Source organism: Mesobacillus zeae, assembly GCF_003570705.1.
In the GTDB taxonomy this organism is placed as follows: Bacteria; Bacillota; Bacilli; order Bacillales; family Cytobacillaceae; genus Mesobacillus_C; species Mesobacillus_C zeae.
On the sequence record NZ_QWVT01000010.1, the window covers coordinates 1 to 57,087 of the forward strand.

The 57,087-nt window shown below is 43.8% G+C and carries 63 protein-coding genes and 1 riboswitch (1 of these 64 only partly in view); of the genes, 5 read left to right on the top strand and 58 right to left on the bottom strand.

Annotation, left to right across the window (positions count from 1 at the left end):
- Nucleotides 1-339: 339 nt before the first annotated feature.
- The 15 genes from ndk to D1970_RS05105 all read right to left on the bottom strand — a co-directional run bounded on the left by ndk (nt 340) and on the right by D1970_RS05105 (nt 12,731).
- On the bottom strand, nt 340-786 hold the full coding sequence (ndk, locus tag D1970_RS05035) for a nucleoside-diphosphate kinase (RefSeq protein WP_119111804.1): 447 nt from the start codon (nt 784-786) through the stop codon (nt 340-342).
- 96 nt (nt 787-882) lie between these two features.
- Nucleotides 883-1,845 (bottom strand): heptaprenyl diphosphate synthase component II, encoded by a 963-nt coding sequence (hepT, locus tag D1970_RS05040; RefSeq protein ID WP_119111805.1) that lies wholly within the window; start codon nt 1,843-1,845, stop codon nt 883-885.
- Nucleotides 1,846-2,012: 167 nt separating this feature from the next.
- Nucleotides 2,013-2,717, bottom strand: coding sequence for a demethylmenaquinone methyltransferase (locus D1970_RS05045; protein ID WP_119111806.1), 705 nt, complete (start codon nt 2,715-2,717; stop codon nt 2,013-2,015).
- A 2-nt stretch (nt 2,718-2,719) separates the two neighbouring features.
- Nucleotides 2,720-3,547 (bottom strand): heptaprenyl diphosphate synthase component 1, encoded by an 828-nt coding sequence (locus D1970_RS05050; protein ID WP_181213418.1) that lies wholly within the window; start codon nt 3,545-3,547, stop codon nt 2,720-2,722.
- 289 nt (nt 3,548-3,836) lie between these two features.
- Nucleotides 3,837-4,070: a trp RNA-binding attenuation protein MtrB gene (gene mtrB, locus D1970_RS05055; protein WP_119111808.1), complete on the bottom strand. Its 234-nt coding sequence runs from the start codon at nt 4,068-4,070 to the stop codon at nt 3,837-3,839.
- Nucleotides 4,071-4,175: 105 nt separating this feature from the next.
- Complete coding sequence (gene folE / locus D1970_RS05060; RefSeq protein WP_119111809.1) at nt 4,176-4,742, bottom strand: GTP cyclohydrolase I FolE; 567 nt, start codon at nt 4,740-4,742, stop codon at nt 4,176-4,178.
- Between the two features lie 194 nt (nt 4,743-4,936).
- Entirely contained in the window at nt 4,937-5,209 is a 273-nt protein-coding gene (hbs, locus tag D1970_RS05065) for a non-specific DNA-binding protein Hbs (RefSeq protein WP_119111810.1), read from the bottom strand.
- A gap of 384 nt (nt 5,210-5,593) precedes the next feature.
- Nucleotides 5,594-7,072, bottom strand: coding sequence for a stage IV sporulation protein A (gene spoIVA, locus D1970_RS05070; RefSeq protein ID WP_119111811.1), 1,479 nt, complete (start codon nt 7,070-7,072; stop codon nt 5,594-5,596).
- A gap of 220 nt (nt 7,073-7,292) precedes the next feature.
- The gene (locus D1970_RS05075; RefSeq protein ID WP_181213422.1) at nt 7,293-8,006 is read right to left on the bottom strand and encodes a YphF family lipoprotein; all 714 of its coding nucleotides are present in this window, start codon (nt 8,004-8,006) and stop codon (nt 7,293-7,295) included.
- A gap of 32 nt (nt 8,007-8,038) precedes the next feature.
- Complete coding sequence (locus tag D1970_RS05080; RefSeq protein ID WP_374978538.1) at nt 8,039-8,245, bottom strand: DUF2768 domain-containing protein; 207 nt, start codon at nt 8,243-8,245, stop codon at nt 8,039-8,041.
- Between the two features lie 216 nt (nt 8,246-8,461).
- Nucleotides 8,462-9,523, bottom strand: a complete 1,062-nt coding sequence (locus D1970_RS05085) for an NAD(P)H-dependent glycerol-3-phosphate dehydrogenase (protein WP_119111813.1) — start codon at nt 9,521-9,523, stop codon at nt 8,462-8,464.
- A 54-nt stretch (nt 9,524-9,577) separates the two neighbouring features.
- Nucleotides 9,578-10,888, bottom strand: coding sequence for a ribosome biogenesis GTPase Der (gene der / locus D1970_RS05090; RefSeq protein WP_119111814.1), 1,311 nt, complete (start codon nt 10,886-10,888; stop codon nt 9,578-9,580).
- A 175-nt stretch (nt 10,889-11,063) separates the two neighbouring features.
- Nucleotides 11,064-11,249 (bottom strand): capping complex subunit for YIEGIA, encoded by a 186-nt coding sequence (locus tag D1970_RS05095; protein ID WP_119111815.1) that lies wholly within the window; start codon nt 11,247-11,249, stop codon nt 11,064-11,066.
- Nucleotides 11,246-12,127 (bottom strand): YIEGIA family protein, encoded by an 882-nt coding sequence (locus D1970_RS05100; protein WP_119111816.1) that lies wholly within the window; start codon nt 12,125-12,127, stop codon nt 11,246-11,248. The genes D1970_RS05095 and D1970_RS05100 overlap by 4 nt, the downstream gene beginning before the upstream one ends.
- Nucleotides 12,120-12,731 (bottom strand): YphA family membrane protein, encoded by a 612-nt coding sequence (locus tag D1970_RS05105; RefSeq protein ID WP_142920993.1) that lies wholly within the window; start codon nt 12,729-12,731, stop codon nt 12,120-12,122. The genes D1970_RS05100 and D1970_RS05105 overlap by 8 nt, the downstream gene beginning before the upstream one ends.
- Before the next feature lie 101 nt (nt 12,732-12,832).
- On the opposite strand from D1970_RS05105, the gene D1970_RS05110 reads away from it, so the two are divergent.
- A complete protein-coding gene (locus D1970_RS05110) occupies nt 12,833-12,970 on the top strand; it encodes a YpzI family protein (RefSeq protein WP_119111818.1) in 138 nt (45 codons plus the stop codon).
- A gap of 67 nt (nt 12,971-13,037) precedes the next feature.
- On the opposite strand, the gene fni is transcribed toward D1970_RS05110, so the two are convergent.
- The 9 genes from fni to prsW form a co-directional block, all read right to left on the bottom strand.
- Nucleotides 13,038-14,093: a type 2 isopentenyl-diphosphate Delta-isomerase gene (gene fni, locus D1970_RS05115; RefSeq protein WP_119111819.1), complete on the bottom strand. Its 1,056-nt coding sequence runs from the start codon at nt 14,091-14,093 to the stop codon at nt 13,038-13,040.
- 13 nt (nt 14,094-14,106) lie between these two features.
- A complete protein-coding gene (rpsA, locus tag D1970_RS05120) occupies nt 14,107-15,246 on the bottom strand; it encodes a 30S ribosomal protein S1 (RefSeq protein ID WP_119111820.1) in 1,140 nt (379 codons plus the stop codon).
- 144 nt (nt 15,247-15,390) lie between these two features.
- Nucleotides 15,391-15,972 (bottom strand): lysophospholipid acyltransferase family protein, encoded by a 582-nt coding sequence (locus D1970_RS05125; RefSeq protein ID WP_119111821.1) that lies wholly within the window; start codon nt 15,970-15,972, stop codon nt 15,391-15,393.
- A 2-nt stretch (nt 15,973-15,974) separates the two neighbouring features.
- Nucleotides 15,975-16,649, bottom strand: coding sequence for a (d)CMP kinase (cmk, locus tag D1970_RS05130; protein WP_119111887.1), 675 nt, complete (start codon nt 16,647-16,649; stop codon nt 15,975-15,977).
- A gap of 95 nt (nt 16,650-16,744) precedes the next feature.
- Nucleotides 16,745-16,939, bottom strand: coding sequence for a YpfB family protein (locus tag D1970_RS05135; RefSeq protein WP_119111822.1), 195 nt, complete (start codon nt 16,937-16,939; stop codon nt 16,745-16,747).
- A 42-nt stretch (nt 16,940-16,981) separates the two neighbouring features.
- Nucleotides 16,982-17,647 (bottom strand): flagellar brake protein, encoded by a 666-nt coding sequence (locus D1970_RS05140; protein WP_119111823.1) that lies wholly within the window; start codon nt 17,645-17,647, stop codon nt 16,982-16,984.
- Between the two features lie 165 nt (nt 17,648-17,812).
- A complete protein-coding gene (gene ypeB, locus D1970_RS05145) occupies nt 17,813-19,150 on the bottom strand; it encodes a germination protein YpeB (protein WP_119111824.1) in 1,338 nt (445 codons plus the stop codon).
- A gap of 12 nt (nt 19,151-19,162) precedes the next feature.
- Nucleotides 19,163-19,930: a spore cortex-lytic enzyme gene (gene sleB, locus D1970_RS05150; RefSeq protein ID WP_119111825.1), complete on the bottom strand. Its 768-nt coding sequence runs from the start codon at nt 19,928-19,930 to the stop codon at nt 19,163-19,165.
- A gap of 84 nt (nt 19,931-20,014) precedes the next feature.
- Nucleotides 20,015-20,710: a glutamic-type intramembrane protease PrsW gene (gene prsW, locus D1970_RS05155; protein ID WP_119111826.1), complete on the bottom strand. Its 696-nt coding sequence runs from the start codon at nt 20,708-20,710 to the stop codon at nt 20,015-20,017.
- Nucleotides 20,711-20,814: 104 nt separating this feature from the next.
- Here prsW and D1970_RS05160 point away from each other — a divergent pair, with 104 nt between their 5' ends.
- The gene (locus tag D1970_RS05160) at nt 20,815-21,786 is read left to right on the top strand and encodes an asparaginase (RefSeq protein ID WP_119111827.1); all 972 of its coding nucleotides are present in this window, start codon (nt 20,815-20,817) and stop codon (nt 21,784-21,786) included.
- Between the two features lie 96 nt (nt 21,787-21,882).
- Here D1970_RS05160 and D1970_RS05165 read toward each other — a convergent pair whose 3' ends face one another.
- The 11 genes from D1970_RS05165 to D1970_RS05215 all read right to left on the bottom strand — a co-directional run bounded on the left by D1970_RS05165 (nt 21,883) and on the right by D1970_RS05215 (nt 32,180).
- A complete protein-coding gene (locus tag D1970_RS05165; RefSeq protein WP_119111828.1) occupies nt 21,883-22,878 on the bottom strand; it encodes a YpdA family putative bacillithiol disulfide reductase in 996 nt (331 codons plus the stop codon).
- A gap of 136 nt (nt 22,879-23,014) precedes the next feature.
- Nucleotides 23,015-24,292, bottom strand: a complete 1,278-nt coding sequence (locus tag D1970_RS05170; protein WP_119111829.1) for a Glu/Leu/Phe/Val family dehydrogenase — start codon at nt 24,290-24,292, stop codon at nt 23,015-23,017.
- Nucleotides 24,293-24,560: 268 nt separating this feature from the next.
- Nucleotides 24,561-25,139: a genetic competence negative regulator gene (locus D1970_RS05175; protein ID WP_119111830.1), complete on the bottom strand. Its 579-nt coding sequence runs from the start codon at nt 25,137-25,139 to the stop codon at nt 24,561-24,563.
- A 78-nt stretch (nt 25,140-25,217) separates the two neighbouring features.
- Entirely contained in the window at nt 25,218-26,120 is a 903-nt protein-coding gene (locus D1970_RS05180) for a MerR family transcriptional regulator (protein WP_119111831.1), read from the bottom strand.
- Between the two features lie 78 nt (nt 26,121-26,198).
- Nucleotides 26,199-26,975: a metallophosphoesterase gene (locus tag D1970_RS05185; protein ID WP_246370257.1), complete on the bottom strand. Its 777-nt coding sequence runs from the start codon at nt 26,973-26,975 to the stop codon at nt 26,199-26,201.
- Nucleotides 26,976-27,112: 137 nt separating this feature from the next.
- On the bottom strand, nt 27,113-27,748 hold the full coding sequence (locus D1970_RS05190; RefSeq protein ID WP_119111832.1) for a CBS domain-containing protein: 636 nt from the start codon (nt 27,746-27,748) through the stop codon (nt 27,113-27,115).
- A gap of 103 nt (nt 27,749-27,851) precedes the next feature.
- A complete protein-coding gene (locus tag D1970_RS05195) occupies nt 27,852-28,310 on the bottom strand; it encodes a YpbF family protein (RefSeq protein ID WP_119111833.1) in 459 nt (152 codons plus the stop codon).
- 85 nt (nt 28,311-28,395) lie between these two features.
- The gene (locus tag D1970_RS05200) at nt 28,396-29,037 is read right to left on the bottom strand and encodes a LysM peptidoglycan-binding domain-containing protein (RefSeq protein WP_119111834.1); all 642 of its coding nucleotides are present in this window, start codon (nt 29,035-29,037) and stop codon (nt 28,396-28,398) included.
- On the bottom strand, nt 29,030-29,632 hold the full coding sequence (locus D1970_RS05205) for a CPBP family intramembrane glutamic endopeptidase (protein WP_119111835.1): 603 nt from the start codon (nt 29,630-29,632) through the stop codon (nt 29,030-29,032). The genes D1970_RS05200 and D1970_RS05205 overlap by 8 nt, the downstream gene beginning before the upstream one ends.
- Entirely contained in the window at nt 29,629-31,125 is a 1,497-nt protein-coding gene (locus D1970_RS05210; protein ID WP_119111836.1) for a RecQ family ATP-dependent DNA helicase, read from the bottom strand. The genes D1970_RS05205 and D1970_RS05210 overlap by 4 nt, the downstream gene beginning before the upstream one ends.
- Complete coding sequence (locus D1970_RS05215) at nt 31,125-32,180, bottom strand: YpbB family protein (RefSeq protein WP_119111837.1); 1,056 nt, start codon at nt 32,178-32,180, stop codon at nt 31,125-31,127. Before D1970_RS05215 ends, D1970_RS05210 begins: the two co-directional genes overlap by 1 nt.
- A 267-nt stretch (nt 32,181-32,447) precedes the next feature.
- On the opposite strand from D1970_RS05215, the gene D1970_RS05220 reads away from it, so the two are divergent.
- On the top strand, nt 32,448-32,696 hold the full coding sequence (locus D1970_RS05220; protein WP_041965701.1) for a ferredoxin: 249 nt from the start codon (nt 32,448-32,450) through the stop codon (nt 32,694-32,696).
- A gap of 126 nt (nt 32,697-32,822) precedes the next feature.
- On the opposite strand, the gene D1970_RS05225 is transcribed toward D1970_RS05220, so the two are convergent.
- Complete coding sequence (locus D1970_RS05225) at nt 32,823-33,386, bottom strand: ECF transporter S component (RefSeq protein WP_119111838.1); 564 nt, start codon at nt 33,384-33,386, stop codon at nt 32,823-32,825.
- A gap of 169 nt (nt 33,387-33,555) precedes the next feature.
- Nucleotides 33,556-33,686: riboswitch (FMN riboswitch) on the bottom strand.
- 274 nt (nt 33,687-33,960) lie between these two features.
- On the opposite strand from D1970_RS05225, the gene serA reads away from it, so the two are divergent.
- Nucleotides 33,961-35,535, top strand: coding sequence for a phosphoglycerate dehydrogenase (gene serA / locus D1970_RS05230; RefSeq protein WP_119111839.1), 1,575 nt, complete (start codon nt 33,961-33,963; stop codon nt 35,533-35,535).
- 57 nt (nt 35,536-35,592) lie between these two features.
- Here the strand turns inward: serA and D1970_RS05235 are convergent, their stop codons facing one another.
- The 17 genes from D1970_RS05235 to D1970_RS05315 form a co-directional block, all read right to left on the bottom strand.
- Nucleotides 35,593-36,405 (bottom strand): histidinol-phosphatase, encoded by an 813-nt coding sequence (locus D1970_RS05235; RefSeq protein ID WP_119111840.1) that lies wholly within the window; start codon nt 36,403-36,405, stop codon nt 35,593-35,595.
- Between the two features lie 76 nt (nt 36,406-36,481).
- Complete coding sequence (locus tag D1970_RS05240) at nt 36,482-37,384, bottom strand: M23 family metallopeptidase (protein WP_119111841.1); 903 nt, start codon at nt 37,382-37,384, stop codon at nt 36,482-36,484.
- 239 nt (nt 37,385-37,623) lie between these two features.
- Nucleotides 37,624-38,880 (bottom strand): RsiX family anti-sigma factor, encoded by a 1,257-nt coding sequence (locus D1970_RS05245; RefSeq protein WP_119111842.1) that lies wholly within the window; start codon nt 38,878-38,880, stop codon nt 37,624-37,626.
- The gene (gene sigX / locus D1970_RS05250) at nt 38,855-39,406 is read right to left on the bottom strand and encodes an RNA polymerase sigma factor SigX (RefSeq protein WP_119111843.1); all 552 of its coding nucleotides are present in this window, start codon (nt 39,404-39,406) and stop codon (nt 38,855-38,857) included. The genes D1970_RS05245 and sigX overlap by 26 nt, the downstream gene beginning before the upstream one ends.
- A gap of 241 nt (nt 39,407-39,647) precedes the next feature.
- Nucleotides 39,648-41,423, bottom strand: coding sequence for an ATP-binding protein (locus D1970_RS05255; RefSeq protein WP_119111844.1), 1,776 nt, complete (start codon nt 41,421-41,423; stop codon nt 39,648-39,650).
- Nucleotides 41,420-42,136 (bottom strand): response regulator transcription factor, encoded by a 717-nt coding sequence (locus D1970_RS05260; protein ID WP_119111845.1) that lies wholly within the window; start codon nt 42,134-42,136, stop codon nt 41,420-41,422. The genes D1970_RS05255 and D1970_RS05260 overlap by 4 nt, the downstream gene beginning before the upstream one ends.
- A 197-nt stretch (nt 42,137-42,333) precedes the next feature.
- Complete coding sequence (gene ccsB, locus D1970_RS05265) at nt 42,334-43,515, bottom strand: c-type cytochrome biogenesis protein CcsB (RefSeq protein ID WP_119111846.1); 1,182 nt, start codon at nt 43,513-43,515, stop codon at nt 42,334-42,336.
- A gap of 12 nt (nt 43,516-43,527) precedes the next feature.
- Nucleotides 43,528-45,150, bottom strand: a complete 1,623-nt coding sequence (gene resB / locus D1970_RS05270; protein WP_119111847.1) for a cytochrome c biogenesis protein ResB — start codon at nt 45,148-45,150, stop codon at nt 43,528-43,530.
- 25 nt (nt 45,151-45,175) lie between these two features.
- Nucleotides 45,176-45,700: a thiol-disulfide oxidoreductase ResA gene (gene resA / locus D1970_RS05275; RefSeq protein ID WP_119111848.1), complete on the bottom strand. Its 525-nt coding sequence runs from the start codon at nt 45,698-45,700 to the stop codon at nt 45,176-45,178.
- 69 nt (nt 45,701-45,769) lie between these two features.
- Nucleotides 45,770-46,495 carry a 23S rRNA pseudouridine(2605) synthase RluB gene (gene rluB / locus D1970_RS05280; protein WP_119111849.1) on the bottom strand — a complete coding sequence of 242 codons (726 nt, stop codon included), beginning with the start codon at nt 46,493-46,495 and terminating at the stop codon, nt 45,770-45,772.
- A 249-nt stretch (nt 46,496-46,744) separates the two neighbouring features.
- On the bottom strand, nt 46,745-47,278 hold the full coding sequence (locus D1970_RS05285; RefSeq protein ID WP_119111850.1) for a spore maturation protein: 534 nt from the start codon (nt 47,276-47,278) through the stop codon (nt 46,745-46,747).
- Nucleotides 47,279-47,284: 6 nt separating this feature from the next.
- Entirely contained in the window at nt 47,285-47,872 is a 588-nt protein-coding gene (locus D1970_RS05290) for a nucleoside recognition domain-containing protein (RefSeq protein WP_119111851.1), read from the bottom strand.
- The gene (locus tag D1970_RS05295; RefSeq protein ID WP_119111852.1) at nt 47,865-49,004 is read right to left on the bottom strand and encodes a D-alanyl-D-alanine carboxypeptidase family protein; all 1,140 of its coding nucleotides are present in this window, start codon (nt 49,002-49,004) and stop codon (nt 47,865-47,867) included. Before D1970_RS05295 ends, D1970_RS05290 begins: the two co-directional genes overlap by 8 nt.
- 254 nt (nt 49,005-49,258) lie before the next feature.
- Nucleotides 49,259-49,747 carry a YpuI family protein gene (locus D1970_RS05300; protein WP_119111853.1) on the bottom strand — a complete coding sequence of 163 codons (489 nt, stop codon included), beginning with the start codon at nt 49,745-49,747 and terminating at the stop codon, nt 49,259-49,261.
- A 62-nt stretch (nt 49,748-49,809) separates the two neighbouring features.
- Entirely contained in the window at nt 49,810-50,229 is a 420-nt protein-coding gene (locus D1970_RS05305; RefSeq protein ID WP_119111854.1) for a hypothetical protein, read from the bottom strand.
- A gap of 139 nt (nt 50,230-50,368) precedes the next feature.
- Nucleotides 50,369-50,953 carry an SMC-Scp complex subunit ScpB gene (scpB, locus tag D1970_RS05310; RefSeq protein ID WP_119111855.1) on the bottom strand — a complete coding sequence of 195 codons (585 nt, stop codon included), beginning with the start codon at nt 50,951-50,953 and terminating at the stop codon, nt 50,369-50,371.
- On the bottom strand, nt 50,940-51,707 hold the full coding sequence (locus D1970_RS05315) for a segregation/condensation protein A (RefSeq protein WP_119111856.1): 768 nt from the start codon (nt 51,705-51,707) through the stop codon (nt 50,940-50,942). Before D1970_RS05315 ends, scpB begins: the two co-directional genes overlap by 14 nt.
- Nucleotides 51,708-51,899: 192 nt before the next feature.
- On the opposite strand from D1970_RS05315, the gene D1970_RS05320 reads away from it, so the two are divergent.
- Nucleotides 51,900-52,418: a DUF309 domain-containing protein gene (locus tag D1970_RS05320; RefSeq protein ID WP_119111857.1), complete on the top strand. Its 519-nt coding sequence runs from the start codon at nt 51,900-51,902 to the stop codon at nt 52,416-52,418.
- Between the two features lie 37 nt (nt 52,419-52,455).
- Here the strand turns inward: D1970_RS05320 and D1970_RS05325 are convergent, their stop codons facing one another.
- The 5 genes from D1970_RS05325 to D1970_RS05345 all read right to left on the bottom strand — a co-directional run.
- Nucleotides 52,456-52,815, bottom strand: a complete 360-nt coding sequence (locus tag D1970_RS05325; protein WP_119111858.1) for a GNAT family N-acetyltransferase — start codon at nt 52,813-52,815, stop codon at nt 52,456-52,458.
- 331 nt (nt 52,816-53,146) lie between these two features.
- On the bottom strand, nt 53,147-54,469 hold the full coding sequence (gene lysA, locus D1970_RS05330) for a diaminopimelate decarboxylase (protein WP_119111859.1): 1,323 nt from the start codon (nt 54,467-54,469) through the stop codon (nt 53,147-53,149).
- 142 nt (nt 54,470-54,611) lie between these two features.
- A complete protein-coding gene (locus D1970_RS05335; RefSeq protein WP_119111860.1) occupies nt 54,612-56,090 on the bottom strand; it encodes a spore germination protein in 1,479 nt (492 codons plus the stop codon).
- 1 nt (nt 56,091) lies between these two features.
- Entirely contained in the window at nt 56,092-56,655 is a 564-nt protein-coding gene (gene spoVAEA, locus D1970_RS05340; protein WP_119111889.1) for a stage V sporulation protein SpoVABEA, read from the bottom strand.
- 25 nt (nt 56,656-56,680) lie between these two features.
- On the bottom strand, nt 56,681-57,087 hold the 3' portion of the coding sequence (locus D1970_RS05345) for a stage V sporulation protein AB (RefSeq protein ID WP_119111861.1). 19 nt of this gene lie beyond the right edge of the window; 407 of the gene's 426 nt are visible here — the last part of the coding sequence; its start codon lies off the right edge, out of view; it ends in the stop codon at nt 56,681-56,683.

Genomic DNA, 57,087 nt, shown 5'->3' on the forward strand with positions numbered 1-57,087 from the left:
CGTTAATGCGCGATAAAGGAAACACGAAGAGCGTTAGTGATTCGATGTTGACTTATAACGCTAAGGGCGCGCACGTCCTGTGCACAACGCCTTACTCGCACATCCTGTGCTTCGTCTTAGAGAGGTGGGCGAAGTCCACTAGGTACTGGGCGCTGCAGCTGGACAGCACGAAGAGCGTAGCGATTCCATGTTGACTTACAACGCTTAGGGAGCGCACGTCCTGTTCGCAACGCCTTACTCGCACATCCTGTGCTTCGTCGTAGAGAGGAGGCGAAGTCCGCTAGGCGCTATAATCTGGACACATAAAAAAAGCGCTTGCAAATGCAAGCGCATGAAATCTTAATAAATCCATTCGTTCATCAATTTATTGTATTGTACAAGCTCTTCCGGCTTGAAGAAAAGGCCGATTTCGCGTTCTGCACTTTCAGGAGAATCTGAACCGTGGATTACGTTTTTTCCGACTGTCAAACCGAATTCTCCTCTAATAGAACCAGGAGCCGAATCTTTCGGATTAGTTGCACCCATCATGTTGCGGGCTGTTGCAATAACATTTTCCCCTTGCCATACCATTGCAAATACAGGACCTGAAGTAATGAAATCAACCAGTTCGCCAAAGAATGGACGTTCTTTATGCTCTCCATAATGCTCTTCAGCAAGTTCTGTCGGGATGTTCATAAGCTTTGCTCCAGCAAGCTGGAATCCCTTTTTTTCAAAACGCGCTACAATTTCGCCTACTAGATTACGCTGGACACCATCCGGCTTAACCATCAAAAAAGTCTTCTCCATGTATTCCACTCCCTATCAATCTTATGTATATTGGGACCGCTTCCAAACAACCAGTCCCAGGAAATAGTACCATTATTTCTTATCCTTGGCAACTTCCTAAAATTTTCTCTTGCCGATAAATTTCGCTATGTTCCGGAGCGTTTTCTTCGCACGGTTTGGCGGAAGCCCATCAAGGACATCAAGAGCCTTTTCAAGATAGAGGTCGCTCATAGCCAGTGACTTTTCAATCGCACCGGTACTCTTAACTAGCCTGATAATCTCTTCTATTTCCGCCCTTTCCATATGTTCATGGACACCTGTAATCATTTTCCGGACAGACATGTCCTCCATAGCGTACAGGACTGGGAGCGTGATATTTCCTTGAAGTAAATCTCCTCCGGCAGGCTTGCCTAATTCTTTTTCAGTACCGGTAAAGTCAAGGACATCATCTGTAATCTGGAAAGACATCCCTACATAATAGCCGAATCTATACAGCTTGCGGTGGACGTCCTCGCTGCACCCAGAAGCAACTGCTCCTAGCTGGCAGCTGGCAGCAATCAAAAGTGCCGTCTTCCTCTTAATCCGTAGAAGATAGTTGCGCAAATTCTGGTCAAAATCATATTTGTCCTTAATTTGCTCAATTTCGCCTTTACAAAGCTCGACAATTGTATCAGAAAGGATAACATGGGCTAACGGGTTTTTCACTTTTGTCATCAGCTCGAGGGATCTGGCAAAGATATAGTCTCCGGTATACATGGCGATACGATTGTCCCATTTCGCCTTAATCGTAGGCTGGCCCCTGCGTAGGTCCGCATCATCAATGACATCATCATGTACGAGTGAAGCCATATGGATCAGTTCAAGGGAAACTGCGACATTTTTCATTGCGGAAATTTCGTAATTTCCAAATTTGCCTGCAAGCAAAACAAAAACAGGCCGGATCCTTTTCCCGCCAGCATGAAGCAGATGCAGCGACGCTTCGCTAAGTAGGGGAGATTCCGCCTTGATTGTTTCTTCAAGCTCTTTTTCAATTATTTTTATATCTGCATTCAAGTATGAATACACCATCGATAGTTTCAATCGTATCACCCAGCTCTTTAATCCTGCTGTTGCTGACGGCCTATGTGGGCAGACAGTTCATACCTTCTGTTATGTAAGACAGTGGGTATACAGGAGACATTATTTTTTTAAAAGTCCAACACGGGTCCCAGCCTTTTGCAAAGGAGGACTTGTCGATATGCAAAGCACTACTGCTTCCGGCCGATATGCACGGCTGCTACGCCGCCACTGTATGGCTTGTAATTTACATCCTCAAATCCTGCCTCACGGAACATGGCAGCCAGCTCTTTCATTCCAGGAAAATCCCTGGCGGATTCTTGAAGCCATGAATATTCTTCGTAGCTTTTGGCGAACAGTTTCCCAAAGACAGGCATGACAAATCTAAAATAAAAGCGGTAGGCCTGTTTAAAACCCGGCATCTCCGGCTGGGAAGTCTCAAGACAGACAGCCATCCCACCTGGCTTAAGGACACGGTTCATCTCTTTCAGCACCTGAAGATAATCAGGCACGTTCCTTAAACCGAAGCCTATTGTCACATAATCAAAAGTAGAATCCTCAAACGGCAGTTCCATTGCGTTCCCATGGATAAGGGTTGCCTGGTTCAACCCGGAGGCTGCGATTTTTTGTTCACCAATCTTCAGCATGTTCTTGCTGAAATCAAGGCCGACCACCTTGCCATCTGTGCCAACTGCTTCTGCAAGGGCAATCGTCCAGTCAGCTGTACCGCAGCAAACATCCAACGCTGTTTCCCCTTTTTGGACATTCATTGTCTTCATGGTGTCTTTCCGCCACTTAACATGCTGTTTAAAGCTTATAACTGAATTCATCTGATCGTAATTTTCATGAATTTTCTCGAAAACTTTATGGACCCGTTCTGCTTTAGACTCCTGCATTTTCACCCTTCTTCCACAAAAAAATTTACCATAGATTGATGCTGTCCAAGAATGGATTCGAGGCGCTCATTCAGAGTTGCATTCATTCCCGGGAGATGTGTTTGTGCTTTCTTGATGCTGTTAATGGCAAACTCCCTGTATCTTTCACAGACAGAGATTAAATGTTTGCGTTGTTCTCTTGAGAGGCTTTGCAGACCCTGTTCCATTTTTGGAAACGATAATTTTTTCAATCCATCGAAAACAATCGAATTTCCCGTTTCCAGGAAAAGGCGTTCCTCATCAATGAGACGTTTTACAAACAAAACATTTGCAGCAAGCTCTTTCCAGATGCCCGCATTGCAGAAATCGGCAACCTTTCCAACTAATGCAGCTTCTACTTCTTTTACGCTATCCATCAATATCTCGATTGCGTCTGCTTCCTTCTGGTAAATGATAATTTTATTCTCATTTACTGTTTTGACTCCTGAAGCGAGCATGTCGATAAGCTCAATTTCTCCGGCTGCTGCGAGTAATTTATAATATAGGCCGCTGTAGTAGACTCCCGCCAGAACCGTCAACTGCCGCTCTTTCAAGTCCCATTCGCTGGAACCTGGGCGGGAAACCTTAACAAGCTCATGGGTATCAAGGGCAATTTGCAAAAGCATTGCCGTCACAGTATATTTTTCTGTGCGGGATTCATCCACCCCAATTGAGTCGAGAAGAGAAGCGAGCATCATGAGCTTGTCTTCGTCAATGGGGGGAGAAGCGATAAACTGCTGAAGGTAGGGATGAGAAAGCTGCTGCTCCAAAGCCTTCCTAATGCCTGTTAACTTGTTTTTGAAATCTTGCAATTGTATCACCCTTGTCCCTCAAGTATATTGTACTGCCGGATGGGCAGAAACATGTCGAATTTATGAGGTCTTTCAAGGGAACATGGGGACATGACCGCTGCGTTCCGTGTGAAAAACAGACATAAAAAAAGCGACTATTTCCTAAAACATTCTTTAATCCGAACGATAAAGGCGTGACCATTATATCATAAAACACCGTCACATTGCGCAGGTTTATCAAATTTAATGTCGAAATTAAGCGGGTAAAAATAACATCGTACTGGCTTTTGCTATTTACACCAGAATGTCATTATTTTTTTTCACTGGTCAGTTCCCCATACGGAGTCATTATTGTGGCATTACCCCGTATTTTAATTGCGGATGTATGTTCCGTAAACTGAGCAATCATGACTTCACCCTGATCCAATTTTTCAGAGTGGTGGAAACGGGTATCCGTCCCCCTTGTCAGACCTATTACATTCACACCATCTTCAGTAGCCTTTATTACGATAAAGTCATTGCTTGAAGGCTGTTTTTTTTCCAATTAACCCAGTCCCTTCCGAAAAAAGATATTCGATTATCCTATAAATGCATTTTAGTAAGGATTCCCCGCAAGAATAAGGAAGGGCCCGATCACGGACCCTTCACCTTAGCCTTTTATCAATGTAAGGATTTCCGAGCGAGCGTTCACATCTTCAGCGAGGGTGCCCCTCACTGCAGAGGTAACAGTCTTCGATCCCGGCTTCTTAACACCACGCATCGTCATGCACATGTGCTCTGCCTCGATAACCACCATTGTTCCATATGGCTGAAGTTTCTCCATGATAGAATCGGCAATTGTGGATGTAATCCTTTCCTGCAACTGAGGACGTTTTGCTACAGCTTCAACTGCACGGGCCAGCTTGCTAAGACCAGTCACTTTTCCTCCCTTTGGGATATAGGCTACATGCGCGACACCAAAGAAAGGTACAAGATGATGTTCACACATAGAATAAAACGGTATATCTTTTACAAGTACCAATTCTTCATGGTCTTCCCCAAATATCGTCTCAAAGTACTCTTTTGGATCTTGATTTAAACCCGCAAAAACTTCTTCATACATTCTTGCAACGCGCTTTGGCGTGTCGAGAAGGCCTTCCCGGTTTGGATCTTCCCCCACTGCTCCGAGTATTAAACGCACCGCTTCCTCGATTTGGGCACGATTGAATTCTGCCATATGCTTTTTCCTCCTAAACGTATCTGTTGCTCCCTATTGCTCGTTGATTTTGATTTCTTTATAACATTTTCATATTAGCATAAGCATTTCCATGGAAGCAAAAATGACACACCCGACGCCTTTTGCGTATCAAAAAAGGCCGCAAGATAGCGGCCTTTTTTCAAGCATACGCCAATAGCGGCGTATCTATGTAATTATTTCACTGCATCCTTAAGCGCTTTACCTGGTTTAAATGCAGGCACACGGCTAGCAGAGATTTCGATTTCATCTCCAGTTTGCGGGTTGCGGCCTTTGCGGGCAGCACGTTCGCGAACTTCGAAATTTCCGAAACCAATCAGTTGAACTTTCTCACCATTTTTCAAAGCATCAAGGATTGAATCGAAAACAGCGTCAACCGCTTTAGTTGCATCCTTCTTTGAAAGTTCTCCAGCTTCAGCAACTGCATTGATTAGTTCTGTCTTGTTCATGCCATTCACCTCCTCCCAAAGATTTCATTGTACGTTAGAAATCAAGCTGTTACTACATTTCTAAACAAAACCAATGAATTCTATACGTTTGCGGAGCAATTTTCTCGCAGGTTTGGTAGAAAGAGCTACGAAAACTGCTAAAAATTAACTGAAACCTGTCAAACCCAGTATACATAAGGGTTTGAGGGGTGCAACGCTAATTCAGTTAAAAGATTATCACAATCATATAAGCATATCAAGATAATTTCAATAAATAATGGGAATCTTTTCTTATATGCAACAGAATTGTAATATCTCACCCTGGTTTCTTACCCGCCACAAGCTATATTAAACCCGCAGCACTATTTTTACAAAAAAAAGACTCCATTACAGAGTCTTTTACAGTTAAAGAATAATGGCAATCAGCCCGCCCGACCCTTCGTTTATAATACGCTCCAATGTTTCCTTGAGCTTGTAGCGGGCGTTTTCAGGCATGAGCGAGAGCTTGGCGGAAATACCTTCCCGGACAATCGAACTGAGGCTCCTGCCAAAGATATCAGAATTCCAGATTGAGAGCGGGTCATCCTCAAAATCCTGCATCAAATACCTTACCAGTTCTTCACTTTGCTTTTCAGTGCCGATGATCGGGGAGAATTCTGATTCCACGTCTACTTTGATCATGTGGATAGAAGGCGCTACAGCTCTGAGCCTGACTCCGAACCTGGCTCCCTGGCGAATGATTTCAGGCTCCTCAAGGCTCATATCAGCAAGTGAAGGGGATGCAATGCCATACCCGGTCTGCTTTACCATCTTTAGCGCATCTGAAATTTGGTCATACTCAGCTTTTGCAAAAGCAAAATCCTGCATAAGCTCAAGCAAATGGTCTTTTCCTCGTATTTCAATTCCTACAATTTCTTTAAGAATATCATCGTAGAGATCATCAGGCGCAAACAAGTCAATTTCAGCGACCCCCTGGCCCATTTCAATACCGGCAAGGCTGGCCCTGTCAATGTAATCATAATCGCTGAAAAGCTGTACTACTCTGTCTACGTCCCTCAGTCTTTTGATATCTTTTACTGTCTCTTTTACAGCATCCTGATAGCTTTCACGCAGCCAGTGATTTTCTCGAAGCACCATTACCCAGCTAGGTAAATTCACGTTCACCTCAAGCACAGGAAATTCATATAATGCTTCGCGGAGAACATTTAATACATCACTTTCGCGCATCCCTTCCACACTCATGGTCAGGACTGGTATATCATATTTCTCGGCAAGCTGACTTCTCAGCGTCTCAGTATTCGGCTGATGCGGCTGCGCACTGTTTACGACCATAATGAATGGCTTGCCAACCTCTTTCAGTTCCTCGATGACCCTTTCTTCGGCTTCAATATAATCAGCCCGCGGGATTTCGCCAATCGTCCCATCTGTCGTAATAACTACGCCAAGTGTTGAATGTTCCTGAATGACTTTCCTCGTGCCGATCTCAGCCGCTTCATGGAATGGGATAGGTTCTTCATACCATGGCGTATTGATCATTCGCGGCCCATTCTCATCTTCGTATCCTTTTGCACCAGGCACTGTATACCCTACACAATCGACCAGCCGGATGTTTACATCCAGTCCTTCGTCCACATGGATTGAGACCGCTTGATTTGGAACAAATTTCGGCTCTGTCGTCATGATTGTCCTGCCTGCTGCGCTCTGGGGCAATTCGTCCTGTGCCCTTGCCCTGTCAGCTTCACTATTTATATTTGGCAAAACAACCAGTTCCATGAATTTCTTGATGAAAGTGGACTTGCCCGTCCTTACGGCGCCGACAACCCCTAAATAAATATCGCCGCCCGTTCTTTCGGCAATATCTTTAAAAATATCTACCTTTTCCAAGTGATCCCCTCCCGATCATGAGTTAATGGGAAAAATACATCCTAATTGCTAATCTGGGACAGTTTATATTTATGATGTTGTCCTATATACATATGACAATTATTTTATTTTCCCCCCAATGCAGCCCCAAACCACATGGATGGCCGCCCCCGTTATCCTTCCTTTTGTCTATAAAAAAAACCTTTCTTCTACAATATATTTTGCAGAAGAAAGGTTATGACTATTTCTCTAAAAACATTGGCTCTTTCCCAGTTTTGTCAATAGTATAAGGGAGAGAATATGCTGGTACGAACAGCGAATCATCCATCAAAATGCTTCTGATATCGTCTCCCTGCCCAAAACGTACTTTCGTGTCTTTAAGACTATCATAAAGGTCACTGCGATAGTCTACATAAATTTCCCCTTCACCTGAGATAACAAAAGGAAGATTATTCTCGGTGTACGGACTGACTGCAACGGGTTCCTCTTTATAGCCGAGCTGCTTAAAATCAAGGGTGAACACGTTTTTTCCGAGCTGCTTCTTGAATGGAGGATAGCCGCTTGCATTGATTCTCATCTTTATTTCCCTTATGGTTTCAGCCATTCTTACATCCAAAAGCTTGACTGTAGGTTTTGTCTCTGTATCAACCATAACGTACTGAAATATCCCGCCATTCTCAAAAGCATTCCCAGGTATTTCCGGTAAATACTGCGGGACTATCTTTTGAAAGTCAACAGGATATTTTTGATAGAGGGGTGTATCAGCCTCTTTTGTTTTAATCGGCAGAAATCCGCCCTGATCTTCCCGATATTGCTCTACCGCTTTTTGGACACTATCCACTTGGTCCTTATATGGGATTTTATTTTGGGCAAGATTCTCCTCCGGATACATACATCCGGACAAACATGTAGCAATCATTAATCCAGTCAATAGAACACCCATTTTTTTCAGCATATATTGTCCAGTCCCTTTACCTGTTTTTTTCGTCAATTTGTCGGCCCGCTCATAACGACAATGAAGATGACTATGCCCGCAAAAATCATCAGGATATAGGCAATGAAAGCGGTAATGAACTTCATGGTCCCCTTCAGTTTATAACGGCTGAAATAAAGAAATAAAAGTGACAGCCCCATGGAAGCCATTCCCGCAAAAGAAACGTACATTTTCAATAAACCTGGTGACAAATCTACCACTCCCCTTTTCCGAAATGTATTATATCACAAGGGGGTAAAAGTAGACAGAAACCCAAACCGGAGGACATAAAAAAACTGAAGAAAGAGGGGGCAGACTCTTTTCTTCAGCACAATTGACTAAATAACCCTTACCCTGTTCAAACCACCAGTTTGCTTCGTTTGCATTCTATGCGGACTGACAATCATCTGCATCGTCGAATGCCTATTTTTTCACAATTAATTTTCCATCTCACCAAGCTGGTCAATAAGAATGTTTTCAAGGTCTTCCATTTCATGTGTTCTTCTTCTTGTCATGAGCCCGTCAACAGCGTCTTTTGCATCGACACCATTAAAAAGAATTTGATACAGAGCTGCTGTAATCGGCATTTTCACCCCGAATTTTTCCGCGAGCTGGTAAGCTGCTTTTGTCGTTCTTACACCTTCTACGACCATTCCCATGCTCTTCAGCACTTCTTCAAGATTCTGTCCTTTTCCGAGCATATTTCCCGCACGCCAATTCCGAGAATGGACACTTGTACATGTAACAATTAAATCACCGATTCCAGTAAGGCCAGAAAAAGTAAGCGGGTTTGCCCCCATTTTCACACCCAGTCTTGCGATTTCGGCAAGCCCTCTCGTTATCAATGCAGCTTTCGCATTATCCCCATACCCAAGACCGTCGGAAATTCCTGCAGCCAGGGCAATGATATTCTTGAGTGCTCCGCCAATCTCGACCCCAATGACATCGGGATTCGTATATACCCTGAAGCTATGGTTGATGAATAAATCCTGCACTCTCTCCGCCGCTTCCATATCTTCTGAAGACACCGTCACTGTTGTTGGATGGCGGAGACTGACCTCTTCAGCATGGCTTGGTCCCGAGAGTACAACCACTGATGAAAGAAGATTTTCAGGAACTTCCTGTTTTATCATTTCGGAAATCCTCAGCAATGTGTCAGGCTCAATCCCTTTGCTGACATGGACAACCGTAAGCGGTTCGCTGCGGACTTTGATAATTTTCGCGAGCACTTCCCTAATTGCCTTTGTAGGGACAGCAAGTATGATGGTTTCTACTCCAGCCAAGCTTTCTTTAAGATCGGAATACCCACAGATGCCTTTTGGCAGCTGTATTTCAGGCAAATAAGTCTTATTAGTATGGAAGGCATTAATTTCATCAATTTGCACTGGATTATGGCCCCATAAACGTACTTCATGGCCATTGTCTGCCAACACCAATGAAAGGGCAGTACCCCAGCTGCCTGCCCCGATTACCGCAACAGTTTCATGATTCCGCTCCATAAACTCCTCGCCTCATTTCTCGTTTTTACTGTAAAGATATTTTCGCTCTATTCTTTAGCTGCGCTCTCTGGCATATATTTTTATCGGTGTTCCCTCAAATCCAAACGCCTCACGTATTCTGTTCTCCAGGAATCTTTGGTAAGAGAAATGCATCAATTCCGGGTCATTGACAAAAACAACAAAGACTGGCGGTTTGACGGCAACCTGTGTGGTGTAATAGATTTTCAGCCTGCGGCCCTTGTCTGCCGGTGCAGGATTCCTTGCTGCTGCGTCTGTTACAACTTCATTAAGGATATTTGTCTGCACTCTCATGGAGTGGTTTTCACTTGCTGTATTGATGACAGGGATTAACGTGTGAATTCTCTTCTTTGTTTTGGCAGATAAAAAGACAATTGGCGCATAGCTTAAAAACAGGAAGTGTTCGCGAATATTTTGTTCGAACTCCTTCATTGTCTTTTCGTCTTTTTCAATCGCATCCCACTTATTGACTACGATTATTACGGCTCTGCCAGCCTCATGGGCATAGCCGGCGATATGTTTGTCCTGCTCGATGATTCCTTCTTCCGCATCAAGAACGACAAGGACAACATCGGATCGTTCGATTGCTCTTAGCGCACGGAGCACACTGTATTTCTCAGTGCTTTCATACACTTTTCCCTTTTTCCTCATCCCCGCAGTGTCAATAATAACGTAATCCTGCCCATTGTATGTCATTTCGGAGTCAATCGCGTCCCTCGTTGTTCCGGCAATATTGCTCACAATCACCCGCTCCTCGCCAAGGATCGCGTTCACAAGGGAAGATTTACCTACGTTTGGACGGCCAATCAGCGAGAATTTAATCGTATTCTCATCATAATCATCATCCTGCTTTTTAGGAAAGTGCTTCGCTGCTTCATCAAGCAAATCGCCAAGCCCTAAACCATGGGAACCTGAAATAGGAATAGGCTCCCCAAAGCCAAGTGAGTAAAACTCGTAAATATCTGTTCTCATTTCAGGATTGTCAATCTTGTTTACGCCAAGAACAACAGGCTTGTTCGACCTGTACAGGATTTTGGCCACTTCTTCATCCGCTCCGGTAACACCTTCTCTTCCATTAACGAGAAAAAGAATGACATCAGCTTCCTCTATAGCAATTTCCGCCTGTTGCCGAATTTGCTCAAGAAAAGGCTCGTCCCCTAAGTCAATTCCGCCTGTATCAATAATGTTAAAATCGTGCGTCAACCATTCCCCCGAGCTGTAGATCCGGTCCCTTGTCACTCCCGGGATGTCTTCAACTATAGAAATACGTTCACCAACGATTCGGTTAAAAATCGTCGATTTCCCCACATTAGGTCGGCCGACGATAGCTACCACTGGTTTCGCCATGAACTTCACCCTTTCAGTTTCACTGGGCTGCAGATCTGAAATTTAATCTGCACCCTTAATTTTATTATAAAATAAACCCTTCTAATGGACAGAAGGGTCTGGCTTAATCAGTTTATCAAAAGAATCATCTTATAGGCAAGAAACAAAAAACACAGACTTTTTCAAAATGATGATTTTAGTGCCTAACGATGACGAGCATTTCATCGGATAGCGAATGGGCAATCCCGTCCAGGATTGCTTCCAGATTGGCAGCAAAACTCTCCATCTCTTCTTTTGAGTCACAATGGAATACTGCAAGACCTGAAGGGATTTTTTTCGGATTGGTCGTAATGGCAGCCAGTATGCATTTCTCAATCGTCATAAACCCTTCCTCCTTTTCTCCGTAGGCATTCGGATAGCATTTTCAAGGGTCGGAACTTCTCCGATTATGCGTATCGCCCTTTCTGCATCCTGATGTTGTGGAAGAACAAAAATTCCGATGCGCCCGTCATCCAGGTCTCTCTTGGCCAGAGGCACAAGTGCCGGTGTCCCCGAATCTCGGTATACCCCCAGCGCTGTCGAGAGATCGTGAAGGACCGCCTGTCTTTGCCCTAGGTTTGCGATGGTGGAACGTGCATCAAAATTTTTCGGACTCAGTATGAATCCCATTCCATATTTTAGCACTTCCTTTTGCCTTTCCGGCAATCCGATATTCATAATATAAATATTGTCGACATACAACCCAGCACCGTCAAACCGCGGCTCGATATATTTAATATCCACGATTTCCTTCAATTTCCCTCCTGACATCAGAAGCCTGCAAACATACATGGAAACAGCAGCTGCCAGGATGGCAGCCCAAATATTGAACATTAAATAAACCAGTGTGCTGAGAAGCGATGTCATAATAACCAGATAATTGCGGCTTTCAAAGGCAATCGCTATACCTTCAATATATGTTTTCCCCCTTGTAACCAATTCATAATTATCAAGCTCGGTAAGCGTGTTCCTCTCCATATTCCTTACTTCCCTGAACTGCGACGCGGCAAGCGTAAGAAATGTTATTGCCGTAAATTCTTCTTCAAGAATGGCAGGAATAGCAATGGTTCCTAGCCCTGCGGCTATAAATCCAAGTGCAACGTGTATAATTTTCCCATGAAGGTAGGTTGGATACTGTCGATAGTCTGTCCTAAGCATTAGCAGCCTTGAAATCGTCCCAGTTGCCACACCGAAAAAAATGGGTAATGTATATTCATTCATGCAGGCCTTTATCTCCCTTTCCATGCAAAATTTGCTGTCCAACAGCCAGCGCAATGTTACTAAAGCCCACCCAGGTAACAACCATACCTGCTGCCAGCGCTGCAACATCCAGGAATGCCAATGAGGAAACCTTGTATGGGAAAGAGTAGTTCCCCAGAATGAAAGCATAAAGGAAATCTCCGGTAAGAAAGCCCGCAAAAATAATGGCTAGTCTCTCCTTCAAGCCTTTTTCCAAAAGGACAGACAAATAAAATCCGCAGCCTGCCAGCATCCAGACTCTATCGAATAAGACCCAGACGGGATCATATAACTCAATCAAAAGAAAGCTTACATAGCCCAGCATGACAACGAAAGCGGAAATCGTTATTTTTAGTAACTGGAGAAATCCAGTCCCAAATGTAACAGCCATGACTGTCAGTGCGATTACAATCGCTGATAGGGTAATCTCTGTCCCGTAAATGGAGACAGCCTTATCACTGAGGATGACTAGCAGAAGCAGCACTGCTGATAATTTAAGCCGCTCCGGATGTGATTTTCTCATTATAAAGGTTGTTCCGATCCAAGCCAGCCAAGCCAGCCAGTAAAAAATTGTCCCGTCCATCATGCCGCCCTCCTATCATTTCCATTATGGCTTGACGATATGCAGTTTAACCCTCCGGAATAATCTTTTCTTCAGGTCACATGTTAGTAATAGGAGGTGAGACAATGGGAAAAGACCGGCAGGAGAAAAAGCTGAGGGAAAGCGGCCGAGTAGAATCCGATCGCGACCATGCCCTTCATTATCCGGGATCCACAAAAATGCAGGGACCAGAGGAAGCAAGGAACCTGAACGATGGAAAATAGAAATGAACAACAAATAAAGCTCCTGCAAATTGCAGGAGCTTTATTTGTTGTTCATTATAAAACGGCTTTATAGTCTTGTGCTGAATTGTTTAGTGTCAATCCCCCGCTGGTTCAGCCAATGATGTGTCCGGCCAGAAATAATCAAGGGCGTTTTGTGAAGGTCCTTGATATTCGCTGCACCGAGCGCTGTCATGATAACCGCGAGTTCTGTCTTTAAAATTTCCAATTCTTCAATTAAAGCTTCTGTGCCTCTGTCCAACAGAATTCTTAAACATTGTCCGGCCAAGCCGGCCGCTCCTGCACCAAGGGCAATGGACTTTGCAATATCCAGACTGTTGTGAATCCCTCCGGAAGCCATCACTGTAACCTTGTTTCCCGCTGCATGATTTGCTTCAGCTATCGATGCAGCAGTCGGAATGCCCCATTCTTCCAGAAAAGGAAGTGGGCGGTTTCGTCGAAAGTTCTCAATGGAGGCGAAATTAGTTCCGCCAAAGCCCCCGATGTCAACAGCCGCAATCCCAGTTTCCAGGAGAGCATTTACGGTTTCAAGTCCCATACCAAAACCAGTCTCTTTTACTATGACTGGTACATCTACAGCTTTCACTGCTTCAGCAATCCTTTGAACTGAGCCCGAGAAGTCCCTGTCCCCTTCAGGCATAGCCAGTTCCTGAATCACATTAAGGTGAATTTGCAAGGCGTCAGCTTCAATCATGGCAACCGCTTTACATGCCTGTTCAGGTGAAAGTTCACTTCCAAGATTGGCAAAAATAATTCCCTTCGGATTTTCTTCACGGACAACCTTAAAGGTTTTTTCTTCCTGCCAATCTCTTATCGCAGCCATCTGTGAGCCAACCGCCATCGCAAGGTCCGTTTCCCTTGCTGCGATAGCAAGGTTCCTGTTGATCTCTAGCGTTTTTTCTCCGCCGCCTCCGGTCATTGCATTGATAAAAATAGGCGAACTTAAAGAAAGTCCGCCTATTTTAGTATTAAGATTGATATCCTTAAGCTTGGTACCAGGTAGGCTTTGGTGAACAAACGTTATATCTTCAAGCCCGTTTTGCGAATGCCTGCCTGTTTCCATTGAAAGCTTAATATGGTCCAATTTACGCTGTGATCTTGTCAAGGTATATCACCATTTATTGTTTCAAATTCTTCAGTTTATCTCCAAGCAGTTCACCTAATTGGAAGCCTTTTGACTCCTCAGGCATCTCATAGTCCTGAGGGTACTGATCTTCTCTCTCTTCGAAATCCTTCATACTTAATGATAGCCGTTGATCGTCAACATTGACATCAAGAACTTTCACTTTAACTTCCTGTCCCTCGCTCAACACTTCATGAGGAGTGCCAATATGGCGGTGCGAGATTTGGGAGATATGGACGAGTCCTTCCACTCCAGGGAAAACTTCAACAAATGCGCCATAAGAGACAAGGCGTCTTACAGTACCTTCTAGCGTACTCCCTTTTGGTGCTTTCTCTTCAATATTAGACCATGGTCCAGGCAAAGTTTCTTTGACCGACAAGGAAATCCGTTCGTTGTCCCTGTCGACACTCAGGACTTTCACCTGTACTTTTTGCCCTTCCTGAACTACATCGGAAGGCTTTTCAACATGCTCGTGTGAAAGTTGGGAAATATGGACAAGCCCATCCACACCGCCGATGTCAACAAAAGCTCCAAAATCAGTTAGGCGCTGGACAGTGCCTTCAAGTACCTGTCCTGCTTCCAGGGTATCAAGGATATCTTGTTTCTTACGGCTGTTTTCCTGCTCCACAACAGCCCTGTGAGACAGAATAAGGCGGTTTTTCGCTTTGTCGAGTTCAACAATCTTGAATGTAACCTGGCGGCCTTTATAATCAGTAAAATCTTCAACAAAGTGGGCTTCAACAAGGGACGCGGGAACAAATCCGCGAACGCCAAGATCTACGACAAGGCCGCCTTTTACGACGTCCTTCACTTCCGCTTCGAAAACTTCACCGCTTTCAAACTGCTCTTCAAGCTTTTCCCACGCTTTTTCTGCATCGACTTTGCGCTTTGAAAGAATCAAAGCATCTTCTTCAACTTTCAATACCTCCAGCTCAAGCACATTGCCTTCAGAAACAACATCTTCGGCTTTTTCAACATGAAGACTGGAAAGTTCGCTAATTGGAATAATTCCATCTAATTTGCTGTTTTCAATATTCACTATAACCTGTTTTTCTTCAACCTTGGTAACCTGGCCTTTGACCCTGTCACCCGCTTCATAATTTGCAACTTCTACTTGGTTCATATCTTCTGACATATGTACTCCTCCTTGTCCATGACTGTCCTGTAATATAGAAAATGCGATGATGTCATCACACAAGCCACAATAGTGAGAGAATATTTTAAATTATCTCTATTTATTAACTTCTTACAAATAGTCTTTTTTGTCAAGCAGAAACCATTATCTGTATTCGCTAATCAGCTTGCGGATTTCGGACATAATCAGTTCCGTCGCTTCCTCGGCACTCGCTTTACGTTCCCGCATCCCATCAAGTGATACCGGTTTGCCATAAACCACTTTAAGCCTGCGAAAAGGACGGTAGGGCCCAATAATGGCGCATGGAATGATTTGTGCTTGTGAGCGGAGTGCAAAGAAACCGGCACCGGCTAGTCCTTCACCAAGTTCTCCTGTCTTGCTTCTTGTTCCCTCTGGAAACAGCCCTAAAACCTTTCCTTCTTTTAAAATCGCCAAACCTTTTCTAAGGGCTTCCCGATCGCTCAATCCGCGTTTAACAGGAAAAGCATTCAGATGGGGAACGATTTTCCCGAGGACCGGAACCTGAAAAAGCTCCGCCTTCGCCATAAAATGGACAGGTCTCGGAGCCGTGATTCCCACAACCGGGGGGTCAAGATTGTCGATATGGTTCGTACAAAGAAGAATGCCACCCTCTTTCGGAAAATTCTCTTTGCCGATCACCTCGAACCGGTATATTGGTTTAAGTGCGCCATACACGAGATTTTTTACAAATGTATAAAAAGTCAATGTCAACCGATCCTTTCAAGCGTCAATCCCATGATTTTATCGACAACCTGCTGGATTGAGAGTAAAGTTGTATCAATCTCAATTGCGCCAGAAGCTTTTTTGAGCGGAGCTACTTCACGTTCGGAATCAATTTTGTCCCGTCGGGCTATATCTTCCATAAGTGTGTCAAGATTGGACGGGAAACCTTTTTGAATATTTTCCGTATGACGTCTTTGTGCCCGTTTCTCAACACTCGCAAGAAGGAATACTTTTACTTCCGCATCAGGGAGAACATGAGTCCCAATATCCCTGCCATCCATTACGACGCCGCCCTTTTCAGCAAACCGCTGCTGCCTCTTAACCATCTCTTTCCTTACAGCTTCATGCCTTGCAACAAAAGATACACTGTTAGTAACTTGTTCCATCCTGATTTCGGTTGAAACATCCTGTCCGTCAAGAAGTACGATTTGTCCTGATTCTCCAGGCAATAATTCAATTTCAGTTGCACTGAGGATTTCCATCAGTTCGCCTTCAGATTCGAGGCATGCTCCCTTTGAAATAGCTTTATAGGTTAAAGCCCGGTACATCGCGCCTGTATCGATGTATATGTAGGAAAGTTTTTCTGCCACAATTTTGGCAACAGTACTTTTGCCAGCAGCTGCAGGTCCGTCAATTGCTATAGATATTCTTTTCATAATGCCTCCTGTAACACCACTCATGCTATATGTTTCTGTCCCTATTTTAACACATAAAACGATGATTCCTCTTTATATCCTGATTTTCATGATCCGCATCAATCTTTTTCAGAGTGAATGGACCATATGGTTTCCACTGTTTCCGTTTTTTCACCTTTATCGACTCCCTCATAACGGGAAATCTGGTTCAGTTGCGGGAACAAATTGAACTGGTGAATAAGCATTTGCGCCAAAAACAGGAAAATAAACTGAATGACTGCTAATTTAATCAAAATTCTCTCCATATTTTTCATTCATTTCCACCTCAGTTCTATTATGGAAATGAATGAACGATCTTAACCGTGTATGAGGAGCCCTTTCTTCTTTTGATCAAGCTGTCTGTCAAAGCAAAAGCGCAAGAAAAGCTGCCTGTCTATTCCATTTGTTCCAATGAACTGGATAGAAATTTTATTTATTCCCGGCATTGCTTCCTGGATACGAATGACTCTGCTCTTAACCTTTTTGTACTTATACTCTCCGCCCTGCATCGGGAAAACAAGAAGGCATTCAAGCTCCATTCCCGCATGCAGGCTTTCTTTGCTGGCAGCAAGGAGAGCCGCACCTCCTGCACTGAAGTCTTCCGTCACCGCGGTAAAAAGCGGCTTTCCTGACTCTACCGACAGGACTGCTACATCAATTGGCGTCTCCACCCTTACATATTGCCTCCGCTGCACTTTCACAAGGCTGTCTAACGCCGGGCCGGCGAGGACAAGCATTGGAATAGACTCTTTAGCCCTGCCCTTCACCTCTGTCGAGAATTGAAATCTTGAGCCGCCTTCACCAGTGAATACGGCCTTTAGCAGCGTACCTTCAAGCAAGTATACATTCTTCCCGGTTTCGATATTCAGCGGATAATCTATATATAGATCGCTGCCTCTTTTCTCGACAAGCTTGCATTTATAACTGCCATATGAATCAGCATAAAAATGTTCCAGGATGATGACATCCCCTATTTTCAACATAGCTGCCCACTCCCAAAAAGAATCCCTGTTTTGGTTCCTGTCATTCATTATCACCTAAATGGAGAACCTACGCAAGAGTCCATTTTTAGCCCCTGACACAGACAAACCTCCCCTTTTATAAATAAAGAAAAGGAAAAGTCCGCGACTTTCCCCATTTAACAAAAGTTAAAAGTTTGGTTCTACATTATCCAATTTTTCGACCTGCTCTTCCTCACCTGTTTCAGCGTTAACGAATATCCGGTAAGTATCCTTGCCCATTGTTCCAGTAAACTCATGGCAGAGAACTTCTTTATTGAGTTTGCTGAGAATGACGGCAAGTCCTTTATCCATAATCTTTACGTTTGGATTGACTTTGGACATCGCTTCCTCTACAGTTATTGAAGGCTTTAGATTATTCCTTTCATGATGAGACTTCAAATAATCTTCTCCGGAAAATCCAATTATACCTCCGTTATCAAGCGCTACCTTCACTTTGAACGTATCAGGGTAAATCCTTACACCATTCTTGCTTCCTACAAACGTAAAGATGCCAACACTGTCAAATTGGAAGCTCTCAAATAGTTCAAAGTCCTCAAACTTATTCTCCTTCACAAAGGCAACAGCCCTGTTTCCCGCTTCATTCAGGCTCAGTTTTTGATTTCCTAATTCCCTTGAAACAATAAACCAGATTGGATAACCGCCCTTTTCCGTTATATCTATTGTCGACTCAGCCTTGTGCTCGGGAGACTTGACATCAATGCTGTAAAAACCGTAATCCGATCCCTTACCGTTTTTTGTTACACGGATTTCAGCCTTGCTGCCATATGGTGAATACTTTTTTGCAATCTCCACAGCTCTCTCCTGGCTGATTTTTGGACCCTTCAAATCTCTGAAACGCTCATCCTTTTTTCTCATTCCTATCTCTGTCGGCCCAAAGTTATTTTCCGAAAAGCCTTCGACCGTTTTTTCAACAGTCTTAAAACCATCGATTATCGTATTATCAGCATTTTCCTTTCCCGATGCAAGAGCAAGCTCAACATCCATCCATCTAAGATTATTCTTAAGGACCAGGTGCTGAACCTGCCTCAAATCTTTTTGGATATCTGCCGATTGCTTATACAGCGACTGCAGATTTTGGTACTCCTTGTCGGAGAGCGGATTCTTGTCAAGATCCCTTACTGCAGTCCTGTACGTAAACTCACCAATATCCGCGAGGAACTCTTCCGTTTTGTTAAAAGGCAGCAGAGTAAGCGGAAGCTGCCCTACATCGTTATGCGCTTCAGATGTGATTCTCCATACTTCGGCGAGCGCTGGAGACAAGGAAGTCTTCGAGTTCATTGCAAGCGATGTTCCTATTTTGTCATGCAATAGATCCATTTGATAAGTCAAATCATGAAAAGCGCGCTGGTATGTGTTCTCCGCATTCACTAGAATTGCGTTCTTTTCCTTGTGCTCCTGGTATCCCCAGTAGCCCGTCCCTACTACTGCAATAGACAATACAGCTATTATGATCCCTCTTAGCAAAAGTCCTCACCTCTATTTACAAAAAATATGCTTCCCAATCCTTTTAATTTGCGGCCTGCTCCAAATCCATGCGCTCGTTGCTGTATCCGGGTTGAAATAATAAATGGCATTACCTGTTGGATCCCAGCCATTTAATGCATCAAGAACAGCTTTTTTGGAAGTTTCATTTGGCGTAAGCCATATCTGGCCATCGGCAACAGCTGTGAAAGCTCTAGGTTCAAAAATGACGCCAGATATTGTACTCGGAAATGATGAGCTCTGCATCCTGTTGATAATAACGGCAGCTACAGCAACCTGACCAATGTATGGTTCACCTCTCGCTTCTCCATGAACGGCGTTTGACATCAGCTGTATATCATTTTTCGAGAAACCCTTCGGCACATTGGAGGCTGTTACCTTTGACTGAGGGGCTTTTTTGGCAGCAGTATTCCCTTTGTACATACGGCTTTTGACGCTTTTTGCGTCGTACTTTGAAGCCTTAGCCAATTTCTGCTTTGTTTTCGAGCCGGCAATCCCGTCAACCGGGAGCCCGAACTTCTGCTGAAAATTCCGGAGCGCCCAGTAGGTTCCCCAGCCAAACACACCATCTACTTTTCCTTTATAGTACCCAAGGTGCTCCAGCCTTGCCTGAAGCTCAATCACATCATCTCCTACTGCCCCCTTCTGGATCACCTGGTTTGAGAACGCTTCGCTCCTGTGTTCTCCTCCGGTTAAAGGCACCACCACTGTGAGCAGCGTGCAAACAGCGAGTATTTTAATAAACGAATGGATGCTTCTCATGATTACCCCCCAAAAAATCTAGACTTTGATTGTCTCTATTTTTTGCCAAGAGATAACTTTTATACAGGCAAAAATAAAACCCCTTCATTTCTCGGAAATGAAGGGGCTTTTAAATAATGTATTGTTTTCGAAGTGTTTTGTGCTTAAAACCCTTGCTTTTTTCACCTTTACAAGGCCTAGCCACCATAGAAAAACCATAAAAGGAATCATTGGTGTCAGCCAATTTTCCAATGTGAATAATATATAATCATAGGAACCATGAAGGAAAATAGGAATCATTAACGAGAGTAATATCCATTTTAATTGGGAATCTCCGGAAAATTTGCCTTTTCCAAGGTAATAGCCCATGATCACACCAAAAAGCGCATGACTTGAAACCGGAAGAAGGGCACGCCCTAACGCGAATTCAAGCCCGTTGGAGAATAGGTAAAATATATTTTCTACCGATGCGAAGCCAAGTGAAACTGACGCACCGTAAACAATTCCATCATAAGGTTCGTCAAAGACGACATGCTTAAAAACCGTGTAATACACGATAAACCACTTGAAAAATTCCTCAAGAAGACCTACATTCAAAAAAGCTTGAGAGAACTCGGACTGGGAGCCAATTTCCGTACTGATAACGTACTGTACGAACATGATAGGAAAGACGAGAAGCGCACCGAAGATAAAAGTTTTAAACACCATCGATAGCGGTTCTGAATCGTACTGGTCCCTTAAATAAAAGTAACTTAGCAATGCCAATCCTGGAGCAATCCCAGCAGCAACTATTCCCAGCATAGGCTGCCCTCTTTTCAATTTGTTTTATTAATCGTATCATGTAATCTATCTATAGAAAGAAAATGGAATTTTATTCACGAAGTGCAATTACGGAGGGAACCAATATGAAAAAAAATATCCTTATCATCCATACAGGCGGTACCATTTCAATGAGCGAAGATACAAGTGGTGCAGTAGCGCCAAGTTCAACGAATCCACTGACTGATAAAGCCGGGGTCCTTTCCGGACTTGCCAACCTCTTTATTGAAGAACCTTTCAATCTACCATCACCACACATCACTCCGAAAGAAATGATGATATTAAAACAGCTTATTGACAACTATGAAAGGAAAGGCGGGATTGACGGAGCTGTCATCACCCATGGCACAGATACTTTGGAAGAAACCGCCTACTTCCTCGATCTTACTGTTCAGGCCGATTTCCCTATCGTTGTAACGGGAGCAATGAGATCGAGCAATGAGATCGGTTCGGATGGACTTTACAATCTTATGTCGGCAATCAGGGTGGCTTCAAGCGTTGAAGCCAGGGGAAAAGGTGTGCTCGTTGTGTTGAATGATGAAATCCATACAGCAGAAAATGTCACGAAAACACATACGAGCAATGTATCTACTTTCCAAAGTCCCCAATACGGTCCGATTGGAATCGTGACAAAAAGAGGGATTTTCTTCCACCATATGCCCGCAAGGCAAGAGGGCTACGATATCGTGGATGTTTCGAAAAAGGCCGTATTGATTAAAGCGCATGCCGGGATGGATTCGTCCCTGCTAATGGCTGTGAAGGGCCTGAAGGTCAACGGAATTGTTATCGAGGCACTTGGGCAAGGTAATCTTCCTCCTGCAGCAATACCCGGCCTGAAGGCTCTTCTTTGCGAAAATATTCCTGTTGTGATTGTTTCCCGCTGTTTCAACGGGATTGTCCAGGATACGTATGGATACGAAGGCGGAGGAAAACAACTCAAAGAAATGGGCGTGATTTTTTCAAACGGGCTGAATGGCCAGAAAGCAAGGATTAAACTTTTAATCGCCCTATCCCAAACGAGTGATATGAGTGAAATAGACCGGATGTTCAGGCTTTAGACTATCTTCAAAAATATTAAAGATTACCTCACCCAGCATACAAGCCTGGATGCGGTAATCTTTCTATAACCTTGAATTTTTCTATGGATGGTTTGTTTACAAATTTGCCCAATACCCCTCGTGCGAATTCTCTCTTCCAGCAATCGTTGAAGCAATTTGTCCTCCATGAAATCGGCCGTTTTCAATAAAAATTTCATTGGCATTATTTCCGGCTGCAATGACACCTGCAATGAAGATTCCCTCCACATTCGTTTCCATTGTCTCGGGGTTATGCACCGGCCTGCCTGTTTCAGGGTCCAGGGCAATACCCATTTTCTCAAGAAACCTGTGGTCTGGATGATATCCTGTCATTGCGAAAACAACATCATTTTTGACGGAATGCCTTTTTCCATTTTGTTCGAAAGAGATAGTCTTATCACTGATTTCAGTGACCGCTGCTTCAAACTCCATTCTGATTGAACCATTTTTGACTAGCGATTCAAACTCAGGCAGTATCCACGGTTTTATGCTGCCTGAATACTCGCTTCCCCGATACAGAACCGTTACCCGCGCTCCGGCTTTCACAAGCTCTATTGCCGCATCCACACTTGAATTCTTGCCTCCGATTACAGCTGCGTCCATATCAAAGAAGGGATGAGCTTCCTTGAAATAATGAAAAACTTTCGGAAGATTTTCGCCGGGAATTTCCATATAGTTTGGATTGTCGTAGTATCCTGTTGCAATGATTACGTATGGTGTCCGGTAATCCTGTTTTTCTGAAACAACTTTAAAAGCTCCGTCCTCTTTTTTAATAGATGTCACTTTTTCATAAGCATGAATACGGATTCCTTCTCTTTTTACAACCTCGCGATAGTAAACAAGGGCCTGGTTTCTCCTTGGCTTATGATCCTCTGTAATGAATGGAATTTCCCCGATCGACAGTTTTTCGCTGCTTGAGAAAAATGTCTGGTGGGTTGGATAATGGTAAATCGCGTTGACAATATTCCCTTTTTCGATGACAAGCGGATTCTTATTGATTTTCTTTAATGCGATTGCCGCTGCAAGTCCGCAGGGTCCAGCGCCGACAATAATGACATCTTCATTTAACTCCATTTGCTTCACTCCCCGGTGAAAATACATTGTTAATTAAAAAATCTCCTATCAATAGTATGATAGGAGATTTTCTCTGCCGGTTCAACATAAGAGCATTTGAAGCGGAAGAATCACACGATCGAAATAGGCCCTGGTATTAAATCCAGCCTCTGAACCTGCTGGCCTCAGCCATTTTACGAACGCCGACCATATAAGCCGCAAGGCGCATGTCCACCCTTCTTGTCTGGGCAGTTTCGTAAATATTTTCGAACGACTTAACCATTACTTTTTCAAGTTTTTCTTCTACTTCTTCTTCAGTCCAGTAATAACCCTGATTGTTCTGAACCCACTCAAAGTAGGAAACAGTTACTCCACCAGCTGAAGCAAGCACGTCAGGAACCAACAGGATTCCCCGGTCTGTCAGGATCCTCGTTGCTTCAAGCGTTGTCGGGCCATTTGCCGCTTCGACGACAATGCCCGCACGGATATTGTGTGCATTCTCTTCGGTAATTTGGTTTTCAATTGCTGCCGGTACTAGGATATCGCAGTCTAATTCCAAAAGTTCTTTGTTGGTCAATGTATTATTGAAAAGCTTGGTTACAGTACCGAAGCTGTCGCGGCGGTCAAGGAGATAATCTATATCCAGACCATTAGGATCATGAAGGGCGCCATAAGCATCTGAAATACCGACTACTTTTGCCCCGGCATCATGCATGAACTTCGAGAGATAGCTTCCTGCGTTGCCAAACCCCTGGACCACTACTCTTGCACCTTCAATTTCAATTCCTTTTTTCTTCGCTGCTTCTCGTATACAAAGGGTTACACCTTTAGCTGTAGCAGATTCCCTGCCGTGAGAACCGCCGAGCACTAGCGGCTTACCTGTTATAAAACCTGGCGAATTGAATTCGTCAATCCGGCTGTACTCATCCATCATCCATGCCATAATTTGCGAGTTTGTAAAGACATCCGGTGCAGGTATATCCTTCGTCGGGCCGACGATTTGGCTGATTGCACGGACATAGCCCCGGCTAAGACGCTCTAATTCTCTGAAACTCATATCACGCGGATCACAGATAATGCCACCTTTACCCCCACCATATGGAAGGTCAACAATCCCACATTTTAAACTCATCCATATTGAGAGCGCTTTAACTTCCCTTTCAGTGACATTTGGGTGGAACCTGATTCCTCCCTTTGTCGGACCAACTGCATCATTATGCTGCGCCCGGTAGCCAGTAAAGACTTTAACAGAACCGTCATCCATTTTAACAGGTATTTTGACTGTCATCATTCTGAGAGGCTCTTTCAAAAGCTCGTATACCTCTTCAGGGTACCCAAGTCTCTCCAGCGCCTTATGAATCACTGTTTGGGTGGATCGTAAGACGTCATGTTGGTCTTCATTGTGCTGATTTTCATTACCGTTTGCGGCTACCATTATTAATAAACCTCCTAAATCACTTGCGGTTGTTGTCTGCTTTCATGACATAGTATACACCTTTGGTTTTTTTATGCAAGGATAAATAATACTTTTCCGCATTTTTCGATTACTTTGTGAAAACGCTCTCAAACTTGACCCTATCTTTGTTTGCAAACACCTTTATATCTGGCTTGAAGGAACTTTCTGGCAATATCGTCTTGATCCTTATAACCGTTTATACATTTTTTTAGAATAATAATAAAAAAAAGCGGATGGCTCCGCTTTTTTATTGAAAATATTGTACAAGTGTTTCCACTGCACTTCCCTCAATGATCACTTTCCCGTATTCGGCAAGGCGATGGATACTGAAAATGGATGGATCTCCATATTCCGCCATCAAAGCAACAATTTTTCCCTGTTCTGGCAGTTCGCTGTCCATCTCAACATAATACGTATTTTCAAAGCTGTATAAAGTTCCGCCAGTTACGCCAGCTTGGAAAAGCCTTGAAGCCAAACTGAGCACATCCTCGAAATGGGCAAATTCGAAAAGAATGACTTCACAGCCTTCCATTTTCACTTGCATTTCAATTATACCTTCATCAAGTTCATCTTCCTCGGTATTTTGCTCCCCCATTGTGACAATCATAACCATTCCCTGAGCCTGGAGAGAAAAAATTTCAACAGCAACCGAACCAACAAAGTCCAACCCGAATTCATCACTTGCTTCTTCAAGCATATCCTGGAAGAGTTGCTGCCACTTTAATGAATCCTTCCATATATCTTCTTTTGTCAGCCCTCTGTCCGAGAGATCGTCAGAGGTAAGGAAAATTTTTATTTTGTTAAATGTCAATCGTTCTAAGCGCATTTAATATGCCCCCTGCCATCACCAAAGCTCTTGTTTTTTAGTTTATGAAATAATTGCTGGATGGTGAGCTTTAATCCCTTAGTCCATTTGTTTCTTTAGCCAGTCTTCCCATTCGCTTTTCCCCGAACCGACAATATGGCCGCTTATAGCCTTTTTCTTTTCGGCGGGCAGCGAGTCAGCAGCTGCTCCCCCCAGGCCTATGGAGAGAGAGGCGTACTTGAGCGTAAGGCCGGCAATTGTATCAATGGCGGCAGACAGGTTGCTTTCCATCGTACAGGAAAGGAAAAGAAACTTTGGTTTTACCGTATCGATTACAACCTCTATATCCTGGTCCGCAAGGCTTTCTCCAAGGTATATAACCTCGAAACCTTTACGTCTTAAAAACAGCGTGAAAATCAACAGGCCGAGCTGGTGTCTTTCCCCCGGGCCGCAAACAGCCACAGCTTTAGGGAGAAGCGAATGATGTAAAAAAGAATATGAGAGGTTTTCAATTCTTGTCCTAAGGAAAGATGAAGCAAAGTGCTCGTGTGCAGTTGTGATCTCCCCTTTTTCCCATTGGGCTCCAACCCTGACGAGAAGCGGGCCTAGAATTCCCATCACTGTTTTATCTATCGTAAAAAGGCTGAATGCCTGATTGAGAAGTTCATTGGCCTCCATTTCATTAAAAGACATAAGCGCACGAAAAATCCTGTCTCCAAGTTCTTCCGCTTTGTCTTTAACCGCAGCATTTTCATCTCCGGTTTCATCATCTGGATTCTCGAGCAGAGCCGCTGCCTGGCTGATGGTAAATCCCTGATTGACCTTCGAAATCAGCCACCTCAGTACTTTGATATGTTCATCTGTATACAGCCGGTGCCCTGCTTCACTTCTTGGCGGGGCTATGATTTTATAGCGACGTTCCCATGCCCTGAGCGTGCCGGGCTGTATGCCAAGCATTTTGGAAACCGCTTTGATATTATAGATTCCCTCGCCTTGTCCCATCTTCAAACCTCCGTGTCCAAGTACTCTATTGATTATAAACAACGGAGTAGGTCGTGTAAATTTTGAATCTGCTTGGCATTACCCGTGCTTCAATGTGATTAAATGTGTTTCAGCCTTTGCTCCGAGCCGCAAAGGAATAAGCGTCGTTCCATATCCGTTGCTAACAAAACAGCTTACAGGGCCTGCTTCCTTCAGCCCGCCTTTTTCGTACGGCCCATAATTGAAGATCCTGATTTGGCCTCCATGTGTATGACCGGACAAAATCAGCCTGATGCCGCTCCCCTCTTCGATTGAAGAACTGATCCCGGGGTTGTGGCAGGCAAGAATCCTGAAAGGGACATTCCCTGCATCTTCGAGCGCATATTCAAGCTGGCACCTTCCAGCAGTAAGGTCGTCAACCCCAAGAAGGGCAAATGCATCCCCTGCGGCTGATTCAAACTTTACTGCAGTGTTATCAAGAATCTTAACACCGAGGCTTAGCAGCAAAGCATCCATCTCATGGGGATCAAGTTCATAATCATTATTTCCCCAAACGAAATATACAGGTGCAATTTCCTTTAGCTTTTTGATGTTTTCCTCCACACGGCTAAAATGCACCCCTTTTTCAGCCAAGTCCCCCCCAATCAGGACAATGTCAGCCAAGCCTTTTGCATGTTCAATGATCGAAGCTGATACTTTCCTCCGATGTATGTCTGTAATAAAGAATATCGTAACATCCCCAAAACTAGATGGGAAATCCGGAAATACAAACGTCTCAGTCATCACTCTGTCGGCAAATGCTTCGCGAAGCATGTAAAAGGCTAGCGCAACTGCTGCAATAAGCATCACCATCGTCACCATCATAAAAATCCCCATTTTCCTCCTGCCAATAAATAAAATTTATAGAAATCATACCACGCAACAACAAGAAACAAAAATATAACCACGGCATCTTTCCATGAGAAAAACAAAAGCCCCCATACATGCGAGCATTGGGGGCTGAGAGATGAAGTTTAATTGTCCTCGTTGATATCAAGAATGCGGAAACCCGACTGTTCCAGTTTGTCTACGAATCGGTCTACATTGTCTTTCTTCTCAATTTTCATCACAATTCGTCGGACTAGCTTATCCGTTTCATCGAAAGTGACGAGTGAAATGATATGTTCATGAAACTGGTGGGCTATTTCAGCGAGCCTGGCAATTCTTCCTTCCGTCTCGACAGATGTAAATGCAATGCGGACACCTTTCTGTCTCAGTCCAAAAGCACTTTCGAATTGTTCAAGCACATCCGCTCTTGTTACAACTCCCAGAAAGTTCTTCTCCTCAGTGACAACAGCAAGAAGGGGGAAATCTTTCAATTCAAGCAAGGTAGATTCAAATATCTCGGTGCCGGTTAAATACTTGTCACCGTTAACAGCTACATCGATTGCTTTTGTATTAACAAGGTATTCATCTTTTTCCATTCCTGAATCGAAGAAGCCTTTTAAAATGCCGTATCTTGTGACAACGCCTGAATATACGTCACCATCAAGGACTGGAAGGGCATCTATTTTGAATTCTTCCAGTTTTTCGAGAGCTTGTTCCAGTGAATCATTATTCTGGATGGTCATGCATTTATACTTAGGAATCATGATACTTTTGACAAACATCCCATTCACCTCTATCGATTATGTCCTTACATGTTTATATTTCGACAATAAACTTAATTCTCCTGCATGCCCGATCATTTTTCTTCTAAAAAAGAAGGGATTGTTACTTATTTTCATGATAAAGGTTAATATCATATAAATCTTTCATCATTTCGAAGACTAGATGGCGATTTTTCCATTCATCTTCTTTTTTCCATAAGTCTTTGCTTTTATCAATAATTTCACACCGCAATGCATGAAACTCAGCTTCTGCTTTTTCTTTTTTATTTTTCAGAAGGTTCATCAGCCCGAATAGTCCCGCTGTAGCGGCAAGGCCATATAAATTTATCGATGAAGCAACATAAACTGAGAAAATTTCATACATGGAATATGCGTGCGGTTCAATTACAGAGTTAAAAATATAAAGGAAATAAATTGTCGCAACCAACAGGAAAACCATAATTGACAATTGATGCCGGCCTTTCAAGCCGTCAAATTTTCTTTTTTTGGCGACTACATTTGCAAGCATTTTTTTTGTTGCATGGTCTGTCCTGTCGTCAAGCATATTAATGGAAGTTTCCACGCTACCCCTCCTCTGCTTGTAAATATATGAGCCTGACAATCTTCCTATGAACAAAATAAACGCAGCCTTCTCGGCTACGTTCTGTCTATTCTTCCTGCACTGGAATGACCAATACCTGTCCGGCATATATTTCATCCGTCTGAAGCTTGTTGGCTTCCCTGATGTACCCGATCCCCTGCTCTGAGTGATAGTATTGCATAGCAATAAGAAAAAGCGTCTCACTTGGCTTGACGGTATGATAGATGTTTTTTTTCTGCCCTGAAGAATCTTCCTTGTTTTCGGCAGGATCCTGTGTCAAGGAAGATGCCATTTCGGTTTCAACTGGTGCATAGCCAGTTGAATCTGCAGCGTCCTCACTATTGCTGCTTCCCATTCCATCCCGGCTTTCATCTTCCTTGCTGTCTTCAGCATTTTTGGGGGTTTCCTTGTTTTCAAGTCTGATATCCTCAAACCCACCTGAGTTTGCAGGAACATCATCCGGTCTGCCCTCCTTCCCACTGAGGTAAGTATTCGCACTTATGATCGACACGATGAGGAGGATAAAGAACAACACCAGCATCCGTATAACAGGATATTTCAGTTTGAATTTGACTTTATGCTTTTTTGGGTCATGGTGCCTGTTTCTTGGAGGCAAAGCATTTAATGACTCTGTCTCGGGCTTTTTGGTTCTGTCGATCTTTTTGCGCAATCTTTCAGCCTGGTCCCTGTATGGGGCTTCCTTATTCATTGAACATCCCTTCCTGTTTGCCGGTTTTCTTTAAGCATATGGAAATGCCAAGCAGAAAATCAATCAAAAAATGCATGGTAACTGTGACAGCCAAATTTTCAGTTTTCAAGTAAATAAAACCGATGAAAAAACTCAGCACCATAATGTTAAGGAATAAAAACCATTTGAACAAATAACGGTAGTGGACCAGTGCAAAAATGACGCTTGATACAATCAGGCCAAAACTCGTCTGAATGACACCCCTAAACAGGATCTCTTCACCAAACGCAACAAAAAGTGCGATGAAGGCCACTTCCGGTACTGTTCTATTGCGAAAAATCTTTTCATTCAGTCCACCGTCATCATACAGATCTGGCGGAAGAATTTTCATCAATAAAAGATCTGCAAGCACTACGGCTATTCCTGCTGCAAGGCCGACCATGAGAATGGCTGGGTCATCCCACTTGAATAACCCTAAAAATTGCCCCAGGCTGTCAAAGAGTACGATACCTAAAAGAAGAGATACTATTAACAAAAGGACTTGCGTTGTGTATAAATGGAAAAGCAATTCTTTATCTGTTAGTCCCTTTATAAGCTGAGAATATTTATTTTTCATAATGTGCCGCCCGTTTGTTGTAATAGAATTGAAGATAGTTCTGTCTTCCAGTCATATTGGACTGATTTTTTTTCGGTGTTGCCTGACCTTGCAAACAAATCTGCCGATATCCCGCAAAAGCTGCAGCAGTCTTTAGTATTTACATCGGCTTGTTCCCCGAAATATTGAAGCAGAAACTCTCTTTTGCATCCAGGATGATTTATCCAGTCTATCATCTTGTTTATTTTTCGGTTCTTGATTTGCAGCCTGCTTTCTGAATATCCAATAAGTCGATCCTTGATCAATGTTTCGGCATTTCCAGCAATCCTTATAATAAAATCCAATGTAAACCGCCATTGAATTTCAGAAAAACCGCATGAGGTGACAAGCAACTCCTCATGCTTTTGCATATCAGAGGTTTCAATCGCATGCTGCTTCATTAAATAAAAGAGACGCTCAATCTGGGTCTTATCGGGCAGTTCCGCTTCAGCGAGCTGATAACTAAGATGTTCATCGCCTAGGGCATAAAGCATTATGGCGATGCTGGCTTTATTATCCCTGCCTGCCCTTCCAATTTCCTGGACATATGATTCAATATCAAGCGGCATGTGAAAATGAAGAATAAACCTTACATCCTGCTTGTTGATTCCCATCCCGAATGCACTCGTTGCACAAATGACATCAAGCTGCCCGTTAATAAACTGCTGCTGAATCAATATCCGGCTTTCCTGGTCCAGCCCGCCATGATAGGCCATTGCGTTCACCCCATCCTGCCTGAGAAGGACGGCAAGCTCTTCAGCTTTTCTTTTACTTGAAAAATATACAATTCCGGGCCCTTTTAGGCTGCCTGCCAAAGAAAGCGCACGGGAGACTTTGTCCTCACGGCAGATTTTTTCCACCATAATCGAAATCCCCGGCCTGTCTACCGAAAAAACGATCTCTTTCCAGGTTTCGAGGTCCAGCTGAGCTGCGATGTCCTTTCTGACCTCTTCAGTGGCGGTTGCTGTCAGGGCAAGTGTCAGAGGATTCCCAAGCAACTTTCGCACGCCGCCAAGCTTTAAATAATCTGGCCGGAAGTCATAGCCCCACTGCGAAATACAATGTGCCTCGTCAACAACAAAAAGACTGATGTTAAGGTTTTTCAGTTTTGAAATCACTATTTCTGTCCCAAGCATTTCAGGTGAAATAAAAATAAATTTATAAAATGACAAGTTTGAGAGAACTTGGTTTTTTTGTAAAGGTGACAAAAAAGAATTCAGCGCAACGGTCCTTTTTTCCCCTCTTGCTTTCAACTGTTCAACCTGGTCGTGCATTAGTGAAAGCAAAGGGGAAACAATCAGTACTGCCCCCTCCGCCAAATAGCCTGGCAACTGAAAGCACAGCGACTTTCCCGTACCGGTGGGAAGCATGCTGATTGTGTGCGAACCACCGAGAACCGACTCAATTGTTTCTGCCTGTCCGGGCCTGAAGTCTTTGTAGGAAAAATATTTTTCTAAAGCGGTACCTAATTCCATTAGCGCCCACCCATCCTCGCTAAAACAAGCCTAATTTCGAAGTAATTAGCATCTTCCACGCGATCCCGGATTTCTTTCAATCTCCTTACAGGGATTTTATCGGCCGCTTCCATAATTCTCGCTTCTTTCTCAGGAGACACATAGGCTGAAATAGAAAATTCTTTTACATTTAAAGCTATTTCTACAATATGGTCTTCAATTGTATTGCCTTTTAAATTGCGCATGGATGCAATTTGGTCAGGAGTATAGCCTTTTTCCAGCAGTAAAAATGTTTTTTCCGCAGATAAGGTAAATGGAGATGCCTGCCTGCCATCGCTTGCAGCAGCCGCCAATATTGAGAGTGTGGATTTATTCTCAGCGACTGTTCCAAGAAGATAATGAAGGATATTCAGGAATTCCAGCTGATAGTGGTGGTGATCAAGGCCAGCCTCATCTGCAGCCTGAAGGGATGTGAGTCCGATCCTGCTATATCCCGTCAGCCTCCTGACCAAAAGGGCCGGGTCGATGCCTTCCTCTTTTTCAAAGCAAAAGACGAGTTCAGAATAGAGATTCTTCGCAATGTCGGCTCTGCCTTCTTTTCTTTTTCCAAGAAAAGTCTTTACCCAGTTCAAGGTTTCCTGCCGGCTCTGGACTGGTATGTATTCTTTATGATGGTATACTAGGTTGGAGCAGACTTGGACAAGAAGAGTCAGCCGTTCCCAAAATACACCTGTAAGGTGATGATATTTCAAACCATCCAAGTATTTTGGCAGCGGGTATTGTTTCAAGCTGTGTGCCAGGGTCGCTGTTCCCTGTTCGGTCAGTTGCCATGTATCATCAGACTGCCTGGAAATGTGGCCGCCTGCACCAAGCTGCTCAGCAAGCTTGGCTATTTCCTTCCTTTCAATGGTCGGAAACACATAAAAAAAAGGTGTAAGTCCAAAAAAATGTGCATCTTGTATCGTTTGAGCAGACTTTTTCCCCTGAAACAAATGGTACAGAGAGTAAATCGTCCGCTCGCCATTTAATTTATGGAGACAGTTAAGAAAGATAGCTTCGAGAAAAGTAATTTCCATACAACCACCTTTTATCCTGCATGAATGTTTAACTAACAGCGTAAAATGAGACAAAAAAGATTCAGCTTCATTTTATCATGAAACCAATGGTTGGATACGTTAATTTATTGATTTTAAGGGCAGCTCTTCCTTCTGTGATAAGCATTCTCAATACTTTTTTTATTGAAAAGTTAGCCACGCAGATTTACAATGAATATTAGGGTTGGGGTTTTCACAATTCCGTAACGAAAACGAAACAAAACTGTATGAACTCAGGAGGTTTTTTACATGGCAAAGTATACAATTGTTGACAAAGAAACTTGCATCGCCTGCGGAGCTTGCGGAGCAGCAGCACCGGACATTTACGATTATGATGATGAAGGCATTGCTTTCGTAACGCTTGATGAGAATGAAGGGATCGTTGAAATCCCAGACGTACTTGTCGATGACATGATGGATGCATTCGAAGGCTGCCCAACTGATTCAATTAAAGTAGCTGATGAGCCATTCAATGGTGACGCAACTAAGTTCGAATAATAAACTACATGCAAGCCTGTACATAATCCCCGTAATGCTTTGCGGGGTTTTTTTGTGGTTCTTTTTTTCAACATAATAGAAAAAACAGCGGTTGCAGGCCGCTGTTTTTAATGTAAGTCTTGGGATTTACGCGTTTTTGACTTGCTGCTTGCCGATCCATGGCGACATTTTTGTAAATAGCACCATGAATACCAAAGCGATCAATATCCCTTTTACGATATTGAATGGAAGGATCGCTGTAACGGCAATTTCCTTCGGAAGCTCAAAATGCATAAAGAATGCATAAGCAGGAAGGAGGACAAAATAGTTCAGGATGCTCATCAGGACAGCCATTGAGACTGTACCGGCAACAAGCGCTTGTGTCATGCCTTTTTTGGTTTTAATTTTTTGATAAATATAGTAAACCGGCAGAATGAACGTAATTCCGGCAATAAAATTAGCTATATGACCGACCGGGACCCCTGTTGGGCTGCCAATCATAAAATAATCCAGGATATTCTTAAACAATTCCACGAGAATGCCTGCTGCCGGGCCAAAGATCAATGCAGCGACCAATGCAGGTATATCGCTAAAATCGATCATTAAAAAGTTTGGAAACGGCGGCAGCGGAAAGTTCAGCAGCATCAGTACATATGATATGCTGCTCAGCATTCCAATTGAAACAAAAGCCTTCACATTTAATTTTTTCATTTTCCTCTCTCCTTTTTTGAAATCCATCGACTCAAAGAAGAAAGGTTCAGCAAATTAGCGCGACCCAGCGAAAATAAAAACCCTCAAGCTTACGGCTTGAGGGAGAATGTCGCTGAGGCATGCTTTAATAGACATCCAAAAAAACTGCAATTTTTGGACGCTGCAGAACCTCCACCTTCTCCCATCCAGACTGTACTGTCGGCTTTGGAATCTCACCAAATCCTGCCTTTCGGCTCGCGGGCTTAGAGTTTAAAACTCATCACCGCCGGTAGGGAATTGCACCCTGCCCCGAAGATAGATCAATATTAAATTACGAGATTATTATACTGAAAAAAAGAACGTTTGTGAAGTACCTCGCATTGTAAAAATTATTTTTCCATAAAACCCTTACATTTCTTCACTGACACCAGCCTCCTACGATTAAATTATTTTGAAAATTTAGCCTGTTACAGCACCAAAGGGTTAAGCGCTTTCAGCCGAAAAACTGAACATTCAGCGTCATTGACAGATGAATATTCGTCTTGTAAAATAATCAGAAAATTATAGCTGTTTATTTATCAAGGGGGCTTGGGTTATGTATCACATATTAGCTGCAGATTCAATTAAAGAGGAGGGGCTTTTACCACTGCTTGAAATGGAAAACGCAGTGGTTTACCGAGGACAGACGGATTCAGGCGAAATACCACTCGAAAGAATCGATGCACTATTAGTTAGGAGCGCAACCAAAGTCACAAACGAACTTCTCGACAGAATGCCTTCATTAAAAATTGTCGCCAGGGCTGGTGTCGGTGTCGATAATATTGATATCGAGGCAGCGACAAAAAGGGGAATCATCGTCGTAAACGCCCCTGACGGAAATACCATCTCCACAGCAGAGCATACTTTCGCTATGATGGCATCACTTTTAAGGAACATCCCGCATGCATATGCATCTGTCAAAAACTATGAATGGAAACGAAATCAATTCATCGGCAGTGAACTTTACGGAAAGACGCTGGGAATCGTTGGTATGGGACGGATTGGCTCTGAACTTGCCAAGCGGGCAAAAGCGTTCGAAATGAATGTCAGGGTATTTGACCCTTTCCTCACGAAAGAAAGGGCAGAGAATCTTGGGGTTATCTCAAGCAGCTTTGAGGACGTGCTTAAGAGCTCTGACATCATTACAGTCCATACTCCGCTGACAAAAGAAACAAAAGGACTGCTTAACTGGGAAACCTTGAAACTAACCAAAAAAGGAGTATATCTGCTAAACTGCGCGAGAGGCGGAATCATTGATGAAGAAGCACTGGCTGAATTCATTGAAAATGGCCATGTAGCTGGCGCCGCCCTTGATGTGTTTGTGACGGAACCCCCAGGGGACCATCCTTTGCTCCGGCTGGATAAGGTTATCGCCACACCTCACCTCGGGGCCTCAACGCGTGAAGCTCAGCTAAACGTAGCGACGCAGGTGGCCAAAGCCGTACGCACCTATTTTGAGGATAAACCAGTTTCTAACTCTATCAATCTGCCTGCCATGTCCCGGGATATTTATGAAAAAATCCGTCCATTCCATCAGCTTGCTGTCCAAATGGGCTCCATTGTGTCGCAATGCCTGAAAGAGGGCGTGAACGAGATTTCCGTTACATATTCCGGAACTGTCGCAAGCCTGGAAATTTCCTATTTGACAAAGGCCCTTCTTTCTGGATTTTTCAAGAACAGGATCGATACAAGTGTCAATGAAGTAAACGCTGTCCATATCGCCAAGGATCTTGGGATTGTCATTGGTGAAAAAGTTTCAGGCAACAGTTCAGGCTATGCAAATTCCATGTCCGTGACAGTGAAAGGTGATAATCGTGCTTTCACTGCCCGCGGTACCTATATTGAGCATTATGGACCGCGAATCGTTAATCTCGACGGATTTAACATCGACTTCCATCCAGAGGGCAACCTGCTATATATCCAGCATATGGACCGGCCGGGAGTCATCGGGCGGGTCGGCAATGTCCTTGGGGAGAATAAAATCAATATTGCTACCATGCAGGTTGGCCGAAAGGAAGTAGGCGGTGAAGCTATCATGGTCCTGACGTTTGACCGGCCGATCGAGGATGCTATCATGTCAAAGCTTTCCGAAACTGGTGATATTGTTTCGCTTAACCGCATCCTTTTGTAAATCTGTTTTCATGGAAAAACGAGCCTGGGCTGCAGTTCACTGCCAGGCTCGTTTTTTTTATCCAATCGGAAATTCTTTTCGTTCTCCTTTTGTAAAAGTCATCAAGGATGTATAGCCGACCTCTTTGGCAAGGGCAATTGCCTCATTGAAGTCCGCCCCGACATGTTCTGGGAAGTGGGCATCTGATGAAAGCACAATTGGAATTTTCTTGTCAAAGCACATTTGCAATAGTCGCTTGTCCGGATAAAGTTCACCCACAGGCTTTCTTAAGCCTGCTGTACTAATTTCAACACAAGTCTTCGACTGAGCGAGCGCAGTCGTTGCTTTGTCATATTGTTCGAGAAGGAACTCTTCATTTTCAGGAACATACTTAAAAATCTTAACAAGATCCAGATGGCCGACAATATCAAAAAGGTTAGACTCTGCCAGTGTCACGACTTGTCCGAAATAATTCGAATAGGTCGCGTAAAGATCACGCTTCTCCCACTCACGCCGGAATTCTGCAAGGTCGATTCCAAAATCACCAACCCAATGAATTGACCCGATGACATAATCGAAATCATAGTTTTGGATAAATTTCTCCATCTCTTTGTGCTTTCCGGGAGTATAATCCATTTCAATCGACATTTTCACGTCGATATCAGCATCCCAAGCTTTTTTGAACAAACTGACATAATCGGCCATATCGTAATAACGCCGTTCATTGACCCATGAATTTTGAAGAATATTGGCAGTCTGGTAAAAATGATAAGCATGTTCCGAGATCCCGAAATGATCAATGTCGCGTTCGGCCGCAGCATCAGTAAAGCGTTTTAAATAATCCAGGGTTAATTCTCCTTTTTCCAAATGGTTATGATAATCAGTGAGCAAACCTATCCCTCCGGAAACTTGTTTTTCTTTATATTATAAGGTTCCAAGAGAAGGTTCATCAAGGGAATAGTCTGAATCATTTTACAATCAATACTTGGTCTGGCTTTATACTGTCACCGGAGAGGTTGTTCAGCTCCTTGATCCGGTCTACAGAGGTATCGGTTTTTCTGGAAATGGAGTACAGTGTCTCACCTTTTGTTACCATGTACTGTTTACCTCCAGAATGACTGTTCAGCTTTAATTGCTGGCCTACAATAATCTGATTTTCCTTTATTCCATTCAATACACTTAGCTCATTTACTGTCGTTTGGTATTTTTGGGCAATAGACCATAGTGTTTCACCATGGCCAACAGTATGGACGTTTGCATTGGTTTCAATTGCAACAGGCTTGTCCGCTCCATGTTTAATTGGATTGCCTGCAGCCTCCATTGCCCTACCCTTCCCCTCTGTCTTTGCTACTACAGCTTGCCCTTCCATGACTTCGCCCAATGCAGCGACCGGATCGACTGCATTTTCCTTATTGACCGTCCATTTGTCATGATGGACTTCAAAATGGAGATGGACACCTGACGAATCACCCGTGCTCCCCATTCTCCCGATGGCCCCTCCCTGCACTACCCGCTGCCCTTCCATGGCGATTCTGTGCTCTAAATGAGCGTACACTGTTTCAAAGCCATTATCATGCTTTATAAACACAACGTTTCCGTAGCTATCAGAAAAATACGATTTTGTAACGGTGCCTGCATCTACCGCAAGCACCTCGTTATTTAAGGGACCGGCAATGTCTATCCCCTTATGTTTTCCGCCCCTTGTCCCATATATATCTGTCACTTTTCCTGTGGCAGGCCAAATCCAATGGTCAGCCTTTCCTGGGTTCGGAATCGTGCTGGCCTCCGGATGCTTGCCACCCAAAAACAATAGACTGACGCAAAGTCCCATTAATACGGCGATGAGAATACGCCTGATATAATCACGCATTTTTTTCCTCCCTGATGTAAGCAGCTTTCTTTAATCACTATGAATGCCTTCAACCATATAGAACCCCATATTCAAAACAGAACCCTATGTTCACTTATTATATTTAGTGGCAGAAGGCTTCTTTATACAAAAAAGGAAATACTAACAGCATTCACGATATATCGGTACCGCAGCAAACAATCCTCCCTGATATGGCCTGGGAGGATTGAGTCGGATAAAAACTGCATGTCCAAATGCTTCTATGATTCCACTAATTGTTTATTGGGGCTAATCGGCATACCGATTTCTTCCTTCAAATTGAAGCGTCCGACGTTTTCAATTTCAGGGTTATCAATTTTCAAGCTGTTGAATCCAAAATCTTTTGCTGTAAGAAGAATTGCCTCAAGGCTGTATATAAATTCATCCTTAAACACTGCGCCGTCCGCAAGTTTTATATGAAGCGTCTGGTTAACACCTTCATCATTCTTTATATAGCCCTCTACCAGCACCTGCGAAAGCGAGGCTTCCAATCCATTGGATTCCTGTCCGAGGCCCATGGTTTTGAATGCCTTCTCCACAGATGGGAAAGTTTCTTCGGTTGGTACGATATAAGGCACACTAGAGTTCACGGGGTACAAAAACAGATAGGCATGATTCCCTGATGGTTTCACTTCATGGCTCTCGAGTTGCTGCTTGTTTCCCAATTCAACTCCCGGCCTGCCATCAGTGGAGAAAAGAATGTTCTTAACATTTACGTTTGAAAAAGAATAATCAATAATATTAATGAGTGCCGCTTCAGGTTTGGAAGTTAACTTGTAAGGATGTCCTGTTTCCATATCAACTGTAACCGTTTCGTTTCCTGGATCATACCCGATATCTGCTTGCAGAGGGTAAAAGTCTTTCAGGCCCCATTTTTCCTCAGTAAGCTTCGGCATTGTTTCTTTAAAACGGGTAAACCATGTTTTGCTGTCATCTTTTGGCACAAGTGCTGTTACAGGGACCGCAACCCTTCCCTCTGCATCAGGGATGGCATATGTGACTGAAGCATAGTCCTTTAAATCTTCAGGATACACAGCAGTGGCTTCAACCATTCCGTTTTTCGCAAAATAGTTTTCCTCTTCCGGCTGTACCGCATCCTCAAGGGCATACTTAGCTGCCGGTTTTTCATTCCCAGTAAATTTTACCGATTTCTCGGCTTGTTTCTCGTTGTTGCTGTAAGATTTTTCAGATTCCCTGCCAGCTTTCGATTCCGCTGAATCATCTGACGTGGTAATTAATTCCATTGGTAGGTTTTCATTCGGGCCATTCTCCTGCCGAACAAACGGCGAAGCAAGAACTGCCACTAAAAATAACGCTGCAGCAGTGGCAAATGCCGGGAAAAGCCATGCGGGCCTCCTCAGCTTTTTCTTTGCCGATACCTTTTGGAATATATGCTTTGGATCCCTGTTATCTGTTATGGCGGGCAGCTGCCGGAGGAGGTCTTCCAGCTGCTTATCGCTTCGCTGTAATCTTCTCACTAGGCATCACTTCCTTTTCGATCATCTCTTCCATATGCTTCTTTAAACTCTTGATGGCCCTGTGCTGTGTAGTCTTAACCTTGCTTTCCGTCCACCCAAGCGCTTCGGCTGTTTCACTGATGGATAGCTCATGTATATATCTAAGGATGATGACCATTCTCTGGTCTATTGTACATAAATCAATACATCTGTACATCATTCTGACTTCTTCCCTGTGCATAGCGAGCTCCTCTGGCAAGGGATGGCTATCCCTTATCTGCCCTGCACTGATATCCACTTTCCCCAGCAGCCTCTGCCTCCAGCCCTGCTGTTTTCGAAAATGATCAATCGCTACATTTTTAGCAATTGAAAAAAGCCATGTTTTTTCGCTGCTCTTCCCTTCAAAACGTTTATACGATTTAAAGACACGGATATACACTTCCTGCATTAAATCCTCTGCCTGTTCCCTACTCTTTACCATATAGAATAAAAACTGAAATACATCCTGATGATATTTTTGATACAGCTGATCAAAAACGGAGTCCATCTGCTCAATCCCTCCGTGTTCATATAGTTAGTCGTTGAAATAATGAAAAAAGTTTCATTTTAACTATATGCTTTTTTAAACAGGAAATAAAGGATAATTTTCCCTGTTTTAAAAATTCATAGAATATTTAATCAATCAAATTGGGAAAAGAGGGTTCAAAAAACCCATCCTAACGTAGGATGGGCTGGTATAGATTGCAATGTTCCTCGTGAATCAAGATTAATCGGGACAATGATGGAAATTAATCTATTTTTCGAGGAATGAAAAAGGAAAATGTCGTTCCATGTCCCAGCTTGCTTTTTACGGACATGCGGCCTTTATGGGCATCAACGATATTTTTGGCAATAGCAAGACCGAGGCCAGTGCCTGAGCGTCCCCTGGTCCTTGATTTATCACCTTTGTAAAACCTTTCAAACAAGAAAGGAAGGTCTTCTTCCGGTATACCTGGTCCCTGATCCTGTACCTCAAAAAATAAACCTCGTTCATCCGTCCATGTCCTGACCATGATTGAAGCTGAATCAGGGACATGCCTGACCGCATTGTCTATCAGATTTGTCAGGACCTGCTCAATCCTGTCCGGGTCAAAATCAAAGTGAGAGTCCCCCGGACCATTGTCCGATTTAAGTTCTATCCCCTTCTCATTTGCAAGCGTAAGGAACTTGTGGACAATCCGGTTCACATAAGGCTCGAGTTCAACATCCTCCATAGTCAGCTGGATATGCCCGGCTTCCATCCTGGCTAGATCGAGCAATTCGTTTACAAGTCGGCCCATCCTCAAGGATTCATCATAAATGATCCTGGCAAGTTCGATTTTTTCCTCATCTGTCTGCGCTATACCATCGACAATCGCTTCGCTGTAACCCTGTAGCATTGAAATAGGAGTGCGGAGCTCATGTGAAACATTCGCAATAAAGTCTTCCCGCAGTTTGTCCAATTTTCTTTCTTCCGTCATATCACGGATCACCGCGACTGCTCCCCGAATGAATCTTTTGTTATATAGAGGGCTGACGATCAAAACATAGGACCTGCCCTGCAGTGACATTTCTCCAACTTGTTCTTTCTCGGTATTCACAGCAAGTTGGAATAGTTCCATTACTTCAGAAGGCACAGCATCAGAATTTTCATTTGCCCCCTGGTCATAATACCAATACCGCAGGAATTGTTCAGCAGGGGGGTTTGTGATGAGTATAATCCCATTTCTATTAAATGTCAGGACACCGTCAGCCATGCTGCTCAGAATGCTTGACAGCTGTTCTTTTTCCTGGCTGAGCGCATTCATGTTAAATTTCAGCTGACGTCCCATCTGGTTAAACGCGGTTGCGAGCTCGCCAATTTCATCATGAGTCAGAATCGGTACTTTTGTGTCGAATTTGCCCCTAGCCACTTCAAAAGCGGCTTCCCGCATTTTTCGCAGCGGCGCGGTAATCCTCGTGGACAGGAAAAAAGCAAAAATAGTCGTTAAAACGATGGCCACACCTGCCGCAAGCAAAATGAACTTTGTTGTAAGCCGGGTGGTTTTCTCCATAACATCCAGCGATTGATAAATGAATACGCCACCGACCTTGCCTCCAGGGTAGTGGATGGGCGCACCGATAATCAAGTACTGGCTCCCTGCAGCGGCTTTCGAAGGAAACGGAGAAGTAATGTAGCTGATTTCGTCATCCTTGAAAACATGCTGAAGCTCCTTGTTTTCAAAAACAAACGAAACAGGCAGCCGCTGGTCCTTTTTGACATTAGGCGAGTAGTAGTATGTATTTTCATCCTCTACGACTGCCACGCGGGTGACCTTGTCAATCAGGGCCCAGGATATCTCCTGTCCCATCCTTTCGTCATTGCTGTGCTGCTCAAGATTTTCGGCAATATTGACAGCCGTTTTAGTAAGCCCTTTCCTCGTCTCATTGATGTGATAGTTCTCAAAGAATTCGAGAAGCATAACAGTCAAAATGAAGAGGACGAAGGAAACAAGCAAAAGAATGGTAAACCATAATTTACCTACAACGCTTCGCCAGAACATCATTCATTGATAACCTCAAATTTATAGCCGACCCCCCAAACAGTTACAATCATTTTGGCTGCCTGCTCGGAAACTTTGTTCAATTTTTCGCGCAATCTTTTCACATGTGTATCAACTGTACGTAAGTCGCCAAAAAACTCGTAATGCCATACTTCTTTCAGAAGCTGTTCCCGGTCAAATACCTTGTCCGGAGATTTAGCAAGGAAATAAAGCAACTCATATTCCTTCGGCGTCAGACTCACTTCTTTGCCGTCAGCTGTCACCCTGTGTGCATCATTGTCGATTGTCAGGTGAGGGAAAACGATTACATCCTTTGTTGTTGTCTCGGTCTGGAGATAGCTTGTGCTCGAAGAACGACGGAGCATGGCCTTTACCCTCAGGACAACTTCCCTTGGACTAAACGGTTTTACAATATAATCATCCGTGCCTACTTCAAATCCCTGCACCCGGTTTACTTCCTCTCCTTTGGCAGTCAGCATGATCACAGGCGTTGATTTTTTTTCTCGCAATTCCCGGCATACTTCGATTCCGTCTTTCCCTGGCATCATTAAATCAAGAAGGATGACATCATAGTCATTGGCAAGAGATTTGGCAAGTGCCTCATTGCCGTCTTCCGCTTCATCGATGAGATAGTTTTCTCTCTCTAAATACATTTTCAACAATCTTCTTATTCTTTCTTCATCATCCACAACTAAAATTTTGATGTCTTTTTCCATAAGGTATATCCCCCCTGCGAATAATTTTACATAATGAGTGGACATCTTGCTATGTTTATTTATTCTAAGTATATGGTTAACTTACGAAAATGTCTAAAAACAGACATATTTATCCTTGCCCGTAAGCCACGACAGTCAAACCAGCATAAATTTTCAAAAAAAGCCTTCACTTCTTTACATAAGTGAAGGCCAGTTTTTTATCCCGCGTATGAATGAAGCCCGGCGATGACGAGGTTGACGGCAACAAGGTTAAACATGATAATGACAAACCCAATAACCGCAAGCCAGGCCGATTTTTCCCCATGCCAGCCTTTTGACATGCGCAGATGGAGAAACGCTGCGTAGAACAGCCACGTAATAAGCGCCCAGACTTCCTTTGGATCCCAGCCCCAGAATCTTGTCCAGGCTATTTGGGCCCAAATCATGGCGAAAATAAGAGCGCCCAGCGTAAAGACCGGAAAGCCGATAAGGACGGACCGATAGCTAATTTCATCGACAAGGTCCAGATTGATATTTTTCACAAACGGCTGGAGCGATGCCGAAATCCGTTTCCTTAGGATCAGTCTGACCAGCCAGTACAAGGCCAAACCGCTTACAAGCGACCAAAGAACCGTGTTCAATTTCTTCGCATTGATTATAGCCGGCGTCTCAGCAAGAGGCTCAAACTTTGCAGCTGTCTGCAATTTCCCTTCATGCGGACCGACAACTGCAGGCAAATTGTATTCTATTACATCTTCCTGGCCATTTTTATCAATATAAGTAAACTTAGATTCATAATTTGCCAGTGAAAACGACGATGATACTGCAACAAAGCCTATCGTGCACATAAGCGCAAACATAACGACTTCCAGCCAAAATGTATGCTTGCTCGCTTTAGTTTGGTCGACTACTTTCACGAGGTAGATAAGGCCTGCGGCAAAACTCACCGCAAGAATGGCCTCCCCGACAGCCGCCGTTGTCACATGGATATGAAGCCAGTCACTCTGCAAAGCAGGGATCAGCGGTGAGATATCCTTCGGGAACATCGCAGCATATGCAATGACCAGGATTGCGACTGGCATGGTGAACAATCCAAGCAGAGGTGTCTTGTATATGAAGTAAATGACAATAAACGCACCAACAAGAGCCATTCCAAAGAATGTTGTGAATTCAAAAAGGTTGCTGACCGGTGCGTGGCCTGAAGCTATCCATCTTGTAATAAAATAGCCAAGTTGGGCAACGAATCCTGCAATTGTAATGAAAATGGCAATATTAGCCCACTTGTTGGGACCAGATCCTGCCGTGTCTTTTTTAGATTTGATTGAACCACCAAAAAACAAGGTTGCGACCAAGTAGAGAATGAACGCAAAATACAATAAATTGGAGCTTAAAGCTACCATATTTCCCCCTCCTTAACCTTTCTTCCCGCTCTCAAGCTGCTCTGCAGGGGACTCCATCCCAGTACCCTCGAACACGCCTTCAAGCTCCCTTTTAAATCCGTACCAGTTTTTGTTCGTATGTCCTGCTGTTACCGCTTTTCCATCAACAATCTTTACCCAAAGACGGCGATGGTTCCAATAGGCTCCCTGGATGACCCCAATCATGAAGATAAGACCGCCAAACCCCAGGATCCATAATGTCAAATCCTTTCGGATCGTCAAAGCAGCCACATTTTTCGTTTCTACCCCTTTGAACGCCATTTTGTATGAGTTGTTTCCATCCACTTCGATAGTCTGACGGATTGCCACAAAGCTGACTTCGCCATCAGGCTTTTCGGGAGTGACCATCTTAAAGACAAAAGCCGGGTTGTTTGGAACCTTTGACTTAGTTGTTGGGTTGGAATTCTCATCAAATTCGAAATCAGGAAAATAGCTTTTCAGTTCAACAAAATAGCCATTTTTTAAATCATATTTTGTTTCAGGGTTATACAAATTCACCTTAATAGTACCAATTTCTTCGCCTGTATCTTTATTTTGGAGCGCCAGATGCATTTTGCTCAGCTCATCCAGCTTGTAATCTACCTGGTAAATAGCGAACTTGTCAATTTTCAAAGGCTGATTGACTCGTATTTTCGCTTCTTTCAATTTTTTCAGATTAAGAGATTCACCCGCAACGGTATCCCCTTTTTTTTCGTAAAGAGTGACATTGGACTGATAGTTTTTTGCAACCATACCTGCTCTGTCAAGTGCTGCCCCAAATACCTCGTTGTCCTTCTTTTTGTCGTACTTTTGAAAAATAAATTTGTTATTTTTCAAATAATATTGCCCGTCTGTACCGGGAATTGCTTTTGTTTCCCCTTCCCGAATCCACAGCAGCTCATCAACATACATCCCCGGGACAAACCGCAGCATGGCGCCAATAAGGAAAATGATTAATCCGATATGGTTGACATACGGGCCCCAGCGGGAGAACCTGTTCTTTTCCGCCAGTATGCTGCCATTTTTTTTTCGGATATGATATTTCTTCGCTTTCAAGTTCTGCTCCAGCCGGCTCATTGCTTCCTCACCTGGCTGTTCAGAAACTCCGTAAAGGCGTTGGCGCTTCATAAACCCTTCATGTCTCTCTACCCTCTGGTTTTTAAGAGCCCTGTATAAAGGAATAACCCTGTCAAGGCTGCAGATTACAAGAGAAACACCGATGGAGGCGATCAAAAGAAGATACCACCAGGAACTGTATAGGTTATTGAAATCAAGCTCGTAGTAAAGCTTCCCAAACCAGCCGTATTGGTCCTCATAGTATTCGGCTGGGGTGGTCATCTGCGGTATATACATTTCCTGCGGCAGAATCGTCCCAAGGGAAGAAGCGATCAATGTAACCACAATCAGGATGACGCCCACCTTGACCGATGAAAAGAAATTCCAGATTTTATCCACAATTGTTTTGTTATACGTTTGAGACCTGCGCGCGCTGCCTTCATAGCGCATATCGAGAAGTTTTTTGCTCTCTTCCTTCTCTTCAAGGACTTTACCGCACGATTCGCATAAAACTGTTCCGTGAGGGTTCACATGACCACATTCGCATTTCACATCATTCATTTCAAAAACTCCCTGTTCCCCTTGCTCAAGGTTTGATTTCTTCCATAAAACTCTTTATTGTCTCTTCGGTCAATTCACCTTTGTAGCTTCTTACAACCTTTCCGTCCTTGTCGATCAGGAATGTATACGGAAGAGGGTTAATCCCGTAAGCAGTTTGGACTTGTCCATCTTTATCAATCATCACCGGGAAAGTTAAATGATGCCGTTCAATAAACTTGTCCACCGCAATTTTTGATTCGCCAACATCAACAGTCAGCACTTTTACACCCTGATCCTTGTATTGCTTGTATTGATTGTCAATATACGGCATTTCCCTTTCGCATGGACCACACCATGTTGCCCAGAAGTTCAGGAACACTCCCTGCCCCTTATAATCGGAGAGTTTGTGTTTTTTTCCTTCCATATCAACCAGCACAAAATTTGGTGCCTGCTTTCCAATTTCGACTTTGTTGACCTCATCCTTCGTAAGGTTTGCATAAAGCGTGTAGCCAACCGCTGCGGCCAAAACCAGCAAAATGATGGTCCTGACCACGAGGCGCTTCTTTTTCATCCCACGAAACCCCCTGTCGTATCCTCATTATATCATTTGCACTATATATACATTGAATTTTATCACTGACTATCTCTTACGCATCGCCTGGGCGCGAAGCTGCTTAACCTCATGAGGTGTCAATTCCCTGATTTCCCCTGAATTCAGACCTGCTAGCGTTAAAAATCCGTATTGCTCCCTCTTCAGTTTCAGGACATCATGGCCGATTGCCTCAAACATCCTTCTTACCTGCCGGTTTCGCCCTTCGTGGATTCGCAGTTCGATAATGGATGATTGCTTCTTCTTATCCAGTGAAAGAAGCTTTACCCTTGCAGGAGACGTTTTCCCATCCTCAAGACGGATGCCCCGTTCGAGTTTCTTCAGAGCTTCCCTTTCCGGAATTCCTTTTACTTTTGCTACATATACTTTTTCAATTTCATTGCTTGGGTGCATCAGCAAATTGGCAAATTCACCGTCATTGGTCAGAAGCAACAGGCCGGATGTATCATAGTCCAGGCGTCCGACAGGATAAATCCTCTGCTCAATTTGCCCGAAATAATCAGTCACTACCTTTCTTCCTTTTTCGTCGTTCACGCTGGAAATGACACCGCGCGGTTTGTAAAAAAGGAAATAGACTGGAATTTCCCTTTGGATCTGAACCCCATTCACTTCGATTTTGTCTGATGGCGTTACTTTTGTTCCAAGTTCCTTGACCAATTTCCCATTTACAGTAACCCTTCCTTCAAGGATGAGTTCTTCAGCTTTTCTCCTTGAGGCTATTCCGGCATGCGCCATAACTTTTTGCAATCTTTCCATCCAGGTCACTCCTAATATTGGTTAAAATTCCATGTTTATTATTGTGATATCAAGTTCATTCTATCCTAATGAATTATGACACAAACTTTCCTCTTTTCAAAGTAACCGCTCCTGAAAAATAATTCTTCCATTTTCTTACAAAACACTCGCGCTGCTCCTTGAAAACTGGCACATAAAAAAAAACGCCACCACTTAGCCTGAACGGGCTCGGTCATGACGATTTTTTTTATTCTTATTGAGGATTTCTTTTTAAGATGCAAACATCATTTTCACAATAATGATGGCAGCTGCAAAACCGGCAATGTCCGCAAGGAGGCCCACTTTAATTGCATCCCCCATTTTTTTGATGCCGACAGCACCAAAATATACTGTAAGTACATAAAACGTCGTATCCGTGCTTCCCTGAATTGTGGATGCCAGAATTCCAATAAATGAATCCGGTCCGTGTTTAGCAATCAAATCGCTAGTCATTCCTAGCGCTGCAGTTCCAGAGATTGGCCGGATAATAGCCAGCGGAGCGACTTCGACTGGTATCCCAGCTTTTTCAAGCACCGGCTTCAGGAAATCCATAATGAAATCAAGTGCTCCTGATGCGCGAAAAACTGAGATTGCAACCATCATCCCTACCAAAAAAGGAATAATGGAAACAGCCATCCTGATACCTTCCTTGCCGCCTTCAACGAACGTTTCATAAGCAGGTACTTTTTTTAAGATGGAATATATCAGGATGAATCCGATCAATACAGGAATAAACCAAAGCGAAAATGCAGAAATGATCTCCATATGTTCTCATCCTTTACGGCTTCTTCTGTAATGGAAATACCTGTCTATCAGGATGGCGGCGATAGCAGAAAAAAAAGTGGCTACAAGAGTCGGACCTACTATTTCAGTAGGCGATTTACTATCGTAGGTCATCCTGATGGCAATAACGGTGGTAGGAATCAAGGTGATGCTCGATGTATTAATCGCGAGAAAAGTGATCATCGACCGGCTTGCCGAGTTTTTCCCTCCATTTAGCTTCTTAAGTTCTTCCATCGCTTTAATGCCCAAGGGGGTGGCTGCATTGCCCAAACCAAATAGATTAGCCATCATATTAGAAAGAATATAGCCCATTGCAGGGTGACCGGCAGGCACTTCCGGAAATAAACCTTTTACAAAAGGACGAAACAGACCCGCAAGCTTTTCCAGAAGACCTGCCTCCTCGGCAATCTTCATTATGCCCAGCCAAAAGACAAGGATGCTGACTAGTCCGATGCATAGGGTCACAGCTTCCTTCGCTCCCCTGAACACAGCCTCATTCACTTCTGCCATCGTTCCGTTCAAAGCAGCGAAAATGATTCCTATTACCGTCATAAAAACCCAAATATAGTTAACCATACGAATTCAGTCCTGTGATAGATGTGAAAATCTTACGGAAATAGTCAAGAAGAGACTCTTTCTTTTTTGCTTCCTGTTTATAGTAGATTGGCATTTTTTTTATCTCTTTGCCATTCAGGTATACTACAGCTTTTCCGGCAACCGGCGGAAGTAATCTTTTCTCTCCCGCTTTTGGCGGCTCCAGAAGCTGGTATTCGACTCTTACCTTCTTCTCTTCTGCAGCCGTCAGAGGATAAGCAAAAGTTTGGCCGAGGTATACTTTCCTTTTATAAAAGGGATCTTTAATTTCTTTGATTTTCCCTTTTTGCAAGATAGTCGCAAGGTCATATCCTGCAAAGGTGCTCTCATACATGCTGATATGGTCGTTCCAGTCATCCGAACCATCGAGCGTGACAGCAATAAGGTCAAAGCCGCCCTTGGAAGCAGTCGTGACAAGTGTCCGCTTTGCCCTCTTTGTATAGCCGGTTTTTCCCCCTGTACAGTACTTGTAGAGCTCTGTCAGCAGCCTGTTTTTATTTTTCCAGACCCGGTCCCATGGTTCATTGGGATTCGGGGCTCGGTGAATCTTCGTTCCCGCAATTTTCCTGTATAGATCATTCTCCATCGCATACCTTGTCAGGATGGCCATATCATAAGCTGTAGAATGGTGATTTTCATGGTCGTCCAGCCCGTGTGGATTGGCGAAGTGGGTATTTTTCATCCCTATTTCTTCTGCTTTCTGGTTCATCATATAGACAAATCCGTCCAGACTTCCCCCAACATGCTCTGCAATGGCTACGGCAGAATCATTACCAGACCTGAGCATTAGTCCGTATACGAGGTCAGCCAGCTTGATTTTTTCTCCGGGCTTCAAGAAGAGGGATGAACCTTCAGTACCGGAAGCATTTGAACTGACCTTCACCCGGTCATCTAGTTTCCCAGACTCAATTGCAAGTATCGCTGTCATAATTTTGGTGATGCTCGCAATTCTCCTGACACTATGGGCATCTTTTTCGTAAATGATGCGACCGGACTGCTGGTCCATCAGTATAGCACTGCGGGCGCTTACCGATCCTGCTGCGTCTGCAGGGGATGAAAGAACCATGAACAGCAGGATCATTAGCTGCAAATAAATTATCGGTTTTCTTTTCATAGAACAGACCTCGTCTCCTTGGCAGTTTGTACAAGTGTATGCGGGACAAGCGCTGTTATGACAGCAAATCATGTTCATGGCTCAACGGCACCGATGAATAGGCAATCTGGTCTTGCAAGTACAGCTGAGGGTCTAGGCACAATTGGATTTTAGGCTGGCTGAGGTTCCCTACAGCCTAAGCTTCCCAAGAAAAAAAACCGGCAGCCCTCGAAAAGGAGGCTGCCGGTTCTCGTGTTAAGTTTAGCTGGTTTGTTTTATTTTGATTGCAGCATTTTCGTCCGGTAATCAGTCTCATAATATTCGAGTTCTTCCCTGATTCGCTGAAAATCTGCTTCTATACCCTTAACCAACTGCTGAATGCTTGATGGAACGGTTTCCCTGTATTTTATTGCGTTTTTCCCTGTATAGGCTGACCGGCTATCCTCATACCAAACATCGCTTTTCGGCGAGAAAAATTCTTCTATACATTGATAATAAATTCGGTACAGTGTTTTTTCCGCTGCGGCTTTCGAAAAAGGCTCCCCCTGAAGAACAACCATGCATGTGTCGAGCCCATCTTCACAGTGGACAGCAAGCCTCCTGATATTCCCGAGGAGCATGCGGTAATAGGCTTCATTTCCTGCGCTTTCAGTTTGCAGTGCTTCAAGGGTCGTCTCATTCAAAAATTTTTCAAGCTTCAGGACAGTCTGCCCAAGAAATTCTTTTACCTCACCAATTTGTGATTTTACGATGGTATTCCCCATTCCCACACCCCCAAAAAAAGTAGAAGTTCCGGTTAAAGCTTTTTATATGGCTGAGCTATTTTTTAAACAGGCTGTTCAATATAGTCGAGCGGAGAACTAATCTCATACTTTCCCGACTCTTCCAGGGCTGTAAAAATCTCCGGAAGTTTCGAGAGATTTACTTTCTTAAACATCGCGGCAAATTCGCGCTCTGAATTGATATACACTCTTTTTCTGTGCCGATAGCCCGGGTTTTCAAGAAGGCAGACAAGCGCCACAATATCTTTAAACGCTATGTCACGGGAAACAGCTGTAAAAATAGGATCTTTTTCATAAGGCGTAAACTCTTGAAATCGCTCATCAAAATAGCGGATATACAAAATATGGACCGTCTTTTCCTGTCCATTCTCAATAATAGTCACTTCACTCCGGTTAAAAAAATCCTCTGATGTATTCGACTTTTCTTTCTCAAGCTCATAGCCTTTGCACTGCGTGATGACCATGCTGACTCCTCCCCTGACCAAGACTTTTAGGATCTCGTCCCTTTTAAGAATATGTATGCAAAAAATGCTTCATACTCGATATGAAGCATTGCAAGGAATAATTTTATTTTATCATAGAACGTGCAACTTGTCAGAAAATTTATAACTCCACTTTCTCGTGGAATTTTTCGAAAAACAAGTCAGCCTCATCCTGTATATCTGTTTCGTCGATTTTTTCAGTAAGCGCCGGAAGTTCGTCAATGCTCTTCAGGCCAAAATAATCCAGGAATTCTTTTGTCGTACCATATAAATACGCCCGACCCGTCCCATCTGCCCTTCCTACATCTTTAATTAAAGCACGTGATGAGAGAGTATGAATCGGCCGTTCAGTTTTCACCCCGCGTATTTCTTCGATTTCCACCCTCGTAATAGGCTGCCTGTAGGCAATAATCGCAAGTGTTTCAAGTGCTGCCTGCGATAAATGTGCTGCCCCAGGAGCTTCGACGAGCCTCTTTAGGTAGACAGCGTGTTCTTTTTTCGTTGCCAGCTGGTATACTTCAGCAATCTGGACAAGATCAATTCCTCTGTCATGATTTTTATAGTCTTTTTGCAGGTTAAGAACAATTTCCTGTGCCTCGGCTTCGTCAACCTCAAGAACCCCGGCAATCTGTTTTAAAGAAAGCCCCTCATCGCCCGCAGCAAACAGCAGGCTTTCTAAAATGCCTTTCCAGTTAATGATGTCCAACCTCGTTTGCCCCTCTCTGTGCTGAAATAAAAATATCGGCAAAATTCCCTTCCTGCTCAACACTCACTTCTTTCCGTTTCATTAATTCCAGTATGGCCAGGAAGGTAACCACTATATGCCCCCGCTCCATTTCCGGAAACAGGTCGTTAAAATTCTTCCGTCCTCCTGATGAGGACAGCATTCCCCTGATTTCCTCCATCCGCCTTTCAATCGGGATTTCCTGACGGGCAATCTTGGCGGTGACAGGCTTCTGAAGCTTTTTCCGCCTAAGCAGCTTCTGGAATGCCCCCAGCATATCATACAGAGTAACATCAAGGCGGGTATTGTCAGCCCTGTCCTCTTCCGCATACTGCGATAGGTCACTCGGAGGTTTTGTATACATCAAGCCGCGTTCCTGTTCGAGCGTTTTTAAGTCCTCGGCAGCTTCTTTATACTTTTTATATTCAATCAGCCTCTCGACAAGTTCATCCCGCGGGTCTTGTCCTTCTTCATAATCAAAAAATTCTTCGTCTTCTTCTTCCTCGTATTTAGGAAGGAGCATTTTGCTTTTAATAGCAAGCAATGTAGCAGCCATGACAAGGTACTCACTTGCAATATCAAGCTGGAATTCCTTCATTGCATGGATATAAATCAAGTATTGTTCAGTTATTTCCGATACAGGTATATCATAAATATCAATCTCAAGCCGGTTGATTAAGTGCAGCAGTAAATCCAGCGGCCCTTCAAACGCTTCTATTTTCACATTATATTGCATGATTCTCCACCAAATTTAAGTTGTATGTAGTATTTTTAGTATAGAGGATTGTATTCCTTTATCCAACCTAAAATACACTCTTGGCCCATTGTCGAAAAAGTAGGTCTATTTCGCGGATGGAAGATCTATTTTTTCATACTGAATTATTATGCTATGCTGATGTTAGTTTTGTCTGAAAAAAGGAGGATACGGATGTTTCCAGCACCTTATATTGAATTTCTTGTTCACTTTAACTGTGACAGGGACTTTTTTGAATGCCACGAAATATTAGAAGAACACTGGAAAGAGACGGAACCCGGATGCAAGGATTCCATCTGGGTCGCATTTATCCTCCTAGCTGTCTCCAGCTACCATTATAGGAGGGGAAATCTCAAGGGAGCAATGAAGACCCATAATAAATCTTCCGAAATGTTCATGACTGCCCATACCGAAACATTCGAAAAGCTTGGAATTGACAAGGACCGACTGGAGGAAGAACTAGAAGTACGCCTGTCAGCGATGGAATCTGGCATTCCCTACCGTGATTTCGATATTCCAATCAATGATAAGGAATTGCTAAAGAAATGTGTGCAGGAATGCAATTTAAGAAATTACAGCTGGGGGGTAGCAAGCGACTTGAATAATGCCGCGATTATCCACAAGCACCTTTTGCGGGATCGAACAGATGTAATCAGGGAAAGGGAAGCTGCAAAAAAGGAAAAGCAAAAATAGAAAAAAGCAGTGAATTCAATTCATCACTGCTTTTTTCCTATTCTTTTTCGGGCAAAGATGGACATTTGCCTACAAATGCAGCCGTAAACTCATTAGGCTGGATGGTTTTATCAGGATACAATGTCTTCAAGGCACATACCATTTGTTTCCCGACCCCCTGTTGCCTGTGGGAGGGGTTGACGGAAATATGGTGGAGTTCCAGCGAACCATCATCGGCGGTCCTCACGCCAATTAGACCCAGGATATCTTCTTCCTTCCAAAGGAACAATTGCCAGCTGTCTTCTGTTTCATACTGCTTGATGGTTTGCTGCAGCTTTTTAAGATCCTTTTCGTTCGGCATGAAAGACAGCAGCCCCATAGCTATTTTTTCGAATGATTTCTTATAACGAATCAACATATAAATCCCTCTTTAATTGACTGGCCGTTATTTTTATAGTCAAAACCAGTTTCTCCTTAAAAGGCAGATTTAAACCCTTTTTTTGTATAGTATGCATAAACTACAAAAAGGTTCTAGCAATATTGTAATACATATAATCATACATAATCTGGTATAAATCTTCAAATATATTTACTGTGCTGGTACGATGTAAAGCCAATAATACAGTCCCCATGCCATTCCCATCACTAAAAGCAATGCAAAAAGAAACCAGTTATTCTTTTTCAAATCTTCTTCCTCCGTCTCTGTTCTCCCCGTACAGACTGCCAGTAAATAAGCTGCCAGGGGCAGCTTATTTACTCTTCACTCTTTCTTTTAACGGCAAATCCAGCCGGACCATGTCCTCGAACGTTTCCCGTTTTACAACAAGCTTAGCCTCTCCATTTTCAACAAATACAACTGCAGGCCGCGGGATGCGGTTGTAATTATTGGCCATTGAGTATCCGTAGGCACCCGTGCAGAAAACAGCAAGAATATCGGCTTTTTCCGCTTTTGGCAGCGGGATATCCCAGATAAGCATATCTCCTGATTCACAGCATTTCCCGGCAATCGCTACTGTTTCTTCTGGCTTAGCAAGCACTCTTCCAGCCAAAACGGCTTCATACTTCGCTTGATAGAGGGCCGGCCTTATATTATCACTCATGCCTCCATCCACCGCTAGATACTGGCGGATATCTGGTACTTCTTTCCTTGATCCTGTCCGATATAAGGTTGTTCCCGCATCCCCTACAAGCGATCTCCCGGGTTCAATCCATATTTCTGGAACTACCATCCCGTATTGATCAGCTTGTTCTCTTACCTCTTCAATGATGGCCACGACATACCTAGAGGCAGGAATCGGATTGTCTTCCTCTGTATAGCGGATGCCGAATCCTCCACCAAGGTTAAGCACTTTTGGCTCAAACCCGTACAACTTTTTCCACTCATTCAGTTTAGCATATATTTTTCTGGCAGCAAGCAGGAAGCCTGTCGTTTCAAAGATTTGTGAACCAATGTGGCAATGAAGGCCAAGCAAGCGGACGGATCCGGAGTTCATCGCTTCCAGAAGCGCCTTATCAGCCTGCCCGTTCTCAAGGCCAAAACCAAATTTTGAATCCTCCTGCCCTGTCAAAATGTAATCATGGGTGTGTGCTTCGATCCCCGGTGTTACACGAAGAAGCACGTTAACAGATTTCCCTGTGGACGAACACAATTCCACGAGCATTTCAAGTTCATCAAAGTTATCAACAACAACACAGCCAATACCTGCTTCGATTGCCATATCGAGTTCCTGCAGGCTTTTGTTGTTGCCGTGAAAATGAATTTTCCCGGCAGGAAACCCTGCGGCAAGCGCAGTATAAAGCTCCCCACCTGACACAACATCAAGCGACAACCCTTCCTCAGCAGCGAGCTGAACCATGGCGACAGTCGAAAACGCTTTGCTTGCGTAAGCAACTTGGGCATTGACTCCAAGTGTTTCAAAAGTCTCTTTAAAGCTTCTGGCCCTTTCCCTGATCAAGGCTACATCGTAGACATACAACGGGGTGCCGAATTCCTCGGCTAGTTTGATTGTATCAACTGAACCAATTTCGAGATGTCCCTTTTGGTTGACCTTTGCTGTACCATGAAATTGCATGTCGTCCCCCTCATTCCTTATGTGTATACTTATCGGCAAATAAACAGCTTCCATTTGGAGCCTGTCTATCGCTACCGTCCTTCAACCCTTTATCAATTTAAATCACTTTACCATAATTCCACGGAACACGCAATTTGGTCTTTTATGTTTTTACAGGTTGCCTTCTCCTGTTTCTGGCATGTACAATACTCGGCCGTATGGCTGCCCCTGGCACGGAGGTGCGGAACAGGATTTCTTTAAATGCTGCTGGTGCAAATGGCATAAACGGCCACAAATAAGGCGTATTCAGCGACCTAATCCGGGCAAGCAGCAGCATCCAGGCTGTAATTCCCACTACAAAGCCAGGAACGTGAAAGAGAGCTGTGACAGCCAGGAGGAAAAGCCTTCCAATCTTGTTGGCGATGCTCAATTCATAACTCGGGGTAGCATATGTCCCGATGGCCGATACACTGACATACAGGATGACTTCAGGTACAAACATCCCTACATCGATTGCAATTTGTCCAATAAGTACGGCAGCAATCAGCCCCATTGCTGTTGAGAGTGGAGTAGGTGTATGGATGGCGGCCATCCTAAGAAACTCAATACCAATATCTGCAAGGAATATTTGCAGGAGGATGGGAATATTGGAATCTTTATTAGGCCCAATAAATGCCAGCTTCTCTGGAAGTAACTGCGGATCCGATGTGAATAGAAACCATAGCGGCAGAAGAATCAGCGATGCCATCACGCCAAAAAAACGCACCCATTTGACCATGGTCCCGACACCTGCAGACTGTCTGTATTCTTCTGCATGCTGGAGATGGTGAAAATAGGTGGTTGGAGTGATAATGACGCTTGGCGATGTATCCACATAAATCAGGACATGGCCTTCAAGGAGATGGACAGCCGCTACATCAGCCCTTTCGGTATACCTGACCATCGGGTACGGATTATACCCCTCCTTCACGACGAACTCTTCAATGGTTTTGTCGCTCATCGCAATTCCGTCGATTTCAATCCTTTTGATTTCTTTTTTTATGACATCGATAAGTCCGGGATTCGCAATATCCTTAATATAAGCGAGAGCAACATCGGTTTTGGACCTTTCACCGACTTTCATCATTTCAAAACGCAGCCGTTCATCGCGGATCCTTCTTCTCGTGAGTGCTGTATTGACAATGATGTTTTCAACGAATCCATCCCTTGAACCACGGACTACTTTCTCAGTGTCAGGTTCCTTCGGCTGCCTGCCGGGATAGCTCCGAACATCAACAATAAGGGCGATGCCTTCTCCCTCCACGATAATTGCAATCAGTCCCGAAAGGACCTGATCGACCATTTCATCCATTGTTTTGACTTGTTTTACGGATTGATGCGTTATCCTGTTTTCTACAATAGCCTGCAGCTGGGAAGATAATTTTTCGTTGTCATTTATTTCGACAAGCTCTTTAACAATTTGAACAATGAAAGAAGTGTCGCATAGGCCATTCACATAATAAAAATGGACGTTCTTCTTCAGTATTTTCAGTTTCCTTACTCCCAGGTCGAAGCTGTCGCCGAGCCCGATTCGTTCCTTCATGTACATTTCAATTGCATCAACGCTTTCAGGAATTGTCATCCTGCCGTTTTTCTTCTCCATATTAAAGACCACTCCTTTCCATAATAATATCAACAGCTTTTCTGGTTATCGGCGCGCCATTCTTATAATGGTCCCGCCCCGCCATCTTGCCTATATCCCCAATGCCAATTACAACCGGGATATCCAGACCGTCTAGACAGTATACTGTGTCTCCGTATAACCGGCCGAGCTCTAATTCCGGCAGTCCATGCTTATCAACTCCACATGGGGTTAACTGTCCATCACGGTCAATACTGAAGTCAATCTTTGTCCACTCTGCTTTTCTTGTCTTTGAAGCCACTGCCACAGCACCAAGCACTCGAATATCCTTATGGCCCGCAACGTACTTAAGCGCACTTTCACCAGCTCCCTCACCAAGCCGGCCGCTGTCATCAAACATGACAAGAACAGGGTTACCCTCTGAGCTTTTAATCAAGCTGACAAGCTCAGGACCAGACCGAACAGAAGGATTTCCCACCGAAAGAGATATGCATCTTCCCCCTACATCAGCAGCAACCCGTTCCACAGCTTTTCTCGCATATTCATCTCCATCAGTAATTAAAATGACGTTCCATGTTTTTGTCATATTCAGGATCCTTTCCTTTATCCCTTTAACGATGGTCAACAAAGTAAATCCAGTGGAACAGCGATCCGCATACCTTCCCGAGGACAATGGCCATCAGGAGGGCTATGATCCTGTCTTCGGCATAAACCCTTTTAGCAAGGATTGGAAGGACATTCAGCACCTCCGTAAGGGCTGCAGCCAGCATTCCGACAAAAACACCACTTGCAAGCCCGATTGGAATTGTGATAAGGCTGGAAAAATGAAAAACAGGTTCGTTGAGTCCTGCTACAGTTCCTGCAACCGCCCCAGTTATCACCGCCCATTCATACCAATGGATCAATTTCTTCGTTTTTGTCAGCTGTGTCAGGCGCGGAATAAGGCCAAGAACGGTCAGAAACGCCACAAAGCCTGCGCCCACCGCCAGGCCACCAGACAGGCCCGCCAACATGACAA

Excerpts from the sequence above, each read along its gene's own strand:
- D1970_RS05135 (WP_119111822.1), bottom strand. The coding sequence starts at position 16,939 with ATGAAAAATATGGAGAGAATTTTGATTAAATTAGCAGTCATTCAGTTT.
- D1970_RS05220 (WP_041965701.1), top strand. The coding sequence starts at position 32,448 with ATGGCAAAGTATACAATTGTTGACAAAGAAACTTGCATCGCCTGCGGA.
- D1970_RS05260 (WP_119111845.1), bottom strand. The coding sequence starts at position 42,136 with ATGGAAAAAGACATCAAAATTTTAGTTGTGGATGATGAAGAAAGAATA.
- resB (WP_119111847.1), bottom strand. The coding sequence starts at position 45,150 with ATGAATGATGTGAAATGCGAATGTGGTCATGTGAACCCTCACGGAACA.
- D1970_RS05140 (WP_119111823.1), bottom strand. The coding sequence starts at position 17,647 with ATGTTGAAAATAGGGGATGTCATCATCCTGGAACATTTTTATGCTGAT.
- serA (WP_119111839.1), top strand. The coding sequence starts at position 33,961 with ATGTATCACATATTAGCTGCAGATTCAATTAAAGAGGAGGGGCTTTTA.
- D1970_RS05185 (WP_246370257.1), bottom strand. The coding sequence starts at position 26,975 with ATGGGGATTTTTATGATGGTGACGATGGTGATGCTTATTGCAGCAGTT.
- D1970_RS05105 (WP_142920993.1), bottom strand. The coding sequence starts at position 12,731 with ATGATGGACGGGACAATTTTTTACTGGCTGGCTTGGCTGGCTTGGATC.
- ccsB (WP_119111846.1), bottom strand. The coding sequence starts at position 43,515 with ATGGTAGCTTTAAGCTCCAATTTATTGTATTTTGCGTTCATTCTCTAC.
- rluB (WP_119111849.1), bottom strand. The coding sequence starts at position 46,495 with ATGGAAAGATTGCAAAAAGTTATGGCGCATGCCGGAATAGCCTCAAGG.
- D1970_RS05110 (WP_119111818.1), top strand. The coding sequence starts at position 12,833 with ATGGGAAAAGACCGGCAGGAGAAAAAGCTGAGGGAAAGCGGCCGAGTA.
- ndk (WP_119111804.1), bottom strand. The coding sequence starts at position 786 with ATGGAGAAGACTTTTTTGATGGTTAAGCCGGATGGTGTCCAGCGTAAT.
- D1970_RS05165 (WP_119111828.1), bottom strand. The coding sequence starts at position 22,878 with ATGGAGTTAAATGAAGATGTCATTATTGTCGGCGCTGGACCCTGCGGA.
- D1970_RS05175 (WP_119111830.1), bottom strand. The coding sequence starts at position 25,139 with ATGCGCTTAGAACGATTGACATTTAACAAAATAAAAATTTTCCTTACC.
- D1970_RS05335 (WP_119111860.1), bottom strand. The coding sequence starts at position 56,090 with ATGGAGAAGAAAAACGGCAGGATGACAATTCCTGAAAGCGTTGATGCA.
- D1970_RS05095 (WP_119111815.1), bottom strand. The coding sequence starts at position 11,249 with ATGACGATTGAGAAATGCATACTGGCTGCCATTACGACCAATCCGAAA.
- D1970_RS05305 (WP_119111854.1), bottom strand. The coding sequence starts at position 50,229 with ATGGTCATCACGCAGTGCAAAGGCTATGAGCTTGAGAAAGAAAAGTCG.
- D1970_RS05045 (WP_119111806.1), bottom strand. The coding sequence starts at position 2,717 with ATGCAGGAGTCTAAAGCAGAACGGGTCCATAAAGTTTTCGAGAAAATT.
- folE (WP_119111809.1), bottom strand. The coding sequence starts at position 4,742 with ATGGCAGAATTCAATCGTGCCCAAATCGAGGAAGCGGTGCGTTTAATA.
- D1970_RS05315 (WP_119111856.1), bottom strand. The coding sequence starts at position 51,707 with ATGCAATATAATGTGAAAATAGAAGCGTTTGAAGGGCCGCTGGATTTA.
- D1970_RS05300 (WP_119111853.1), bottom strand. The coding sequence starts at position 49,747 with ATGGGGAATACCATCGTAAAATCACAAATTGGTGAGGTAAAAGAATTT.
- lysA (WP_119111859.1), bottom strand. The coding sequence starts at position 54,469 with ATGCAATTTCATGGTACAGCAAAGGTCAACCAAAAGGGACATCTCGAA.
- D1970_RS05240 (WP_119111841.1), bottom strand. The coding sequence starts at position 37,384 with ATGCGTGATTATATCAGGCGTATTCTCATCGCCGTATTAATGGGACTT.
- rpsA (WP_119111820.1), bottom strand. The coding sequence starts at position 15,246 with ATGTCAGAAGATATGAACCAAGTAGAAGTTGCAAATTATGAAGCGGGT.
- D1970_RS05075 (WP_181213422.1), bottom strand. The coding sequence starts at position 8,006 with ATGCTGAAAAAAATGGGTGTTCTATTGACTGGATTAATGATTGCTACA.
- D1970_RS05290 (WP_119111851.1), bottom strand. The coding sequence starts at position 47,872 with ATGGTTAACTATATTTGGGTTTTTATGACGGTAATAGGAATCATTTTC.
- der (WP_119111814.1), bottom strand. The coding sequence starts at position 10,888 with ATGGCGAAACCAGTGGTAGCTATCGTCGGCCGACCTAATGTGGGGAAA.
- prsW (WP_119111826.1), bottom strand. The coding sequence starts at position 20,710 with ATGCTGGGAATAGTTGCTGCTGGGATTGCTCCAGGATTGGCATTGCTA.
- D1970_RS05325 (WP_119111858.1), bottom strand. The coding sequence starts at position 52,815 with ATGTTGATTCGTTATAAGAAATCATTCGAAAAAATAGCTATGGGGCTG.
- D1970_RS05200 (WP_119111834.1), bottom strand. The coding sequence starts at position 29,037 with ATGAATAAGGAAGCCCCATACAGGGACCAGGCTGAAAGATTGCGCAAA.
- D1970_RS05205 (WP_119111835.1), bottom strand. The coding sequence starts at position 29,632 with ATGAAAAATAAATATTCTCAGCTTATAAAGGGACTAACAGATAAAGAA.
- D1970_RS05215 (WP_119111837.1), bottom strand. The coding sequence starts at position 32,180 with ATGGAAATTACTTTTCTCGAAGCTATCTTTCTTAACTGTCTCCATAAA.
- sigX (WP_119111843.1), bottom strand. The coding sequence starts at position 39,406 with ATGGACTCCGTTTTTGATCAGCTGTATCAAAAATATCATCAGGATGTA.
- hbs (WP_119111810.1), bottom strand. The coding sequence starts at position 5,209 with ATGAACAAGACAGAACTAATCAATGCAGTTGCTGAAGCTGGAGAACTT.
- D1970_RS05225 (WP_119111838.1), bottom strand. The coding sequence starts at position 33,386 with ATGAAAAAATTAAATGTGAAGGCTTTTGTTTCAATTGGAATGCTGAGC.
- D1970_RS05170 (WP_119111829.1), bottom strand. The coding sequence starts at position 24,292 with ATGGTAGCCGCAAACGGTAATGAAAATCAGCACAATGAAGACCAACAT.
- D1970_RS05100 (WP_119111816.1), bottom strand. The coding sequence starts at position 12,127 with ATGAATGAATATACATTACCCATTTTTTTCGGTGTGGCAACTGGGACG.
- resA (WP_119111848.1), bottom strand. The coding sequence starts at position 45,700 with ATGAAAAAGAAGCGCCTCGTGGTCAGGACCATCATTTTGCTGGTTTTG.
- D1970_RS05255 (WP_119111844.1), bottom strand. The coding sequence starts at position 41,423 with ATGATGTTCTGGCGAAGCGTTGTAGGTAAATTATGGTTTACCATTCTT.
- D1970_RS05180 (WP_119111831.1), bottom strand. The coding sequence starts at position 26,120 with ATGGGACAAGGCGAGGGAATCTATAATATCAAAGCGGTTTCCAAAATG.
- D1970_RS05190 (WP_119111832.1), bottom strand. The coding sequence starts at position 27,748 with ATGTTTGTCAAAAGTATCATGATTCCTAAGTATAAATGCATGACCATC.
- D1970_RS05210 (WP_119111836.1), bottom strand. The coding sequence starts at position 31,125 with ATGGAATTAGGTACCGCTTTAGAAAAATATTTTTCCTACAAAGACTTC.
- D1970_RS05160 (WP_119111827.1), top strand. The coding sequence starts at position 20,815 with ATGAAAAAAAATATCCTTATCATCCATACAGGCGGTACCATTTCAATG.
- D1970_RS05295 (WP_119111852.1), bottom strand. The coding sequence starts at position 49,004 with ATGAAAAGAAAACCGATAATTTATTTGCAGCTAATGATCCTGCTGTTC.
- spoVAEA (WP_119111889.1), bottom strand. The coding sequence starts at position 56,655 with ATGACAAAAACATGGAACGTCATTTTAATTACTGATGGAGATGAATAT.
- D1970_RS05285 (WP_119111850.1), bottom strand. The coding sequence starts at position 47,278 with ATGGAGATCATTTCTGCATTTTCGCTTTGGTTTATTCCTGTATTGATC.
- sleB (WP_119111825.1), bottom strand. The coding sequence starts at position 19,930 with ATGAGAAGCATCCATTCGTTTATTAAAATACTCGCTGTTTGCACGCTG.
- D1970_RS05320 (WP_119111857.1), top strand. The coding sequence starts at position 51,900 with ATGTTTCCAGCACCTTATATTGAATTTCTTGTTCACTTTAACTGTGAC.
- D1970_RS05085 (WP_119111813.1), bottom strand. The coding sequence starts at position 9,523 with ATGGAGCGGAATCATGAAACTGTTGCGGTAATCGGGGCAGGCAGCTGG.